This window comes from Robinsoniella peoriensis (genome assembly GCF_000797495.1).
Classification (GTDB): Bacteria; Bacillota; Clostridia; order Lachnospirales; family Lachnospiraceae; genus Robinsoniella; species Robinsoniella peoriensis.
This window is the reverse complement of record NZ_JTGN01000006.1, coordinates 230,686-288,356: the sequence shown is the minus strand read 5'-3', so window position 1 is coordinate 288,356 and position 57,671 is coordinate 230,686. Positions and strand designations below refer to the sequence as shown.

Annotated in this window: 47 protein-coding genes, 1 pseudogene and 1 riboswitch (2 of these 49 only partly in view); of the genes and pseudogenes, 40 read left to right on the top strand and 8 right to left on the bottom strand. The window is 41.3% G+C overall.

Annotated features, from left to right (window positions below; all coding sequences use genetic code 11):
• The 14 genes from QR40_RS29880 to QR40_RS14135 form a co-directional block, all read left to right on the top strand.
• Positions 1 to 433: the 3' portion of a hypothetical protein gene (locus QR40_RS29880; protein WP_052377646.1), read on the top strand. 92 nt of this gene lie to the left of the window's left edge; only the last 433 of its 525 coding nucleotides appear in the window; its start codon lies beyond the left edge, outside the window; the stop codon is at positions 431 to 433.
• An 81-nt stretch (positions 434 to 514) separates the two neighbouring features.
• On the top strand, positions 515 to 1,351 hold the full coding sequence (locus QR40_RS14195) for a hypothetical protein (RefSeq protein ID WP_027292484.1): 837 nt from the start codon (positions 515 to 517) through the stop codon (positions 1,349 to 1,351).
• A gap of 252 nt (positions 1,352 to 1,603) precedes the next feature.
• Positions 1,604 to 2,401 carry a hypothetical protein gene (locus QR40_RS14190; RefSeq protein ID WP_044295623.1) on the top strand — a complete coding sequence of 266 codons (798 nt, stop codon included), beginning with the start codon at positions 1,604 to 1,606 and terminating at the stop codon, positions 2,399 to 2,401.
• Between the two features lie 52 nt (positions 2,402 to 2,453).
• A complete protein-coding gene (locus QR40_RS14185) occupies positions 2,454 to 2,990 on the top strand; it encodes a hypothetical protein (RefSeq protein ID WP_027292486.1) in 537 nt (178 codons plus the stop codon).
• Complete coding sequence (locus QR40_RS14180; RefSeq protein WP_044295621.1) at positions 2,987 to 3,496, top strand: hypothetical protein; 510 nt, start codon at positions 2,987 to 2,989, stop codon at positions 3,494 to 3,496. The genes QR40_RS14185 and QR40_RS14180 overlap by 4 nt, the downstream gene beginning before the upstream one ends.
• Positions 3,497 to 3,511: 15 nt before the next feature.
• Positions 3,512 to 4,333 (top strand): LPXTG cell wall anchor domain-containing protein, encoded by an 822-nt coding sequence (locus QR40_RS14175; RefSeq protein ID WP_044295619.1) that lies wholly within the window; start codon positions 3,512 to 3,514, stop codon positions 4,331 to 4,333.
• A complete protein-coding gene (gene srtB, locus QR40_RS14170; protein ID WP_052430857.1) occupies positions 4,320 to 5,048 on the top strand; it encodes a class B sortase in 729 nt (242 codons plus the stop codon). Before QR40_RS14175 ends, srtB begins: the two co-directional genes overlap by 14 nt.
• Positions 5,049 to 5,087: 39 nt before the next feature.
• Positions 5,088 to 6,047 (top strand): peptidylprolyl isomerase, encoded by a 960-nt coding sequence (locus QR40_RS14165; protein ID WP_044295617.1) that lies wholly within the window; start codon positions 5,088 to 5,090, stop codon positions 6,045 to 6,047.
• A gap of 18 nt (positions 6,048 to 6,065) precedes the next feature.
• Positions 6,066 to 6,557, top strand: a complete 492-nt coding sequence (locus tag QR40_RS29875) for a hypothetical protein (RefSeq protein WP_052430856.1) — start codon at positions 6,066 to 6,068, stop codon at positions 6,555 to 6,557.
• 35 nt (positions 6,558 to 6,592) lie between these two features.
• A complete protein-coding gene (locus QR40_RS14155) occupies positions 6,593 to 7,126 on the top strand; it encodes a V4R domain-containing protein (RefSeq protein WP_044295615.1) in 534 nt (177 codons plus the stop codon).
• Positions 7,127 to 7,149: 23 nt separating this feature from the next.
• Positions 7,150 to 8,223 (top strand): ATP-binding protein, encoded by a 1,074-nt coding sequence (locus tag QR40_RS14150; RefSeq protein ID WP_027292491.1) that lies wholly within the window; start codon positions 7,150 to 7,152, stop codon positions 8,221 to 8,223.
• 28 nt (positions 8,224 to 8,251) lie between these two features.
• Positions 8,252 to 8,977, top strand: a complete 726-nt coding sequence (locus QR40_RS14145; RefSeq protein WP_027292492.1) for a LytR/AlgR family response regulator transcription factor — start codon at positions 8,252 to 8,254, stop codon at positions 8,975 to 8,977.
• 4 nt (positions 8,978 to 8,981) lie between these two features.
• Positions 8,982 to 9,785 carry a LytR/AlgR family response regulator transcription factor gene (locus QR40_RS14140; protein ID WP_081998912.1) on the top strand — a complete coding sequence of 268 codons (804 nt, stop codon included), beginning with the start codon at positions 8,982 to 8,984 and terminating at the stop codon, positions 9,783 to 9,785.
• 67 nt (positions 9,786 to 9,852) lie between these two features.
• Positions 9,853 to 10,479, top strand: a complete 627-nt coding sequence (locus tag QR40_RS14135) for an HD-GYP domain-containing protein (protein WP_052377649.1) — start codon at positions 9,853 to 9,855, stop codon at positions 10,477 to 10,479.
• Here QR40_RS14135 and QR40_RS14130 read toward each other — a convergent pair.
• Positions 10,468 to 11,445, bottom strand: a complete 978-nt coding sequence (locus QR40_RS14130; RefSeq protein WP_063837580.1) for a LysR family transcriptional regulator — start codon at positions 11,443 to 11,445, stop codon at positions 10,468 to 10,470. The two genes, QR40_RS14135 and QR40_RS14130, sit on opposite strands and share 12 nt — an antisense overlap.
• Before the next feature lie 79 nt (positions 11,446 to 11,524).
• A riboswitch (cobalamin riboswitch) is annotated at positions 11,525 to 11,713 on the top strand.
• Positions 11,714 to 11,830: 117 nt separating this feature from the next.
• On the opposite strand from QR40_RS14130, the gene QR40_RS14125 reads away from it, so the two are divergent.
• The 7 genes from QR40_RS14125 (at position 11,831) to QR40_RS14095 (ending at position 21,055) form a co-directional block, all read left to right on the top strand.
• Complete coding sequence (locus tag QR40_RS14125) at positions 11,831 to 12,982, top strand: ABC transporter substrate-binding protein (protein ID WP_242858532.1); 1,152 nt, start codon at positions 11,831 to 11,833, stop codon at positions 12,980 to 12,982.
• A gap of 18 nt (positions 12,983 to 13,000) precedes the next feature.
• A complete protein-coding gene (locus QR40_RS14120; protein WP_044295610.1) occupies positions 13,001 to 14,029 on the top strand; it encodes a FecCD family ABC transporter permease in 1,029 nt (342 codons plus the stop codon).
• A complete protein-coding gene (locus QR40_RS14115) occupies positions 14,026 to 14,883 on the top strand; it encodes an ABC transporter ATP-binding protein (RefSeq protein WP_063837579.1) in 858 nt (285 codons plus the stop codon). Before QR40_RS14120 ends, QR40_RS14115 begins: the two co-directional genes overlap by 4 nt.
• Positions 14,870 to 15,730, top strand: coding sequence for a nitrogenase iron protein NifH (locus QR40_RS14110; RefSeq protein ID WP_044295608.1), 861 nt, complete (start codon positions 14,870 to 14,872; stop codon positions 15,728 to 15,730). The genes QR40_RS14115 and QR40_RS14110 overlap by 14 nt, the downstream gene beginning before the upstream one ends.
• 19 nt (positions 15,731 to 15,749) lie before the next feature.
• Positions 15,750 to 17,390: a nitrogenase component 1 gene (locus tag QR40_RS14105; protein WP_081998910.1), complete on the top strand. Its 1,641-nt coding sequence runs from the start codon at positions 15,750 to 15,752 to the stop codon at positions 17,388 to 17,390.
• Between the two features lie 264 nt (positions 17,391 to 17,654).
• Positions 17,655 to 19,460: a cache domain-containing sensor histidine kinase gene (locus tag QR40_RS14100; protein ID WP_044295823.1), complete on the top strand. Its 1,806-nt coding sequence runs from the start codon at positions 17,655 to 17,657 to the stop codon at positions 19,458 to 19,460.
• A complete protein-coding gene (locus tag QR40_RS14095; protein ID WP_044295604.1) occupies positions 19,433 to 21,055 on the top strand; it encodes a response regulator transcription factor in 1,623 nt (540 codons plus the stop codon). Before QR40_RS14100 ends, QR40_RS14095 begins: the two co-directional genes overlap by 28 nt.
• Here QR40_RS14095 and QR40_RS33975 read toward each other — a convergent pair.
• Positions 21,019 to 21,165: a DUF6783 domain-containing protein gene (locus QR40_RS33975; RefSeq protein WP_465231367.1), complete on the bottom strand. Its 147-nt coding sequence runs from the start codon at positions 21,163 to 21,165 to the stop codon at positions 21,019 to 21,021. The genes QR40_RS14095 and QR40_RS33975 overlap by 37 nt on opposite strands.
• Between QR40_RS33975 and QR40_RS14090 the strand changes: the two genes are divergently transcribed.
• The 4 genes and pseudogenes from QR40_RS14090 (at position 21,100) to QR40_RS14080 (ending at position 26,194) form a co-directional block, all read left to right on the top strand.
• Entirely contained in the window at positions 21,100 to 22,416 is a 1,317-nt protein-coding gene (locus tag QR40_RS14090) for an ABC transporter substrate-binding protein (protein WP_160295816.1), read from the top strand. The genes QR40_RS33975 and QR40_RS14090 overlap by 66 nt on opposite strands.
• A gap of 250 nt (positions 22,417 to 22,666) precedes the next feature.
• Positions 22,667 to 24,340, top strand: a complete 1,674-nt coding sequence (locus QR40_RS14085; protein ID WP_044295600.1) for an AAA family ATPase — start codon at positions 22,667 to 22,669, stop codon at positions 24,338 to 24,340.
• A 14-nt stretch (positions 24,341 to 24,354) separates the two neighbouring features.
• A pseudogene (locus QR40_RS33735) lies at positions 24,355 to 24,519 on the top strand (glycosyltransferase); the annotation flags it as partial.
• Between the two features lie 97 nt (positions 24,520 to 24,616).
• The gene (locus QR40_RS14080; RefSeq protein WP_044295598.1) at positions 24,617 to 26,194 is read left to right on the top strand and encodes a glycosyltransferase family 39 protein; all 1,578 of its coding nucleotides are present in this window, start codon (positions 24,617 to 24,619) and stop codon (positions 26,192 to 26,194) included.
• A 199-nt stretch (positions 26,195 to 26,393) separates the two neighbouring features.
• Here QR40_RS14080 and QR40_RS14075 read toward each other — a convergent pair whose 3' ends face one another.
• The 3 genes from QR40_RS14075 to QR40_RS14065 all read right to left on the bottom strand — a co-directional run bounded on the left by QR40_RS14075 (position 26,394) and on the right by QR40_RS14065 (position 30,017).
• Positions 26,394 to 28,460 carry a HelD family protein gene (locus tag QR40_RS14075; protein WP_044295596.1) on the bottom strand — a complete coding sequence of 689 codons (2,067 nt, stop codon included), beginning with the start codon at positions 28,458 to 28,460 and terminating at the stop codon, positions 26,394 to 26,396.
• Entirely contained in the window at positions 28,453 to 29,304 is an 852-nt protein-coding gene (locus QR40_RS14070; RefSeq protein ID WP_044295594.1) for a helix-turn-helix domain-containing protein, read from the bottom strand. The genes QR40_RS14075 and QR40_RS14070 overlap by 8 nt, the downstream gene beginning before the upstream one ends.
• Positions 29,305 to 29,825: 521 nt before the next feature.
• Positions 29,826 to 30,017 (bottom strand): hypothetical protein, encoded by a 192-nt coding sequence (locus QR40_RS14065; protein WP_044295593.1) that lies wholly within the window; start codon positions 30,015 to 30,017, stop codon positions 29,826 to 29,828.
• A 176-nt stretch (positions 30,018 to 30,193) separates the two neighbouring features.
• Between QR40_RS14065 and QR40_RS14060 the strand changes: the two genes are divergently transcribed.
• From QR40_RS14060 to QR40_RS14040, 5 genes are all read left to right on the top strand, one after another.
• Positions 30,194 to 35,413, top strand: a complete 5,220-nt coding sequence (locus QR40_RS14060; protein ID WP_044295591.1) for a bacterial Ig-like domain-containing protein — start codon at positions 30,194 to 30,196, stop codon at positions 35,411 to 35,413.
• 192 nt (positions 35,414 to 35,605) lie between these two features.
• Entirely contained in the window at positions 35,606 to 37,030 is a 1,425-nt protein-coding gene (locus QR40_RS14055) for an ABC transporter substrate-binding protein (RefSeq protein WP_044295589.1), read from the top strand.
• A gap of 151 nt (positions 37,031 to 37,181) precedes the next feature.
• Positions 37,182 to 38,048 (top strand): carbohydrate ABC transporter permease, encoded by an 867-nt coding sequence (locus tag QR40_RS14050; RefSeq protein WP_160295815.1) that lies wholly within the window; start codon positions 37,182 to 37,184, stop codon positions 38,046 to 38,048.
• On the top strand, positions 38,048 to 38,914 hold the full coding sequence (locus tag QR40_RS14045) for a carbohydrate ABC transporter permease (protein ID WP_052430854.1): 867 nt from the start codon (positions 38,048 to 38,050) through the stop codon (positions 38,912 to 38,914). The genes QR40_RS14050 and QR40_RS14045 overlap by 1 nt, the downstream gene beginning before the upstream one ends.
• A gap of 231 nt (positions 38,915 to 39,145) precedes the next feature.
• Positions 39,146 to 41,251 (top strand): glycoside hydrolase family 36 protein, encoded by a 2,106-nt coding sequence (locus tag QR40_RS14040; RefSeq protein ID WP_044295588.1) that lies wholly within the window; start codon positions 39,146 to 39,148, stop codon positions 41,249 to 41,251.
• A gap of 115 nt (positions 41,252 to 41,366) precedes the next feature.
• On the opposite strand, the gene QR40_RS14035 is transcribed toward QR40_RS14040, so the two are convergent.
• A complete protein-coding gene (locus tag QR40_RS14035) occupies positions 41,367 to 42,422 on the bottom strand; it encodes an AraC family transcriptional regulator (protein WP_160295814.1) in 1,056 nt (351 codons plus the stop codon).
• 251 nt (positions 42,423 to 42,673) lie between these two features.
• On the opposite strand from QR40_RS14035, the gene QR40_RS14030 reads away from it, so the two are divergent.
• From QR40_RS14030 to QR40_RS33730, 5 genes are all read left to right on the top strand, one after another.
• On the top strand, positions 42,674 to 46,750 hold the full coding sequence (locus QR40_RS14030) for a glycosyl hydrolase (protein ID WP_044295585.1): 4,077 nt from the start codon (positions 42,674 to 42,676) through the stop codon (positions 46,748 to 46,750).
• Between the two features lie 221 nt (positions 46,751 to 46,971).
• On the top strand, positions 46,972 to 47,457 hold the full coding sequence (locus QR40_RS14025) for an amidase domain-containing protein (RefSeq protein ID WP_081998908.1): 486 nt from the start codon (positions 46,972 to 46,974) through the stop codon (positions 47,455 to 47,457).
• Positions 47,458 to 47,770: 313 nt separating this feature from the next.
• Positions 47,771 to 48,142, top strand: a complete 372-nt coding sequence (locus QR40_RS14020; protein ID WP_044295582.1) for a VOC family protein — start codon at positions 47,771 to 47,773, stop codon at positions 48,140 to 48,142.
• 57 nt (positions 48,143 to 48,199) lie between these two features.
• Entirely contained in the window at positions 48,200 to 49,183 is a 984-nt protein-coding gene (locus QR40_RS14015) for a M15 family metallopeptidase (RefSeq protein ID WP_052430853.1), read from the top strand.
• Complete coding sequence (locus tag QR40_RS33730; RefSeq protein ID WP_465231366.1) at positions 49,143 to 49,283, top strand: DUF6783 domain-containing protein; 141 nt, start codon at positions 49,143 to 49,145, stop codon at positions 49,281 to 49,283. Before QR40_RS14015 ends, QR40_RS33730 begins: the two co-directional genes overlap by 41 nt.
• A 122-nt stretch (positions 49,284 to 49,405) precedes the next feature.
• On the opposite strand, the gene QR40_RS14010 is transcribed toward QR40_RS33730, so the two are convergent.
• Positions 49,406 to 51,856: an ATP-binding cassette domain-containing protein gene (locus tag QR40_RS14010; protein WP_044295581.1), complete on the bottom strand. Its 2,451-nt coding sequence runs from the start codon at positions 51,854 to 51,856 to the stop codon at positions 49,406 to 49,408.
• A gap of 482 nt (positions 51,857 to 52,338) precedes the next feature.
• Between QR40_RS14010 and QR40_RS33720 the strand changes: the two genes are divergently transcribed.
• Positions 52,339 to 52,458 carry a MerR family transcriptional regulator gene (locus tag QR40_RS33720; RefSeq protein WP_141728711.1) on the top strand — a complete coding sequence of 40 codons (120 nt, stop codon included), beginning with the start codon at positions 52,339 to 52,341 and terminating at the stop codon, positions 52,456 to 52,458.
• Positions 52,459 to 52,534: 76 nt separating this feature from the next.
• Here the strand turns inward: QR40_RS33720 and QR40_RS14005 are convergent, their stop codons facing one another.
• Positions 52,535 to 52,822, bottom strand: a complete 288-nt coding sequence (locus QR40_RS14005) for a CD3324 family protein (RefSeq protein WP_027292514.1) — start codon at positions 52,820 to 52,822, stop codon at positions 52,535 to 52,537.
• A gap of 311 nt (positions 52,823 to 53,133) precedes the next feature.
• Between QR40_RS14005 and QR40_RS14000 the strand changes: the two genes are divergently transcribed.
• From QR40_RS14000 to QR40_RS13985, 4 genes are all read left to right on the top strand, one after another.
• Positions 53,134 to 54,582, top strand: coding sequence for a DEAD/DEAH box helicase (locus QR40_RS14000; protein WP_044295579.1), 1,449 nt, complete (start codon positions 53,134 to 53,136; stop codon positions 54,580 to 54,582).
• 397 nt (positions 54,583 to 54,979) lie between these two features.
• The gene (locus tag QR40_RS29870; protein WP_052377652.1) at positions 54,980 to 56,017 is read left to right on the top strand and encodes a LacI family DNA-binding transcriptional regulator; all 1,038 of its coding nucleotides are present in this window, start codon (positions 54,980 to 54,982) and stop codon (positions 56,015 to 56,017) included.
• Between the two features lie 47 nt (positions 56,018 to 56,064).
• Positions 56,065 to 57,303: an anhydro-N-acetylmuramic acid kinase gene (locus tag QR40_RS13990; protein WP_044295577.1), complete on the top strand. Its 1,239-nt coding sequence runs from the start codon at positions 56,065 to 56,067 to the stop codon at positions 57,301 to 57,303.
• A 233-nt stretch (positions 57,304 to 57,536) separates the two neighbouring features.
• On the top strand, positions 57,537 to 57,671 hold the 5' portion of the coding sequence (locus QR40_RS13985; protein ID WP_052377653.1) for a sugar ABC transporter substrate-binding protein. It continues 867 nt past the right edge of the window; the window shows 135 of its 1,002 coding nt (coding positions 1-135); it begins with the start codon at positions 57,537 to 57,539; its stop codon lies off the right edge, out of view.

The window sequence follows — 57,671 nt, the reverse complement described above, 5'->3', positions numbered from 1 at the left end:
AAATAGAAATAACATGGATGATACCAGTAAATATTGGTTTGACAAGATGGCAAAGGACGGCACACTGGAGGGGAAAACCCCTACAGAGCTGCAGGGTATGCTGGACGGCATTGTACAAGAAGGGATGTTCAATGTTTCTATGAATGTAGAACCGGTGTTTGAAGATGGTAAAAGTGAAGGTAATCTGGGGATTGAAAATATAAAAGAGAATAGATATTACTGCCGTGTAACGCTTACTCTGGATAAAGACCATACAGTTCTTTATCAAAGTGACGGCTTAAAACCGGGTCAATACATAGACAAGGTAAAACTGGATCATAACCTGGAAGCAGGGGAGTATGACTGCACAGCAGTTGTAACTGCAACCGACCCGGAAAGCCTGGAGGATATCGGCCAGGTGAATGTCAAAGTCAGGGTTAAGATCCTGAACTGACGATCATTTGATTTAAATGGGTTTGCCATTTACCCTTTTAAAATATAAAAAAAATAAAAAATACTATTGGAGGAAATTATAATGAGAAGAAAAAACACAGCAAAGAAAGTATTAGGAACCTTAACAGCAGCAGCACTCTGCATGTCAATGACAATCCCGGCGATGGCAGCCACAACAAATTCAGGCGGTGATGTCGTTACTGTACCAGGCGGCACAGATGTGTATGCCGGTGTTGTAGTAGATGATGAGACAAATGCAGATGCACGTATTCGTGTTACTGTACCTACTGTTTTTGCATTTGTAGTAAACGGAACTTTGGATGCTGCAAAACAGAATAATCCGCTGTCATCCACAGACGGTACCATACTGCTTCCAAATGTGAAAGTAAACGTGTTAGATCCTACTTCAAATACCAGTGATTATGAGATTGCTGTTGAACAGGACAGCACCATGACCTTTACGAATTATTCTACAAAGGCAAATACAGGCGGCGGTCGTGATGGTATTCCGGTGAATCTGACAGGAGCTATTGAAAATAAAGGATCTGATAAAGACCGCAACTACTGGAAGCACAGTGCAAACGCACAGGGATTCAAAGAATTTACCCTCAGCCTGGAAAGCCAGAAATTCAGTAAGGCAGCAGGAGCGAATACTTTCGAAATGGCAAATGCGGTAGTACTGGATGCACCGGATGTATCTGATGCAGCTAATGTAGATGCTACTACGAAACTGGCTAAAACCGGCGCAGCTAAAGACCTGGCATTTGATGTACAGGTTGGCGGAAAACGCGGGGATTACAAACAGATTGAACAGTCTGCAAAAGTAGGAACTATCGTTTGGACGGTAGGATATGAGGTTGACAATACAACAAATAATATTCCTACAGCACCGGGTAATGATTTTTCTGAAACTAACTAATAAATAACAAGAATATGATTGAAATAAAAAACTGAAATAAAAAACTGAAATAAAAATACTCAAATATTAAAATGGCATCATACCGGGGGATACCAATAAGCAGGTTGGGGCATATCCCAACACGGAATTATCCGTATATGCTTTGGCATCCCCGGGAATGGAAAAAGTTTGTTGCAGGCAAATCTGAATGGATAGGTTTTTCTGCAAAAGGTTTTTTCCATAAAATTCTGTTGGAAAGAAGGGATAAACAAAATGAAGATAAAAAGGAAAATAACATTTGCCATGGGAATTTGTATGGCAGCCGGTTTTATGGCGGGAGATGTGTTGTGTATACAGGCAGCCGACCCTGGTCCCAGCCAGAATATATGGCTGGATGTAGCAAAAAAAGATTACAGCCCCCGGATCTCCGTTACCGTTCCCACTACGTTTGCCTTCGTGGTAAACGGGACGTTAGATGCGGGCAGCAGAGTGAAGATATCTGTCGATAACGGGACGCTGCTTTTGCCAAATATCGTTGTAAACGTACTGGACCATGACAATCCGGCAAGCGATTATGAGATTGGTGTGGTGGGAGATTCCAGACTTTGGGTGAAAAATTATTCCACCCAGACTGCGGATCAGGATGCAGATGGAAATGAAAACTACAATCCTGCAGTAAGGCAGGGAAAGGCAGTCCGTTTAAATGCCTGTGTGGAAGGTATCGAAAATCCCGGTGAGGAGCAGGGATACTGGAAAGCAGCGGCAGAAGACAGTAAACTAACCACGGACCAGGGGAATTATAAAAACTTTCGTGTAAGTCTTACAGATGAAAACAGTTCATACATTTTTAACAGACCGGATACCGCAGATAAAAGCATCTGGCTGGATCAGGAGATATCTTTGCAGGCACCCTTGAATAAAGAGGGCTTCACCCCTTCGGGGACGGCAAATAAACCGTATGAAAAAGAATTGAAACTGGGAGTGGAGGTAGGCGGATACCGGGGACAGTATTCGCAGATTGAGGAATCCGTCAAAGCCGGCAAGATTATATGGCAGGTAAATACTGATTAATTCTGTAGTTACAGCAGCAGAGGACAGAATCAGAAAGGAGCAGACATAAGGTATGGAGCAGAAGAAAAAGGGCAAAAAGTGGCTCATTGTCCTTGCCCTGATCTTAATTCTGGGAGGAATCGCAGGAGGTTTCTATTATCAATCCCAGAAGTCTCAGGGAAAGGACAGGCTTACAAGAGATGAAGACGCCCTGGGCGGGCTTCTTCCGGGAAAAAGCCCTTCGGAGATGGCAGAGCTTCTCAGCCAAAAGGTAGAAGAAGGAATGGTAGATATCGGTATCGCAGCAGAACCGGTATTTGAAGAAGGAGGTAAAAAAGGAAAACTGGGCATAGAAAATGTTCCGGGAAACCGTTACTCTCTTCAGATCGATCTGGTATTAGATGAAACCGGGGAGATAATTTATCAATCGGGTCTGATTGATCCCGGTTATTACATTGAATATGTAGAGCTTAATAAACAGTTAAAGAGCGGAAATTATCATGCAACAGCGGTATTCACCACATACGCCCTGGATGAAACAGAAGATGAAATAGCAAAAACAAAAGTAAATATTTTACTGCAGATTAAAGATGGAAAAGTTTATTCATGATAAGGATCAGACAGGCATGGAAAAACAAGCTATTATTAGCGGCTTCTGCCATGTGTATGCTGGCAGGAGGATTCTATACCGGACTTGGCATCTACACTGTCTGGAATCCCTCAGAATTTCCTCTGGTCAGGGACAACACAGCCAGAGAAAGAGAGAATGACAGAAAAGAAGAACAGAACAGTCTTCTGGCGGATGCCATGCAATATATAAATATAGAATCCGTTATCTATTTTCAGAACCCGGATGATAAAGGAACGATCCGTTTAGCCAATGGCAGCCGGAACAGGTTCTGCATCAAAGGAAGCATTCTTTCAGACCGGGATGGAAGTGTACTATATGAATCAGATGGGATAGATCCCGGATTTTACATAGATTCCGTATATTTGAATACAAAACTGGAACCGGGTGTTTATCCCTGTACAGTGCTGATACAGTTCTATCAGACGGAAGATGACAGATATATCGGAGAAACAGCCAGAAAAGCAGTTGTGATAATAGAGAGATGAGGTGGTTATGAGGTGATGGTATTATTGAAAAAAACACGTGGTTTTGCAGTTTTGCTGTTAACGGCGCTTTTGGCATGGTGCTGCTGCAGTAACGGTGTATCAGCAAAATCAGGAACATCAGGAGAAGTAAGGCCAACTGAGTCCTACACACCGGGCAAAAGCAGCACGGATATAACAGCGGGAGTAGTCGTTGATTATATGGGAAAGCTTAAATTCATTGTCAGGGATGAGGAAACAGCAAAGCCTGTTGAAGGAGCTTCTGTGGAATTGTATGTTCCGGAACTTGGCAGATACGTATTATTTGGACAAAGCGGTACAGACGGTATTTACCAATTGGATGTGGCTTATGGGACAGGAACAGATGCACAAAAGCAATATTTACAGGGGGAAAGCAAGTCCGGGGAAAAAGGGACACTGGCAGAGTTTGAAAATAACCAGATCCGATGGAAAGTCTATAAGAAGGATTATCTTCCATACCCGGCAGAAGGAGAAGTTCTCCTGGATGCCATTACCCTGCCATACGAAATAGAGGTCAGCCTTTACAAGGAGCCCAGGGAAACGGATGAAACAAAGGCAACAGAGGAACCCGGTGATACGGATGATACAGATGATACAGAAGGAACCGAACCGGCAGAATCAAATAAAACCACGGAGACCACAAAGACACCTGTTACATATCCCCCCGGTAATAACAATCCTCCACACAGCGGACAGATACCCAAGACGGGAGTAGAACAGGCAATTGGTTATGGGGTCATAGGACTTGGATTTTGTGTGGCGGCCATATTATTAATCATACTTTACCTATATAGAAAGAAGGAAAATGAAAAGAAATAAAATTCCAAAGATTCTTCTGGCAGCCTGCCTTGTGATTCTTTTGGCGGGCGCTGTATATTTTGGAAAAAGTATCTGGGAGGATGCCGCACCGCTCCTCGCGTCGGAGGGTTATTACAAAAGTCTTCGAAAAGAGATATATATTCAGAGGGAAAACGGTCAGACACCGGATATGGAAAAGTTAATCGGTCTGAATCAGGACGGGGTTGCCTGGCTTACAAGCCCGGGTACTACCATAGATTATCCGGTGGTACAGGGGAAGGACAATGAATATTACCTTCACCACCTGTCGGATGGAACTCCTAATGAAATAGGGGCTGTTTTTTTAGATTACCGGAACAAACCGGATTTCACCGGTGAAATATCTATGATATACGGACACCATATCACTTTGGGGAGAATGTTTTCCCCACTGTCTTCGTATAAAGAGCAGCGCTATTATGAGGAACATCCCCGGGTGATACTCTACACGAAGGAGAAAACCTATCATATAGAATTATTTGCAGGAAATATCCTGAGTGGAAGCGAGGGATTCCCTTTGAGCTTCCAATCCGGTAAAGATAAAAAAGAATGGATTCAGGAGATCATCCGTAAATCCACTTTTTCCAGCAACATTACACCGGCAAAGAATGACAGAATTCTGATTCTGTGTACCTGTTCTTATGAATTTTTAAATGCCCGGTATGCGGTGTTTGGAAAACTGACGGAAGTGAAGTAAGTTCTGGACAAACAGGGTCGTATACTTAGGAGATGAAGCATGAAGAAACAAATATTATTTACAATATGCGCCGTTATGGCAATGGCAGTACTGGAAGGCTGCAGCACCAATCAAAACTATGTAACGAAAAGTGCGGACATATCAGAAACGTTTCCGATTGAAGCCACAGATGCAGGAGAGAATCCCCAAACGGCGAAGAGTGATGGACCTTATGCCATTTTCCATACTACAGCCGGAGATATAACCGTGATCCTCTATCCTGATCAGGCACCGGAAACGGTTGCGTATTTTATAAGCCTGGCAGAACAGGGATATTACAATGGCAGCCCGTTTGACTACATTGATAAAGATAATACCATACAGGCGGGATCAAAAGGAACCGATGAAGAAAAAACCGATGAAGAAAAAACTGATGGAGAAATGACTGATGGAGAAAAAACTGCTGTAGAAAAAACTAATGGAGAAATGACTGCCGGAGAAATGACCGGTGCGGAAAAGTCTCCGGCAAAAGAATATGATGACGGCCTTCACCATTTTCCAGGTGCGCTGGCTATGGCGGGAGGCAAAACGGATGCGGAAAAAAGCCAGTTTTATTTCATAGTAAACCAGGAGATACCGGAAGACCAAAAGTTAGTTTCTGCAAATTTGTACATGAATGAACTGGTTCGGGATGGTACGTTGGAATTAAATGAAAAAAACAAAGAAAGCAAAATGAGTGAAGAAGAAATTAAAGAATACGAAGACCAGTTAAATCAGAAGATACAATCAATTGGTACAGAAGGCGTACCGGAAAACGTTTTGCAGAGATACCAGACAGCATTAGATACTTATATGAAGATTGGCGGAGCTTACTATCTGGATTATAAGAGTACCGTATTCGGTCAGGTGATCAAAGGCCTGAATGTAGCCGAAGATCTTTCTAAGGTTCATGTAGACGCAGTAAAAAAACCAAAGCAAGAGCTGGTGGTTAACAGCATTGAGATAAAAGATAATCTGTAGTAAAGGAGGTACCGGTACATGCAGAGAAAACATGAGCAGATGGGTGTGCGCAGATGGAAAAAGGGGGTATTGTGGGGCGGAGTGTGTATAATCGTGTGTCTGGCAGGTGGATTTCACATATATGAAGGTTACAAACTGGATCAGAATGCAAAAACAGGGGTACCTGTAATAGAAGACCTGCAAAAGAAGGCGGATACGGAAAATTTCCGGTTTCAGATATTGGCGCATCCTCAGTTTGAAAGTGCAGATGAAAAGGGAGAGGTTATGATTACAAATCCGGCAGAGAATCCCTACAAGATGTCTGTGAAAATAACACTGGATGAGTCTGATAAAGAAATATATGCATCCAAGATATTAAGTCCGGGTGAGCGGATCCGCTTTGCCAGATTATCAGGCCATCTGGACAAAGGAGAATACCCGGCAACAGCTGTCTTTTCCGTTCTGGATCAGGAGACGGAAGAGGTGGTAGGGGCAGTGGAAGCAGGAATGATAATCACTGTGAAAAGCTGAAGAAAAGTTAAATATAATGAAAAGAGATGACAGATATGCAAAAATATGAAAGCAAAAAACAAAATATATATTCTCTCGATGTTCTGGGAGATGTGGAGACAGGAAGAAAAAACCTGGGGCCGGAGATGCCCGTAATTGTCTATCGTTTATTTATGTACAGTATGAGGGATACATTGGAGCAGCAGTATGGGATAGAAAAAACAGTTCAGATCCTAAGGATCTGCGGTAAAAAAGCCGGTATGGAATTTGCAGAAAAAGTGCTGGATCTATCGCTGGATATGGATACATTTCTGATCCACCTGCAAAAAACTCTTTCCGATTTTAAAATAGGGATTCTGAGAATGGAATCCTTTGATGACAAAAAACGCAAGGCGGTATTTACTATCAGTGAAGATGTAGACTGTTCCGGACTTCCGATACTGGGGATGGCAGTTTGTAACTATGATGAGGGATTTCTGGATGGCATTTTGGAAAAATATACGGGGAATTCCTACACGGTTACAGAAATAGACTGCTGGGCAAAGGGGGATCGTGTCTGCAGGTTTGAGGCTGTGGAAGGCAGCAATTAAGATCATGAAAACAGGTGACGTTTATGGATAAAAATATAGAACGGATGCAGAATTATGTAAATCATGTTCTCTATGACCATCCCTCGGCTTATCTGGATCCGGAGCAGTTCGACCCGCCGTACAGGGAATTTTCCCAATCATTACTGTTTTTGGGGAAATCTATATTGGACATGTATGAATATATCTGTGAAATGTCAGATGGGGTGCTGGACCGGCAGATGGAAAGACAAAATCCGCTCCTTGGGCCATTAAAAGATTTACAATCGAAGCTTAGCCATATTACATGGCAGACCAAGCAGGTGGCAAAAGGAAATTTTGATATCCAGATCCAGTATCTGGGAGAGTTTTCGGAAGCATTTAAAATGATGGTGGATCAGCTGAGAAAACGTGCTGAGATAGCAAGACGAAATGCGGAGATGGAGAAGCAGATTCTGGAAACAGAAAAACAGCTTCTGGAACATGAGATGGAAAACCAGGTAAGGCATTATAAGTCAATCGTGAACATGAATCAGGAAATAAGGGCATACCAGCACGATATAAAAAATCATTTATTATGCCTGGGGAGCCTGTTAGAAGACGGCAATACAGAAAAGGCAAAAGAGTATCTGAAAGGGATCTCAAAACAGGTATATCACAATGAAAAGATTGTACATACGGATAATTACATATTAGATGCCCTTATATCAGAAAAAGCCCAGATAGCAAAAGAAAAAAATATCCGGTTGACAATGGACCTGAAATTGAAGAAAGAACTGAACATACAGCCGGCAGATTGGTGTGCAATTTTTGGAAATGCTTTGGATAATGCCATTGAAGCATGTGAAAAGGTAGAAGAAAGTAAAAGATATATCCATGTAGTTGCGTACTGTGTGGGGAGCCTGCTGAAAATTAAAATAGAAAACGCAATGCAGGGAACCATCGAAGTCAATGGCAGCGGGTTTGAAACTACCAAAAAAAGAAAAGAGTATCATGGATTTGGATTAAAGAATATAGAAAAAACAGTACAGCGTTATGACGGCATCATGGAACTGACTACCGAAAAAGGAATATTTATTATGCAGATACTGCTTTGCGATATTATGAGCCAGGCTGTTTAAATATTTAAAAGAGACAGGGAGTGATATTATGGTAAATATTTGTTTATGCGATGATAATACCGTAATCTTGGAAAAATATGAAGCATGTTTGAAGAAAATTGCTGAAAAATACAATCTTGATGTTTACATTAAGTTATTTACCAGTGGTGAGGAAGTCATTGATTATTTTGAAATATTTTCAGAAAGCCATATAGATATTATTTTTATGGATATAATTATGGACAGGATGAATGGTGTGGAGACTTCAAGGATGCTGAGAGAAAAAGGATATAAAGGAGAAATTATTTACCTAACCTCCAGCAAAGAATTTGCGGTAGATGCGTATGATACTTTTCCCTTCTACTATTTAATGAAAAGTGAATACTCAAAAAAACTGGAAGATGTGTTCCTTCAGGTAATGGGACGTAAGAAGGAAAAAATTAAAGACGGGATATTATGTAAAAAAGGCAGTGTGATGAAGAGAATCCAGCTGGATGATATTCAGTTTATGGAAGTTTACGGGAGAAATATCATCATACATATGCAAAAAGATGTGTTTGAATTTATAGCGAATATGGAAATAATTGAAGATAAGATTAGAAACAAGGGATTTTTAAGAACCAGCAGGTCTTATATTGTAAACTTAAAATATGTGAAAAATATCATGAAAAATAAACTGGAAATGTATTCCGGGGACATGGTTCCGCTGAGTACAAAGAATAGTCTTGCAGTAAAAAAAGAAATTTTACAGATAAATCCGGATAGCTGGAATTAATATTATGATTAACGAAACAGAAAGCAGGATGGTGACCATGAAAGATATGTCAGATTCCGGTATATCTGCGGATGAGAAGACACTATATATTTTATTATGCAATGCATCCTTTTACCTGCTGCAGGTTTATGAGAGCCTGATCCGGTATGTAGCACACAAGTATGGATATCAGACAAATTTTCTTGTATATGAAAATGGAAAAGAAGCAGTTTTCTGTAAAGATGACTGGATGCAGGAAGTAGATATTTTAGTGATTGGATGGGAGCCAGGAAGGATGAAAGGAATAGAAATCGCAAGGGCTTTTCGTGAAGATCAATGCCAGGCCCAGATTCTTTTTCTGGGCAATCAGAAACAAGATATTATAGAATCTTATGAAGTGAATCCATTCTACTATTTTATCGAAAATGAGGTTACTCATAAGAAATTTGAATTGGTTATGAAAAAATGTTTTTGGGAGATTGTGAGAAGCAAGAAGAACTCCCTGCAATTTATCAGCAATGGGAAAATACAGCGTGTTCACTTAGAACTTATCGTATATCTGAAAGTGGACCACCGTATGATTAGCATAACATGCAGGGATAAGAGAGAGATTCTTTTTTATGACAGTTTAAAAAATATTGAAGAGAAAATAAAAGATGACACATTTATGAGGACTCACAGAGGATATATTGTGAATCTGAAATATGTAGATTATTTAGATAAAAATGAATTGTTTTTAAACACCGGAGAATCAATTCCTATTGCCCGAAAATATAAACAGGAACTTGTAGAACGGATGATGGATCAGGAAAAGAATATACTGATCTGATCATAACAATAGAAAGCCGGTAAAGCAGGCTTTCTGTTTTGAAATGAGCGGTAAAGGAGGGAAACGCATGCAAACACTAACAACAAATACAATGCAGAAAATTATATTAAGATTGTATCAAAATCTGCCAAGAGAGGTCTATATTCATCAGAGTTTTACAGCAAAGAATGCCTGCCAGCTATTTAAGAAATCCTGTGAAGAACAGATCTATCCGGATGAAATCGCACAGATTTGTCTGGAAGGCATAAGACTGGGTGCACTTTATCATGATGCCGGTAAGATATTGGTACCGAAAGAAGTATTGTGCAAAAAAGATCTGCTTACGGAAAAAGAACGCTCTATGATTTACTGGCACGCGCTGTATGGCGGAGATATTGCGATCAGCTTGTTAAAGGAATCACATCATAAATATCGGCAGACAGTATGGGCAATGGCGGAGTACCATCATGAGCGCTGGGACGGTCAGGGCTATCCCAAAGGCCTGAAAGGAAAGAAAATCCCTGTAGCGGCAAGAATCTGTGCAATAGCAGACAGTTATGATGCCATGGTGAGCTGCCGTCCCTATAACAAAGACATTTCCAAGGAATATGCCTGCAATGAAATAGAGCGTAATGCAGGGAGCCAGTTCGATCCCCTGCTGGCAAAATTGTTTTTATCCTATCAGAAACAAGAAGATGCGGTTTTATGTATCTGAGGATTTAACCGGGGAAATTTGGTCTGTCAGTTTCACAGACGCATTCTGAATCAGTGCTACATCTTCTAGCAGAAAATCCAGATATTTTTCTCCCAGAGTGGTTTTGTTATGACCTTTTTTCTTGATGTAGCCAAGATGCAGCCTGCTAATTTCCTCCTGGAGCGGTTTGGCAAGGATTTCGCCCATGCCTTTGTGGAAAGTATCGGCATTGCTGTTGGTTAAATCGGGTCCGATGCTGAAACAATCCGTTTTTCGCACCAAGGCAATCTTAGTACAGCGGTCACAGACATGGACATTTTTATTCAAAATGTTAAAAAATAAAGGCTCTTCTGTGAAGTGTGAGGTTTTTGTCTCCTGATCATAGGTGACAAAAGGGAAATCCTCCAGGTCTTTTAATGTGATCCGGGATTTTCCGGAAAGGGGATGGCCGTTACGGAAGAATACGTAATTCTGCATCAGGGCAATTTCATGGAACTCAATATCATAGGAAGTTAATAATGTCTGAAGTGTACGAAGGTTGGATTCCTGTATTGCCAAAATGCCCAGTTCGCTTTTGCTGCTGGAAACATCATGGATCACGGAATTTGTATCACATTCCCGTATAGCCATATCATAGGTACTAAAATCCAGTTCTGATAAAAACCGGGTAAATGCCCGAATAGCGAAAGGAAGATGCTGGGAGGATACAGAAAAGCGCATTGGGATAGAATTTCTGGCTCGATAGCGCTGTTCCAGATACTGTGTCTGTCCAACGATTTCCTTTGCATACCGGATAAAATCTTCTCCGTCATAAGTCAGGGTTATGCCGCGGTTGGTGCGGTGAAACAGTGTAATCCCCAGATCCTGTTCTATTTCTTTTACGGCTGTAGAAAGTGTGGATTGGGAGACAAACAATACCTGAGCGGCTTTTGAAAATGACTGGTAATTAGATATTTCAATAATATATTTTAAGTTCTGTAAGGTCATGACCGTATCCTCCTTTGGTTTATACTATCAAAAAAATTGATAGCAGGCAATAGAAAAATACTTTTAGATAAGCGGTTGTATTAATAAAGTTGATATGTTATATTAAAAATAGTTTAAGCAGAATATTTTATGGAAGCCGGTCTGAAGCCGGCGCGGTGCCGCCACTGTAGGACGGAGCTGTAACAAAAATGACACTGGAGGAAACTCCGGGAAGTCTGTTGCAGCAGTGAAGTCGAGCCAGGATACTTGAATATTTTGCCGGAACCCTTTATTTAACGAAACATTGAATGAGGGTATAGCAAAGGGGAGTACCTCTCTTTTTTGCATATCCTTTTCTGATGTTCGGAAAAGGATTTTTTTAATTTAGAAAAGTGAGGATAAGAACATGAAGAAGGAAATGCAAAAGAACAGCACAAGCAAACTGACAGGCAAAATCAGTAAAAAGGCAGCGGCTGTGATCCTGACAGCGGCTATGTGTATGTCACTGTTTGCCGGATGCGGGCAGGGAACAAAAACAGGTGAAACGAATGGGGCGCAGGAAACCGCTGCAGAGGAAGCTGTCCGGGAAGTAACGGATGCGGCAGGAAATGTAGTAAAGGTGCCGGCAGATATTTCAAAAATTGCAGTAACGCCGCTGCCCTGGTCGTCCGTTATCTATGCGATAGACGGAAGTTCTGACCGAATGGTTTCCATTAATCCAGGAGCTATGAAGGCATATACCGGTAATTTCTTTGAAAAGCTGGACAGCCATTACGGCACACTGGATACTTCCAGTATCGGGAAAGATTTTTCAATCAATATGGAAGAAATGGTAAAGGCAGGCGTACAGGCTGTAGTCATCTGGGATTATCAGACAGATGAAGCGAAGCAGCTGAAGGATTTGGGAATAGTTCCGGTCATGGTGAAAAACGAAACCGTTGAGGAGCTACAGAATAGTTTTAAGGCAATCGGACAGCTGCTTGGCAAGGAAGACAGGGCACAGGAATTTATTGATCTCTATGGGAACACCTATGACCGTATCAAATCTTATCAGGACAAGACAGCCGGAGCTGAAAAGCCAAAGGTTTTGTATTTAAGGAATACCGAATTAAAGCTGCAGGGAAATGATAATTTTATCAAAGAAGCGCTGGAATTGGCAGGAGCAGATAATGTGGCAGCCGATATCTCTGATATTACCATGGAAGAAATAATAAAAATCAACCCGGATATTATTTTATTGAGCTGGTTTGATGATTTTGTCCCTGAGGATTTATATGAGAATAAGATTGACGGTCAGGACTGGAGTAATGTAAATGCCGTAATCAATAAAAAAGTGTATAAGACGCCCCTGGGAATTTACCGCTGGGATGCTCCCGGTGTGGAAACCCCTCTGATGATGATGTGGCTGGCAACGTTAATACAGCCGGATATTTTCTCGGATATCAATATAGAACAAGAAGTGAAAGATTATTTCACTAATTATTTCCAATATACATTAACGGATGAGGACTTGGCACAGATCATGAGTGACGCGGCTAATGCAGACAGTGTAAAATAGAAACGGGAGAGGCACCTTATGGAATCAAAAATAAAAAAGAAGAAAACCTATGGGGTGATTTTAACTTTCATGATATTGCTGCTGCTGGCACTGACAATAATGGCGATTGGATTGGGGAGATACTTTATCTCTCCAATTGATGTTATAAAAATAATTTTTTCAAAGATTCTGGACATTCCCCAAACATGGGAGAAGCAGGCGGAAGGAGTTGTTTTTACGCTGCGGCTACCTCGTATCCTGGCGGCGCTTCTTGTAGGAGCAGCGTTATCCTTATCGGGTGCATCTTATCAGGGAGTTTTTAAAAATCCATTAGTGGCACCGGATATGCTGGGCGTATCCGCAGGAGCCTGTGTCGGGGCATCTTTGGCAATTTTGTTTCAGTCAAATCAACTGGTAATCCAGATAGCTGCTTTTGGAGGTGGAATAATAGCCGTAATGGCGGCCACTGCAATTCCCAGATTTATCCGGAATAACTCCATGATGACTTTGGTGCTGGCAGGGGTAATTGTGGGAGGACTGATGAACTCTGTATTAGGGCTGCTAAAATACCTGGCAGACCCGGATACACAGCTTGCATCCATAACCCACTGGCAGTTAGGAAGTCTTTCCAGCATAGTGTGGCGGGATATTATTTATGCAGGACCCGCGATTATTGTGTCTATGCTGGTATTATTGCTGATCCGCTGGAGGATCAATATTCTTTCCCTGGGAGAAGATGAGGCAAAAACTCTGGGGACAAATATTAAAAAATCCAGAGGGCTGGTTATATTTTGTGCTACGGTTCTTACAGCCAGTGCGGTATGTATCAGCGGAACAATCGGATGGATAGGTCTGGTCATTCCACATTTTGGAAGAATGCTGGTGGGGCCTGATAACAGAAAACTGCTTCCCGTTTCTGCAGTACTGGGTGCCATATTTTTGCTGTTGATTGATACGCTGGCAAGAAATTTAACCAGTGCAGAGCTGCCGCTTTCTATCTTGACAGGATTAATTGGAGCGCCGTTTTATTTTTACTTATTATTAAAGCAAAGGATGAAGCTGTCATGATTTTAGAAGTAAAAGACCTTGCATTTTCTTATCATAGTGATCATAGCCGGATGCTGTTTCAGGATGTTAATTTCACTCTGCAAAAAGGAGAAATCTTCTCCATTTTGGGAGCGAATGGTGCAGGAAAATCCACTCTTCTGAATTGCCTGGCTAACTTATTGCGTCCGGCAAAAGGACAAATATTATTAAACGGACATAATCTCACTGATTCTTCTCTGAAAAAAATAGCCCAGACAATCGGCTACGTTCCCCAATCCCATACCCCGGCATATGCTTACTCCACCGAAGAATTTATCGTCATGGGTAGGGCACCCTACCTTGGATTATGTGCACAGCCAGGGGAACAGGATTATGAACTGGTCAGGGAAGCGATGGGGGAATTGGGGATTACTCATCTGTCAGAACGTCCTTATACGGAATTAAGCGGAGGGGAACGGCAGCAGGTAATCATTGCCAGGGCAATCGTACAGCAGCCCGATATAATCATGCTGGACGAGCCAACCAACCACTTGGACTACGGCAATCAACTGCGCATGATCCAGCTCATTCAAAGATTAGCACAGAAAGGTTATAGTGTCATTATTACAAGCCATATGCCCGATCACGTTCTGCTATTAGGAGGTGCGGTGGGTATGCTTGGAACGGATGGCAGACTGCAGGTGGGAAGTACGGAAGAAATCATGACGGAAGAGAATCTGAAACGTCTGTATGATATTGATGTCCATATGGTTTATATAAAAGAAGTTGGAAGGAAAGCCTGTGTAGCAGGGAAAAAGAAAGGCAGTGAAATGGAAAGCAGTAAAATTGCAGGGGAATCTGCAGTAAGATATGGGGACAAAGATGAAAACTATTAGAATTGCATTTTATGGAAAAGGAGGTATCGGGAAATCAACGATTGCCTCTAATGTATCGGCAGTACTGGCCTTGGAAGGGAAAAAAGTATTACATATAGGCTGTGATCCCAAAGCGGATTCCACAAGAGGTCTGACAGGGAAGAGGATACCCACTCTTTTGGATCAGCTGAATCAGAAAGATGAGTTATTAGTCCGGGAGGATGTGCTGTTTGCAGGAGTAAACGGTGTGCATTGTCTGGAGGCAGGTGGTCCTCAGGCAGGCTGCGGCTGTGCAGGACTTGGAATAACGGCAGCTATGGATGAACTGGAACGTATGGGAATCCTGGATGAATCATGGGATGTCATTGTGTACGATGTTCTGGGAGATGTGGTATGCGGCGGCTTCTCAGTACCGATGAGACAGCACTATGCGGATCAGGTATATATTGTTACTTCACCGGATTATATGTCCATTTATGCCGCAAATAATATTTTAAAAGGCATCAGGCGCTATTCAGCAGAGGATAACAGTTTATTGGGCGGCCTGGTTTTGAATCATGTGAAAGATGAACGGGATATACGGATCGGTGAGAGGTTTTCAGTAAAAACCGGAGCACCGATCACCGTAACAATCCGGGAGAGCAGCGAAATGAGGATGGCTGAATTTCAAAGAATGCTCTTTACGCAGGAATTTCCGTACGGCATGAATACGGCTGCATTAAAAAAATTTGCAAATGCTCTGTCGGGACACAAGGCAGTAAGGTGTTTCCAAGGATTGGATGCAGAGGAAATGGAGCAGTTTGGAATGGAGATATTTAGAGAGGAAATATCGGAATGGGATGAGGCTGGGGAAGGAACATCCTATTAAACACCGGTAAGGAAAATGGATGATGAATAAATGTGAAATTGAAATTGTTCTGACAGACGAATCACCTGATATGCAGAAAATTCCGGATCAGATTTTAAAGGAGAAAGGGCTGGCATTGGTAGCAGCAGGCTCTTTAGCCTGTGTACGGATACTATATTTTCGGGCCTGCAAGCTGGGAAAGCTGCAGCAATTTTTTGGCTGTCCGGTGACTGCCCGGGAATATGGAATGGGAATGCAGGGTAGAAAACTGAGAAATTGCATCGGGAAGGCGCTGAAAATGGAAGGCATACGGGGTGTTATTGTCTATGCATCCTGTATGGAAGTTCTGACTCTATGGGATTTTCAAAAAGAGTTGGAACAAGTATCCAATCCACATAACATTCCGGTCAAAATACTGTACCGGGGCCCGCTGGTGAAAAGAAGAAAACCTCCGGCGGAATCCTTACGACGGATCCTGGCGGAGATAGAGAAGAATCAGGAGGCAGTCCATACAGAGCAGCAGCCAGATATCCCGCTGCCTCCGCCTGCGCCGGATTTTTCCGGCATTGCGTCACTGCTTCAGGAATGGAACTGTGAGACTTTACTGCTTACACCCGGAGGATGTAAAAGCTGTATTGAAAGTGCTGATGGAACAGACGGTATGCATGACCTGAAAAGCACCAGATTTCATGATGCCAACGTCTGTCTGGGATGTGAAAAACAGCTTATAGATGCAGCTGTCCATCAACTTACCGGTAAGGGACTTTTATGCCTGTTGGGAAGTGCGGTCATTAAAACGGTTGGAATGGATGTAAGAGGCATAACCGGAGAACTTGAAAAATCTGGCAGACCCTGTGTATATCTGCCAAGCGACGGATTTGAGGGAGCGCCCCCGGCAATGGCTCAGGCATGGCTTATGCTGGGACAGAAACTGCTCTTAAAGCATTCGCCTGATGAAAGGAACAGCTGCCACATCTGGATTTTGGGATATTCAAGATTAGGAACAGGTAAAATAGAACATCTGAATCCTGTAATAGAGAGTTTAAACAACATTGGATGCAGTATTACGATCTGGAGTAACAAGGAAACAGAAAGTAATGCCGCACTCCCTTTTCTGACTTGGGTTGTGAGTACGGAAGGATTGAAACTGGCACAGTGGATGAAAGATAAATACAACATACCATATGTGGATGCAATGCCAGTGGGTGAAAGGATGCTGGAAAGTTTTATAAATAAAATCCGGGCCATCAAAAATAAAACACAGTATTCGGAACAGGTAATGAAGCAGGCTGAGAGTCCAGTCAGTAGGGACAGCAGAAATGTTGTGATCATTGGTGAACCTGTGCTGTCTTATGGAATTAAATATTATCTTCAAAAGGAAAGAGGATTTACAAATGTGCAAATATCAGCATATGCCCCAACCCAGGGGATGCAGTTCTTTTACCGCCAATATGCAAAAGAGGTGTTACAATTCACCTCTCCTGAAGAATTGTGTGGGCAATTGTGTGGACAAAAGGCAGACATTGTAATTGCAGATCCTTTGTTACTGCAGGTATTTCAAGGAGATATTGTGCGCATACCATTACCCTATCCGATATTCAGCGGACGCATTTTTGCAGAAGATTTCTATGAATATGCGGGTGGGCCTGGAGCAGAGTATTTGAATCATTATTTAGATTAATAGAATAGATATGTCCCTTCGTCTGTTGTGAAATATGACACAGATTGAAGGGATATTTTTTATCAAAAAGTATTTTTACACAAAAACAAGGTGTTTGACATTTGCAAATTTATAAATATATGATAATATGGTAACAGTTGACAGGACAGTTTATTAAATGATAATTCATCGGTATAAAATAACAGTGCAAAGGACAGGTACCATTTAAATATGAAAGACCATGACAAAGAAAAAAGGAAAAAAAGATTGGAGTTAAATCTTAAGATGAGGGTAAAAATATTAATCCTGTGCCTGGGATTGACTTTGTTTGCACTTATTTTACAGACCATCCTGTTTGAAAATTCTTCATCAGGTCTGATCTATAATCAGGCTAAAGAGGAAAGTTTTGCTTCGCTGCAGAACATGCAGAACGAAATATATGGATTTGTAAAAAATATGGAAAGCAATATGATCGAAATTTACAGTGAAAAAGACTTGATTCAAGGACTGAAAAATAAAGAGAAAATAGAAAATCTGAGAACTGATTATTATCGTTTGGCTTATAATTTTGGCACCAGCCATTTTGCCACTACAGATGGAGTGGTGGCAATGTATCTATACAATCCGCAGCACGAGATTATCAGCACTTATCGAAGGGCAGTTACGCCCAAGCATAATTATCAGACGGATATTTATGAGGATGCGGAGAACCAAAACGCAGGGGTTGTGAAAGAGTATGTGGAGTCGGACGACACGACGATGCTGATATCCAGTTATTATAACCAATACCGGGAAACGGATATTATTCGGTTGGTTTTGAAGATTTATAATAACAGCAATTTAAATGATGTAATCGGATATGCGGTCTGCGATATTGACAGCAAAGTTATCCGTTCCATCATGGAAAAGTACAGTACGGATAAAACCATGTTTATGTGGATTCAGCCATCCGGAGACAGGCCGGCGGTAAGTATCGGCAGCCTGGAAGGCAAGGATGTGGAATACTACAATGAAATCAGCGCCAAGATACAGACTACATCATCCAGTGATGTAGCAAAATTATTAACAACATCGAAACGGGTGTTTTTCCAGGTTCCTCAGAAGAAGTATAACATGGATGCCTATTCTCTCATGCCCAGGTCACTGCTGGTGCAGAATCAGAAGGCGCTTACAAAGAATCTGATTTTCATTGCATTGATTATGATTATAGCCGCGGCCATATTGACGATTCTGGTATCCCGGGGACTGACAAAGCCTCTGGATAAGCTGATGCAGACCATAGAGCGGATCAAAGGCGGAGAAACCCATTTGCGGGTAGATGTACATAACAAAGATGAGGTAGGGATTCTGGGACAGAGTTTCAACGAGATGCTGGATCAGATGGAGGTACTGATCAGCCAGGAGTATGAGACGAAGCTGCTGCTAAACAGGGCAGAATACAAGGCGCTTCAGGCGCAGATCAATCCACATTTCCTGTACAATACGCTGGACACCATGAGCAGTATCGCACAGATTCAGAATTGTCCCGAAGTCAGTGGACTCAGCCAGTCCCTTTCTAATATTTTCCGGTACAGCCTGGATATGAAAAATCCCTTTTCTACGGTAGCAAAAGAAATTGTGCATCTGAAAAATTATGTTTATGTTATGAATGTAAGGATGCGGGATAATGTAAAATATAGCTTTGATATAGATGAAACAGTGCTTCAGGATACAGTTCCCAGAATTTCCATACAGCCATTAGTAGAGAATGCTTTAAACCATGGACTGCGCAACACCAGGGGAGACAAGGAGATTATAGTCTGCGCCCAGGTGCGGGAGGGCAATTTATGGATCAGTGTGCAGGACAACGGAGTTGGAATGGATGCCGCAAAAGTGAATGAGATTCTGGAGAAAAACGATATTAACCTGGTGGAAAAAGGAAGCTCCATCGGATTAAATAATATTAATGCCCGTATGAAAATGCTGTATGGCAGAGAGTATGGAATCCATGTGGAAAGTGAGGTGGGAAAAGGAACCAGAATATATCTGAAAATACCAAGAGTAAAAATGGAGGAGGTCAGTTCATGGATGCAGCAGCCTATAAAGTCCTGATTGCAGATGATGAGTATTGGACAAGGGAGAAAATAAGGAATATGATATGTTGGGAGAAATATTCCTTAGAGTTTATGGAACCGGCAGTAGACGGGGAAGATGTGTTAAATAAAATCCAACTGGAAGAGCCGGATATACTGATAACCGATATAAACATGCCTTTTATAAATGGAGTAGAACTTCTGTCCATTATAAAAGACAAATACCCTGATATAATTACCTTCGTCATAAGTGGGTATGATGATTTTCAATATGTAAAGGATACATTTATGTCAGGGGCAATAAACTATCTGGTAAAGCCTGTGACCAAAATCGATCTGGTAAATGCGCTGTCGAAGGCGCTTGAAATTATCAGCACCCGCAGGTGTGCAAAACAGGAGGAAGAAGAACGGCAAATGAAGCTGCTAAAAGCAGCATCGCTGATACAGGACCGTGAATTCAGCCTTTTGGTGGAACGGGAAGATACGCCGTTTACACCAACCATTACTATGAACAGTGAAATTAATTTTGCAGGCGCAAGCCTGATGCTGATTAAAATACATAACTTGAATGAGCTTATGAAGAAGCATCAATATGATATGAATAAGCTTTCTTATCATGTGAAAAAGGAAATCAAAAATATTGTTTCAAAAGAGAGCTCTATGGTATTTAATCATATTTTCCGATCCAACGAGTTTATTGTAGTTTCTGAAATCGAAAATGAAGAATTGAAGAAGGCGGCTGAAAAACTTATCATATATCTTGCACCGGCAGCGAATTCTCCGGTAACAGCCTGTATCAGTGAGCACAGCTATACCATGGACAGCATACATATGGCATATATTCAGACCGTGGCGCTGTTTATGACCAGAATTTACGAAAATCGAAATGAGATTCTCATTGCCGGCAGGGGCACGGAAAACCAGAAAAAGGTTCATAACCAGTTGAGCAGTGAGTATGAAAAACAGATTAAGAGCCTCTTGCAAAGGGGAAATAAATCAGCGTTAAAACAATTGATCTTTGATACTATTGGACTGCGAAGATGTCAGGAAGAAAAGTGGGAGTATCTGGAGGTAAAGCAGACAGTCAAGAAAATCCTTAATATTTTTACCGATTATACCGCAGAGCAGGGGAATCCGAAAAAATTAATGGATATGGAAAATATGGCAGATGTGGCAGATAAGATCATCGAACTTCTGGATGCGGATGTGCTGTGTGAAGTGCTTTGCGACATTATAGAGTTTGCCGTCACCAATCAGGGAGAAGCTGCAACAGACTCTATACGAAGTGTAGTAAAACAGGCAGTACAGTTTATAGACAGCAACTACTTTGAAGAACTGAGCCTGTCCTCTCTTGCTCAGCAGTTCAATGTGGAAAGTTCCTATTTTTCCAAGATGTTCCGGCAGGAAACAGGGGAAAATTTAATGGTCTATATCACTCGTTTAAGAGTTGAAAAGGCAAAAGAATTTATGGCTAATAAAGAGGTAAGCCTTACCGAAATCGCCTTTATGGTTGGGTACGATGATTACACTTATTTTAGCCGTGTATTCCGGAAAGTGGAGGGGAAAAGTCCGAGAGACTACAGAACGGGTATTACCGGACAGAGGGAAGTATGAGAGAATATCACGTTTACAAAAAACCAGCCCGCAGCGCCCCCTTCATGCGGGCAAAATCTCCCGCAAACTGTGATGTACAGCCAACGGAAAGCAATTTTAAAACATGCCAAAAAATAATCCTGATGTGCATAGCTGTCCTTTTGTTTCTTACAGGATGCGGGCAGAAGGAAGTGCCGGTGTACCATCAGGACGAAGACGGGATTTTGCTGACGGTTCTGGCGGGACAATCGACTTCCGATGCAGGTATAGAAGATATGATTGATGAAGTTATCGCTGAGGAATATCCAAATGTAAAACTCCAGTGGGAGTGCGTGGATTGGGGAGAAAAATTCAATTCCCAAATGCAGGGCAGGTTTGCGGCAGGAGACATTCCCGATATTATGATTGGAAAAGCGCAGGATGTTCAGGCATATGCCCACACCGGGAATCTGTCTGTTCTGCCGGAAGATTATACAGACAGAATCAGAGCAGAAGCGTTAAAAGCAGTGACGGTAGACGGTGCCGTGTATGGAATGCCATATAATGCCTGGTATCAGGGAGTCATTTATAACAAAGAGATATTCAGAAAATATAATCTGAAAGTGCCGGAAACACAGAAAGAGCTGAATGATATTATAAAAGTTCTAAAAGAAAATGGTGTAACACCCTTTGCCAGCCATTTCAGGGAGAGCTGGAAAGTGGGAAATATGACCATGCAGTTCTTTATGAATGAAATATTCAGCAGCACACCTGAATGGGGAGACCGATTCAGGCAGGGTGGGGTTAACTTTGCAGACAGCCCGGTAATAAGACGCTGTCTGTCTTATAACAAAATGATACTGGATGCCAGCTGGCAGGACGCACTATTGATTGATCAGTTTGAAAGTGACAGCCGATTTACGGAAGGACAGGCTGCAATGTATCTGACCGGATCCTGGTCCATGCAGTTTACGAGCCAGTATAACGAGAATATGGAGCTGGGAATCTTTCCATTTCCCAATGAAAATGGTGATGCCCGGCTCATCAGGGAGACAAACATGACCTTTATGAAAAGTTCCAAAACAAAGCACAGTGAATTGATTAACGATATCTTCAGCACCCTGCTGACAAGCGAAAAACTGGAACGTGAAATTCTGGACTTTACCCAGACGGCTTCAGTCGTAAAAGGAGTAGAACCGGCCAGCCGCAGCAGGATTCAGGATGACATAGACAGATATGAGAAAGATGGCCAGGTCGTAGAAGTGAGCCTGGGCAACTCTCAGTTTGTCTGGTCCTTTCAGAATGATCTGGCGGCTCAGCAGCTTTTATGGCTTCAGGGGGAGAAAACCCTGGATGAAATATTGGCATATGCGGATCGGGAGCGGGAGGAGAGTGCGTATTGAATTAGTAGCTGAAAATATTGATTATATTTTATCACATAATAGGTTAGATTATAGGTTAAATGATAGCTAAATTAGAAGATAAATTAGAAGCTAAATTAGAATCAGATGTCTCCCTTTTCAGATTGATTAGAGAATGGTATAATGTTTATAATTAATAATATAGTGCAGCATATGTTAAGAAGAATATGACACTTATAGAAAAGTCATAATGATTGCAAATAAATATGTTGGATAGAGATGAGGTGGGTATTTGGAACTTAAAAAATTACCGGTTGGTGTAGAGGATTTTTGTGAGATGATAACAAAAAAATTCTATTATGTAGATAAAAGTATAATGATTAAAGAACTCCTGGATCTAAAAGGAAAGGTAAACTTATTCACAAGGCCAAGAAGATTCGGTAAAACCCTGAATATGAGCATGTTACAATATTTCTTCGAAATTTCGGAAGAAAATAATAAAGAAATCTTTTTAGATTTAAAGATTGCCCGGACCGGGGAACAATACATGAAATATCAAGGAAAGTATCCCGTCATTAATCTTACACTAAAGGGTGCAAAACAAGCAAACTTTGAGTATGCTATTTTGAGCATTAAGAGAGCAATTTCAAGTGAATTTCAGAGGCACAGGAAAGAAGTACTAAAATATGAAGCAGAAAAAGACCGTGTTCTAAAGATTTTAGACGCAGAAGGTGATACAGGTGTTTATCTGGATTCTATACAGCTTTTATCCAAGTGTCTGTATGAGTATTACCAGACGCCGGTAATCATACTGATCGATGAATATGATGTTCCTTTGGAAAATGCATATTTCAGAGGATTTTACGATGAAATGGTTTCTTTTGTTCGATCCTTATTTGAATCGGCGTTAAAAACTAATAAATATCTGGAATTTGCCGTAATGACAGGCTGTCTGCGCATCTCAAAAGAAAGCATTTTTACAGGCTTAAATAATCTGGAAATTATTTCAATCCTAAGTGTGCACTACTCAGAGCATTTTGGCTTTACAGAAAATGAAATAGATGATATGTTAAAGTATTATGGTTTGGAAGAAAAGAAGGAAACTATCAAAGACTGGTATGACGGTTACCTGTTTGGAAACACAGAAGTCTATAATCCCTGGAGTATCGTGCGTTATGTAAAGGACAGTTACTATGGGTCACACGGTTTTCCCATATCCTACTGGGGAACAACCAGTTCCAATTCAATAGTCCGTACAATGGTAGAAAAGGCAAATGATCTCCAGACAAAGAGCGATCTGGAAATGTTAATGCAGGGAGATGAAATAGAGAAGCCCGTACATGAAGATGTCACTTATGATGAGATATACAACAGTACCAATAACCTGTGGAATTTTATGTTTTTTACAGGTTATCTGAAAAAGGTAAGTGAAAGATTTGATGATAACGGAGATCATTTCATAACATTGAAAATACCAAATAAAGAAGTAGCTTACATTTTCCGGCACAAGATAATGGGATGGTTTCAGGAAATGATTCAATCCAGAAATTTACAGAAATTGTATTTAGCAATTCTCAGATCAGATGAGGCAGAGGTAGAGCAGGAATTAAAACAGTTGTTAAGAGATACCATCAGCTACGAAGATTATAATGAAAACTTTTATCATGGATTTCTGTTGGGATGCCTTTCCGGAATGAGTGATTATTATGTGAAATCAAACAGGGAAAGTGGAGATGGACGCAGTGATATTATCATTCGTCATCCGGATTTTAACGAAAAGGCTGTCATCATAGAATTAAAGTGCACTGCCAGTCCCCGGAAAATGGAAGATAAGTGCCAGGAAGCCTTGAATCAGATTGAAGTAAAACACTATGACGATGAACTGATAGAAGAAGGGTATGAAGACATTATTAAATACGGTATAGCATTCTGTAAGAAAAATTGTTTGGTGAGAGTTAAAAAATAGTGTTGAAATTATAAGGCGATCCGGTTGCTGGCTGGCCATCTTTGGCCTGTATTATATTATTTATTGGTGGTAATCCATTATTTTGTATAGGGATACTGGGACAATATATGGCCAAAGCCTATCTGGAAGTGAAGGAACGTCCAATTTTGTTTGTAAAGAAAAATGCTGTTCCTGGCTGATCCCATCAGGTGGGAAGGTCAGACTGGTGCAATGATTTCTAAAACACGCTCCAGGAAAACTGATATATAGAAAAAATAATAACGGAGTAAATATCTGATGGAAAAGAAAAAACATGGTAAAATAATTGTAGGCATATTAGTGGTTCTTATTTTGCAAAGCCTAATTTATATTTATTTTGGGAATCAAAAAGTAGGGTTTCACATAGATGAATTTTATACATATGCATTATCTAACGGTCAGGAACGCGCCAATGACTTCATAGAAGATGGTAGAATCTATGCTGGCGGCAGTCCATTTACAGAACATTATACAACTAATAAGGATAACAGATTTGATTATGAGATGGTTTGGAGGAACCAGGCCGAAGATGTCCATCCACCATTGTACTATTTTTTTATACACACAATTTCTTCTTTTCTTCCTGGGGTATTTACAAAATGGATTGGATTAGGAGTTAATATATTTTTTTCTCTAGTTGTGACAATATTGGTTTATTTAGTGTCAAAAGAATTTTTAAAAGATAAAAAAGCAGTTTTTTTGTCTACAGTTCTTTTTTCAGTATGTCCGGCCGTCATTAACAGTATCATGTTTTTACGAATGTATATCCTTTTAAATATTTGGATATTAGCGGTGGTGTGGCTATTCTTATTATACTATGACAAGAAGAAGCTGGATAAACTTTTTTATGTGGCTTTATTGTGTATTACAGTTCTGGGGACATTGACACAATACTATTTTCTTATATTTTTGTTTTTTCTTTGTCTTTATTTTGGAATAAATCTATTGATAAAAAAAAGATGGAAGGATGTGGTTGGGTATATTTTTACCCTTGCTGCGGCAGGGATAATATCCATAGCAGTATTTCCAGCAATGCTTAATCAAATCTTTGGTGATGGTTACAGGGGAGAGCAGTCATTTGAAAACCTGGCTAAAGGAGGAGATTTTTTTGAGCGCGTTGATAAATATTTGGAGATATTCAAAAATAGTTTCTTTGGGAATAAGTTTGGAATTTTTGCATTTATTATAATAATATTAGCGGTAATAGCAATTTTAATGAATATAAAAGACTTGAAAAAGAAGACTGTAGTTTGTTTTTTTAAAGGCAAAGTGATGATGGTTATTTTCACTGTTTTGGCATATACAATATTGGTTATTAAAATATCTCCATTCCAGACACCTCGTTATATATTCTGTATTTATCCATTTATTATAATCGGACTTACAGGCATTTTATTTCGTAGTATGATAACCATATTCAGAGGCAGGGCAAACACTATAGTATTGACCATAGTCAGCCTTATATGTTTATTATCTTTTTATTCCAGTTATAAACAAGGGATGTCCTATTTATTTCTGGAGGAAGAGAATATAATTGATATCGCAAAACAACACAAAGATGAACCAATGATTTGCATCTATGATGGTAAGCAGTGGAAGCTAATGGGAAGTTATTTTGAATTATCTTATAATGAATCAATAATTTATATATCAAAAAAGAATCTTAAGAAACTAGAGAATATAGATATTACAGGTTTTGATAAGATGCAGGTTTATGTAAGTGACTCATTAAATCAGGATAAGATGGTCAATAAAATTTTATCTAAAAATAAAAATTTTAAAACCAGTACACTATTATATAAAGTATCTTATGGGAGTGTTTATGAGTTAGAGTAAGACGTGAAAAATAGATTAATTTCATTTTAGGTTTTTCCAATTTTATAAATTTATGGATGCATTTTTCTTCAAAATATATTATACTGTTAATCATAGAGAACACTTCTTTTGTATGTATTTGGTTTGGTCGCCTAATACAGTTTAACACAAAGTAGTGTTCTCTTTTTATATTTTTCATCAAGGCGAATAAAATTTTACGTTAGTCATCCCTTTTTCCAATCAATTCAGTCATCTCCCCCACAAACATCAGCGTCAAACGGTGCATCGCCCGCGTGCAGGCAATATAAAGCAGGTTTCTGTCATATGCAGTAGTATAGGTTTTCCTGTCTGCCTCAGGAATGATGACTTCATCAAATTCCAGACCTTTTGACATCTGGATAGAGGTGATGGATACCCCGTTAATAAAATTAGTACTTTCCGGTTTAATCAGATGTATAGGGCAAGGGCAAGTTGCTGCAAGCTGGTCATAGAGAACTTTTGCTGCCTGATTTGTCTTGGTTATGATTCCAAGAGAAGCATTTTCCTGTTTCAGAAACTGTTCAATTTCCATTTGGATTCGTTTGATTTCGTTTGAGCTGCTGCTGCATTGTATCAGCCCAGGGGCATCACCGTGGCGTTCCATAGGTTCCAGGGATGTCACATGCTGTATGCGTTTGGCAAAGGTTATAATTTCATATGTAGACCGGTAACTTTTATTTAGTTCGATTAGTTCGGCATCCTCATATAATGCCTTTAAATCCTCCAATGTATGCACATGGTTTGGATTGATAAACTGGCCAAAGTCCCCCAGTATTGTTTTCTGGCATTTAAACAAAATATTGATGACCGCATATTGGATGGGCGTGTAATCCTGCATTTCATCAATAACCAGATGTTTGATCCTTTTACTTTCCTGCAACCCGGCAAATGCCCCGTGAAGGTATAGAAATGGATATACATCTGCCCATTCCAGAGTCTTGCCGGACGCCATTACAAGCATGTCCGAAGCTTCTAGCTGTCTGTAGAATTCCCGGTATAGTGAAAGTGTATTTTTAATTTTAAGCATAGTATTTAGACTTTTCAGTATGGAGTTGATCCTGGGTAAATCATGTTCCATGATATTATCGGTCTCAAAGCGGTCACGGATATCTTCTGCGATCATTCTCAGACGCTTCTTTACAGGGTAGCTGCCGTAGGCATGGTAGCGTGCATGTATCCAATTAGATTTAGCGGTAAATGGTCCAAAAGTATAATCTGTGGGTTGGAATATCTGGTCATGCATCTGTCCGATATACTTGTCCATAAGCCGTACAAATTCAAGTGTTGATTTAAAACGGACTCTTTTGTTCCAGGATTCATCCTTTGACTCCAGCGGATCCTGGTCAGGTTCAAATCCAATCACTCCTTCTAACTGAATTTCAGCGATATCAGCAAATCCGGATTCATAAATAGGTTCCTCTCCAAGCTCGGGCAGGACGCTGGAAATATAATCGCCAAAAACTTTATTAGGGGATAGTATCGTGATATTTTTGGCGGACAGCCGGTCTTTAAATCGATAGAGTAGAAAAGCAATCCGGTGCAGTGCGATAGAGGTTTTTCCTGACCCGGCAACACCCTGGATGATCAATGTTCCGGATTTCTCATTTCGGATAATGCGGTTTTGATCTTTTTGAATAGTGGAAATAATAGATTTCATTTTTTCATCTGAGGTGTGGCTAAGTTCCCGTTGTAAGACATCATCCTGAATATTAACGGAGCTTTCAAGGGCATACTCCAGCTTCCCATTTTTGATTTTAAACTGGCGTTTGCGGGTTAAATTGCCGTTTACCCTTCCGGAGGGGGCATCAAATCCTGCAGGACCTGTCTCATAGTCATAAAACATGCCGGCTATGGGCGCACGCCAGTCGAAAACAAGGAGTTTATTCTCATGGCTGAATGTGAAGCGGCCAATATAATGCTTCATTGCATGATCTTCATCTTCCGGGCAAAAATCAATGCGGGCAAAATATGGGGAATCTTTCAGTTTGTATATTTTATCCCGTACTCCTACTGCAAATGCTCCAATGTGGTCTATTTGCTTTAAAGCAAGTTCATTCTGAAACATTTCGTGGGGGTCAATTTCACCACGGTAATCTGCCATGTAGCGTTTGGTTTCCATATAGTCTTTATCCAGCCGGTCTACTTTCGATTCCGCTTCCTGCAGAGCGTCTTTTAGTTTTTCGTTCATTTCAGCGAGATGGGTGATTTCATCCGGAAAAGGAATTTCATTATTCAGATCGTTAGACATTTTTCCCCTCCCCCGGCAATACAAATCGTTGAGTGGGATAGCCGTATTCTACCAACAGCTCCGCCTCTGCAAAACCCAGCTCCAGAATTTCTCTGCGATGTCCGGTGTCCGCCCTGTCACCTTCTCTGTAGGTGGTAATGCTGATGTCTTTCCCTTTTAGCAGTTCACTCATTACTTTATCCAGAAAAGCCTTGGGAACACCCTTATTACGATAGAGCGGGTGGGTCCCCATGAAATCAATGCTTCCGTTCTGATAAGAAAAAAGCATAATTCCCGTTGCAATTCCGCCATCTTTTAAGATCAATGCCTGCTTTGTGTCTATTCGCTGTTTAAGTACCTGAATATATTCTTCTTCATACAAATGAGGAAAACCATCAATAACAAGCCGTACTAAATCCATCCAGCATGGAATATCTTCTTTTGATGCAAAAGTAACTTCCCATGCAGGTTTTTTATCACTGTGAAGCATATGATACCTCCCTTTAAACTCAAATTTTAATTGCAGCGGGTAAAATTTTTCATTTTCCCTGTATTTATTAGGAGGCTGCTTGTACATCGCAGTGAAAATATTCGTAAATGCCTGCTGGCTCTCATATCCGGCAATCAGGGCAATTTCCAATATTGATTTATCAGAAAATACCAATAATTTGGCTGCTTCTGTTAATTTTCTCCGCTGGATGTAATCATGAATAGTAAGACCGACACTGGTAGTGAATGTGCGGTGTAAATAGTACTTAGAATAGTGGACCGCGCTAGCAACCACATCCAGATCGGTTTTTTCTGACAAGTGTGATTCGATATAATCAATAGCGGATATAATTTTTTCAATGCTCTTATTCTGCATTCTTTTTCCTCCTTTCAACTGCAATAATTTAAGATTATAACAAAAATGTACGGCTTATTTTTAATCATTCTTGCTGTTTTTCCGGGTGGGTTAAAATGAGTTGTTTACACAAGTTCTTGCTTAAAAATAAAAACGGCGGCTTTGATCGTTTCAAAACCGTCGTTAAGCTATTTATTTTTTTCTGGCAATGTAATTCTGCTTCCCCAAAAATGTTTTTGTGTTACCGCTGGACAGCAGTGGCATGATAATTATTTTGATTTCAAGGCTGAAATTATCCGGTTAAATCCATATTTATTTTTAACGCTGCCGCTAACCCCGCGCAAACCGTTCATAATGCTATTGTTACCAATAGAGTAAACCAATGTGGAGCTAACAGAAGGTAATACCACCGGATTTTAAGCATCAGCGGGTTAAGCTGCAAATGCGTAAACCGCCTTCTTATTCTCATCATCTCTAATTATATACATACATACAAACAATATCAATAAATAAACTTCAAACCGCGGAAATCCAAACAGATTCTAATTCTGCCGGGCAAATTCATTTATTTTTTGCTGCGATTCTAAGATATTTTTCTCCACCCTGCTCAGATTCTCCTGTAATTCATCATCGGTTTTTTCCATTGATGCCAGCTGTTCCTTTATATTTTCAATATTATCTTTCATTGGCTGTATGATGCTTGTGATTGCCTGCAGTAATTCATTATCTGTCATGGGATCACCTCCTGTTTTATATAAGACTGTTCTTTAAGTGAGTCAATACACCTTAGTGTTCCACCGAATTTTCCAAATATTCACAAGAAAGTACAAGTCCGTTTTTCAATTTTGTCCTACAAGAACATTTTGCAATGCTGTTAAAATAAAGCTATCAAATTGCAAGGAGGAAGAAAATGAAGAAGAAAGCAGTTAAGAAACTATTGTCGGCAGTTTTGGCAGCAGCTATGGTTGTGACATCAGGAGTTCCGGCGGCGTCTTTGACGGCGCAGGCTGCAGGTAATGAAAACAGTCCTGTTTTAACGGTGGATATGTCCTCGCAAGGACGGGCACTGAAGCATGGGGCTACCGGATGGCTTTACGGACAGGGAGATGACCAGGTTCCAACATCCAATATGATTACACCGTTAAAACCGAACACGGCTGTGCAGAAAGCGCCCAATGGCATGCAGCATCCCAACGGTGATGTTCTGGATACGGCGAAGACATTTCTGGATTCAGGCGGCAAGCATATTCAGATCTATGTACCGGATTATTATGCCCTTTGGTTCTATGAGTTTACCGGTACAGAGTACTATCTGGAGATTCTGAAAATGCAGGCTCAGGCTTGTATCGATCAGGGTATCCAGGATGAAGCAGTCTATGTATTATATAATGAACCCAGTGAAAACTGGGTAGGCGAATATCATGATGACAAAGGAAATAAGGTAACAGGCTGGAATAGTATGTTCTGGTTCTGGAATGACATGGTTAACGCCCTCAGAGAAGTATACCGGGAAAACGGCATAGAGACAGAACCAAAGACAGCAGGGCTTAACCTGGCTGGCTACAATAATTCAGTTATGGAGCAATACATTAAGTTTTGCGTAGAACATAGCTGTATGCCGCAGATTATCTCCTGGCACGACTTATCCACCTGGCAGTTTAACAACTTTGGCAATGAGTACAATCATTACCGCAGTCTTGAGGCGAAGTACCTTACAGAAGAAAACCAGGAGAAATACGGGGTGGATATTACCCCGAGGGAAATTGTAATTAATGAGTATGCAGACCGTTATGAATGCGCCTCACCCGGCAATCTGGTTCGCTGGATAGGCTTGTTCGAGGATTATGATGTTGCCGGATGCCTTCCGTTCTGGCACTTTTCCAATAACTTAAATGGCCTTGCCGCAGATAACAACGAGGGCAGCGGCGCATGGTGGCTGTTCAAATGGTATGGGGATATGTCCGGCAGTTATTTGAATGTCCAGACATCCAACGCAGAAAAATCTGATTTTTATGGTGCGGCATCCATTGATGAGAACAAAAAAAGCGCAAATGTTATTTTTGGCGGAAAAAGCGGAAATGCAAATATTGTGCTGGACAACTTAGACAGTACACAGACTTTTGGTGAGGCGTCAAAAGTCCATGTAAAGGTAGAAGCTACGGATTACACCGGTTTTCATGGTGTTGCAGATGAGCCGCGTACGGTAAAAGAAGGCGCTGCGACGGTAGAGAACGGAACCGTAACAATTCCCATGAGCGACATGAATTCTATGAGCGGATACCGTGTAACGGTGACTCAGGCAAGTGATGATGAGGCAGCCGGGCTACTTAGCAGCACCTGGAAAGCACTGTATGAGGCAGAAGATGGTATTCTGGGCGGAAATGCCAAAATTGGAAGTGCGGATCAGTTCTATGCGTGCTCCAACAGAAAAAAAGTGGATTACGTAGACACCGCAAATGACAGTGTAACTTTAAATGTATCTGTTCCAAAAGACGGTTACTATAAATACGATATGGTTTATTCTGCGGCAACCGGTGTGAATACCGGAGATCCGGACAAGAACACGCCATATACGGCGATTCAGACTCTGACCGTTGATGGTAATGAGACGATACAAATGGAGCTTCCCAATACCCTGCATTGGTCAATGGGAGGTATGTACAGCACTTATCTGAAACTGACAGCCGGGAACCATACACTGAAAATTGCAGGTTCCGACAGCCAGGGTAAGGCGACTCCGGACTGTGTTTACCTGACTTACAAGGGAACAGAGGAAGAAGATACCCAGTATAATACAACATATGAAGCGGAACTGGGAGAATTTAATGAGCTGAAGGGTGAGCAGACAACCCTTACAACCGTAAAGGAAGGTGCAAGAGGCTATATAACCGGACTTGGAGACCGCAAAGTTACAGAGGGCGGTGGTGTCCGCTTTAACGTAGTCGTACCGGAAAACGGAATGTATACAATTGCCCTGAACTATTCGGCAGAACAGGATGGGACAGCCAATATTTATATTGATAATGATGCAGTGAACCTGGACAATCTCCGTGCATCCATTGCACTTGTGGCAACCGGTGATAACTGGATGAAAGCATATCAGACCGTATTCCTGCAAAAAGGAATTAACATCCTGGATATTGATGCTGACGGCAGCGTAAATCTGGATTATGTAAATGTAAGACTTGCCGGAGACAGCCAGCCAGTATCCGTGGTAGAGGCAGAATCTGGAGAACTGACAGGAGCGGCAGCAGTAGGAAACAGCCGGAATGTACAGGCATTTGCATCAGAAGGCGGTTATGTAAGCGGTATAAAGGCTGCAAACAGCGTAGAATTAATTCCGGAAGATGATCCCGACTTTACCATCCTTGGTTTGGGAAGTGTGAAAGACCTGGGAGAAGCTGCAGATCAGAACAGTCTGGTACTTCACGTAAATGTGCCCGAAGACGGCGCTTATAAAATGGCGGTTTATCAATCCAGCGGTGAGCTGTTTGGAAAGCATGACTATAATGCACAGATGACGGAACGCTATGCATCCTTCTCTGTAAACGGCGGTGAAGCAGTAAAATATGTATTCAGAAATACTTACAGCGATGAAACATTCCGTGCACAGGTAGTAGATGTAAACCTGAAAGCCGGAGATAATACAATTCGTATTTTCAATGACAATTCCAAGGTCGTTACAAATGGAGTACTGAAAGAAGGAAAATGGGAACACCGTCCGGAGAACATTGATTATGGCGTATTGACAAATTACACCCCCAATTTTGATAAGTTTGAAATTTATAAAACCACAGGTGAAACTGCAGTGGAAGAAAATACTACCTGTAAAGTCACCACAAAGTCTACAGACGGAGGCCAGGTAAACGCAGACAGAACCAATGTACAAAAAGGAGAAGACGTAATACTGACCTTTACAGCTAATCAGGGCTGTACTCTAACGGAGGCTTTTGCCGGTGGAAAAAGTATCATGGATCAGCTGACGGCAGACGGAGGAATTGTCCGCATCACCGATGTGCAAAAAGATATGGACGTAGAAGCATATTATGAAGTTAAAGAATATAAAACCCAGAAGAAACAGCTGGAATATGTATATGCAGTAAACGCAGGAGATGTTGACCCATCTACGGTAAGTTCGGGAGACAGCTTTGGTTCCAGAAATACGGTAACAGACCAGTTCTATGGGGAAGATCCCGCAACCGGATACAAATGGGGCGTGGTAGATAATTATGTGTATAATGACCGGTATCCGAATCTCTTAACCGGTGAGAAGACATGGCCATGTGAAAATGATGGTGCTACCGATGCATCACCCAAATCCAAATCATTCCGCTATGCGAAGGATCAGAGTGTGGACGATATAGGAGTTGAATATCAGTTTGACCTGGATGCAGGAACCACTTATGATGTGGAAGTGGGATATTATGTGCCGGCTAACTGGACAAATGCAGGGAACCCCAGAACAATGAAGCTAACATTTAATAACGAAGTAATTGAAGACGGTTTTAAGGCTTCTAATGATTCCAACAATCCATATATCATTAAAGCAAAGGCCACACCAGATGAGTACGGTCAGCTGGTAATACAGACTTCCTGTGCAGCGAATGCCGTTTGGGGACCTGTGATCAGCTACATCAATATCATGAACCAGGCGGATACCAACGAATTACAGGCAGCAGTTGACAAATATTATGATCTGAAGGAAGAAGACTATGATCAGGATACCTGGACAGCGTTTGCCAGTGCCTATGAATATGCCGAAGGGATCATTGGTTCCGATAGCATTACCATGGCTGATGTGAATAATGCACTCTACGATCTGGAATTAGCAGTAGAAAAACTGGAAAAAGCAGTCCATAAAGATGAATTGGATAGTTTATTTAAGAAATATGAGCATTATGAAGAGAAGACCGGACAGGGAATTACATCTGATGAGGACTGGAACGAGTTCCTGATCTCTATGGAAAATGCAGCCTTTATTCTGAATAAAGACCAGGTACGCCAGGAGAGTGTGGAAGCAGTTCAAAGCCGCCTGGAAAATGCAGCAGATAAGCTGAACGCAATCGCCCGTATTGAAATTACGAAGACGCCGGACCGGATGTCTTATTATGTAGGAGACGGTTTTGATCCGTTCGGACTTGTTGTTACAGTTGAGGATACAAAAGGAAATAAAAAAGTGCTGGCAGATGATGCGTATACCTTAAGCGGGTATGATTTTGATACCGCGGGAACAAAAGAAATCACGGTTTCTTATATGGGTAAATCCGCAGTCTTTACGGTAGAAGTATCGGTAGCACCGGTACCGGATCCTGTATTAAGGAATATTACTGCATGGGTAAATAAGGCAGTCTATATGACCGGGGAAGCATTTGATAAATCCTCTCTGTGGGTGACTGCGCTTTACAGTGACGGAACCACCAAAACGGTATCCGATTATACGATAGCGGGATTTGATTCAGGTAAAGGCGGTAAAATAACCCTTACCATAGGCTATCAGGGATATACTGCAAATGTAGATCTGTATATTCAGGAGAAAACTACGCAACCGGAACCTTCACCGGATAAAGCAGTTCAGGCACCAAAGGTAAAAGCGTCATCGGCTGGTTATAATAGTATTCAGGTAAAATGGAATAAAGTCAGTGATGCGGATGGCTATGTCATTTACCGCTCCACAACGAAAAAAGGAAAATACAACAAGGTAAAAACCATCACGAAAGGCTCTGTCATAACATATAAAGACACCAGGCGTGTGTTTAACCGCACCTATTACTATAAAGTTAAAGCATACAAAAAGGCGGAGGGTCAGACAAAGTACTCCGATTATTCCAACATAGTAAGTGTGAAGACAAAAGTAGCGGCACCTGTTGTAACTCTGAAAAAATCATCATCCACCAGACTGCGCTTGTCCTGGAAAAAGGTGAGTGGTGCCTCCGGATACCAGATCGCTTATTCCACCAAAAAAAGCTCCGGATATCAAACGGTTAAGGTGAAAAAGAGCAGTACCGGATATACCATAAAGAATCTTAAAAAAGGAAAAACCTATTACGTAAAAGTGCGGGGATACCGTACCGTAAAAGGGAAAAAAGTCAATGGCAGCTGGTCGGCTGTTAAAAGTATCAAATTGAAATAAGATGTGCATAACCGGGAGCCGGTTCATGGTGATACATGAACTGGCTCCCGGTTTTTTGTAACACATAAAACAAAAAGATTTTTAATTTTCAAAATTGTACAACTTATTTTTTCCGTTTTGTCCTACCTCCCACCTAATTGAAAAAGATATAATTTAGACATAACAAAGACAAGTCCTAAGGAGGAATAAAAAATGAAGAAGAAAACAGTGATCAGTTTTATGTTAATTACATCTATGACAGCTTCCATGCTGGCAGGCTGCGGTGGAGGAGCAAAGGAAACAGAAGCTAAAAGCGAGGCGAAAACAGAGGGGCAGACAGAAGCAAAAACAGAAGCGAAAACAGAAGCAAAGACAGATGCCGTGACGGAAGCGAAGACAGAAGCACAGACAGATGCGGCAGAAACCCAGGCAAAAGCAGAGGGCAGTGCAGCAGCTGTTAATCCGGAGGAAGAAGTAACCCTTTCCGTATTGGCAGGACAGTCAACCACGGATGCAGGTATTGAAGATATGATTGATGCAGCATTAGCTGAGAAATACCCAAATGTTAAACTGGAATGGGAATGTGTAGACTGGGGAAATGATTTTCAGCCTAAAATGCAGCAGTACATGCAGTCAGGGCTGCCGGATATCATGATCGGAAAGGCTCAGGATGTAGCCACTTATGCACCCCAGGGCGTGTTGGGAGAAATCGACAGTACATACCTGGACAGAGGGCTGGATGCAGCCAGAGAAAATGTAACGATTGATGGCAAGACTTATGGTATGGTTTACAATGCTCTTTACCAGGGCGTTTATTATAACAAGACTATGTTCAAAGACAACGGATGGGAAGTTCCTAAGACAATGGACGACCTGCAGAAAATAATTGATGACTGTAAAGCGAAAAACATTACCCCATTTGCAAGCCATATGGTGGATACCTGGTCTATCGGAAATGTAACCATGCAGTTTGCCATGAATGATGTATTTAACAAAGATCCTGAATGGGGAAATAAATTCAGGGCAGGAGAAGTATCCTTCAGCGACAGCACAGAAATGCAGGCGGCTTATCAGAATAACAAATTAATCTTTGACAATACATTTGAAAATACATTCTCCATGGAACAGACAGATTGTGACGCAAAAATGGTATTAGGCGAAGCGGCAATGAAAGTTTCCGGATCCTGGTCCATTCAGAATTTCCTGGACATTGATGAGAACTTTGACTTTGGCATTTTCCCGTTCCCCAATCAGACCGGAGATTCCAAATTAATATTCGAACCAAATATCACAGTTATGACAAGTGCAAAGAGCGAAAATCAAAATGCGATCAACTGTGTACTGGATGTACTTACATCTGACCAGGATCTCGCAGTAGAAATCTATGACTATACCAAGACAGCATCCATGTTAAAAGATGTATCACCAACCTTTACAAATCCCAGCCAGGAAGATATTGATCAATATGCAGCTGATGGTATGATCGTAGACGTAACTCTTGGAAATAACCAGCTGGTATGGGGCGGATTCCAGGAAGAGAATGCAAAAGATATCGCAGCATGGCTTCAGGGAGATGAGACTTTTGAAGAATGCCTGAAAGCGTCTGATGCAAGGGTAGATGCCAGCTCAGCAAACTAATTCCTTCCGGACATTAACAATAGTGACAGCACTGTCCGGATGGAGCACACTTTATAGCAGGCTTCGGGGGGAAAAGGAATTTTCCCCCGCTGTCTTATACACTTTTCAATGAAAGGAAGCGGAAATAATGACTAAATATAAGAAAAAAAGCATGGATAAAAAACTGTTCCGCCAATACCTGATACTGGTTCTGCCAGGTTTTATTATTTTTACGATCGGATTAATTATACCAATGTTAATGGCATTTCGGTATTCTCTCACCAGCTGGGACGGTATGTCTGCGGTGAAGCCATTTGTAGGATTAAAAAATTATATTGACCTGTTTCAGGATTCCGATTTCAGGTCGGCATGGTGGTTCACAATATTATTTACAATTGGCAATACCGTTATCCAGAATATTGTAGCACTTTTATTTGCAGTAGCTCTGGACAGTGGAATTAAAGGTCAGAAAATTTACCGTACCGCATTTTTTGTGCCTTGCCTGATCAGTGCGGTCATCGTAGGTTTTGTATGGCTGAAAATGTATTCCAATGTACTGCCGGCAATCAATGATGCACTTGGAACCAATATCAACTTTATGTTGTTTGGAGACGGGAAAACAGTATTGTCAGGATTATTGATAGCGAATAACTGGCAGTGGATCGGTTACTGGATGCTGATTTATCTGGCTGGACTGCAGTCAATTCCGTCAGAACTTTATGAAGCAGCCAAAGTGGATGGAGCCGGAGCGGTGAAAAGATTTTTTAATGTTACGATTCCGATGCTTGCACCTGCAATCACAATCTGCGTGGTAGGTATCACAACAGGTTCCTTAAAAGTGTATGATTTGTTGGTTTCATCTACAAAGGGTGGTCCGGGAAGGGCATCCACATCCATTATTTATCAGACTTATACTACGGCAATTAACGGGCGGCAGTATGGTTATGGTTCGGCAATGTCAGTAACGCTTGTCCTGGTATTATTTCTGGTAGCGCTGATACAGGTTAAAGGATTAAAGAAAAAGGAGGTGCAGGCATAATGTTAGGAAGAAAAAAAGAAAAAGATGATACACCTTCCCAGCCATATACAAAAAGCACCTTCATCATTCAAATCGTAATGAGTCTGTGTGCAATTGTCTTTATGGCACCGATATTCATGATTTTGAATTATTCCTTTAAAACAAAAAAAGAGCTCTATCTGAGCAGCCCCATTGCACTGCCCGAAAATTTCAGCCTGGATAACTATGTACAGGCGTTTAAAAAGCTGAATCTGGTAACAACTTTTGGCAATACGTTTCTATATACAGCAATCAGCGTATTAATACTGGCACTGCTTTGCGGAACAACTGCCTGGGCAATTGCCAGATGCAATCACAAATTTTTCAAATTCTGCTATATCTATTTTATAATAGGAATTTTGATTCCTTACCAGGCATTATTTTTACCAATCTACATTATAGGTTTCAATATGCATTTGACAAATACCAGAATCGGAATTATCTTTATGTATATAGCCACAGGAGTATCGTTTGGTGTCTTCCTGATGAACAGTTTCATGTCAACTGTGCCGGTTGAGCTGGAAGAATCCGCTCGTATTGACGGCTGCTCCGTATTTAAAACTTATTATAAAATCGTTCTGCCGCTGTTGAAACCTGCTATGGCTACACTGGTAATCATGCAGTCATTCCAGATCTGGAATGATTATCTGCTGGCAAGCCTCTATGTGAGCAAGAAACAGTTAAAAACGCTGACAGTTGCAATCCAGTCCCTGTTTTCTGCACAGTCCAGTGATTATACCACGGCTATGGCGGCGATTGTCATATCGGTTCTGCCCATAGCGATATTGTTTATCTGCCTGCAGAAGTATTTTATTAAAGGAATGACAGTAGGAGCTGTAAAGGGCTGAATTTTTGCAGTATAGCAGAGGAGCACAACCCAGACTGTGCTAGTCATTGGGTTAAGTGTGAAAGAAAATCGCTTTCACACTGCTGATTTTGGAATAGAACAAGCCATCTTGCGCTATTCATTGGGTAAAGTGTGAAAGAAAATAAAGAGGAAGGATGCCACTGGATAAATCTTTCAAATCATTTATTGTGGCAGCATAGCCGGACTACCAGCTATATAAAGAGGTGAAAACATGATTCAGATTTTAGAAGAATATTTATTTGGCGATATGACGGCCAGATATGTAACAGACCAGAAAAAAGAAAAGGTCGGACTCATACTGCTTCCAGCATCAGAACCTGTACCTGCCGATATTGAAAAAAAACAGGAACCGGATTCCCTGGTTCAGATAAAGGTTGCCGGAGATACCTATGGAGGCGCATATTCACAGGGCAGTACCCTGCGTAATTCCCAGACGGTGCAGCAGTTGAAATTTTGGAAACAGGAATATTTGCAGGAGGAAAAAAAGCAAACAGTCGTTACCAGTTTAAAGGATGAGCGGGGGTATGTTGTCCGCCATTTTCTCACATGGACAAAAGGCGACCTCTTCTGCCGAAGCTTTTGTGAATTTGAAAATAACAGCGGTGAACCTGCAGAGCTTGAGATGTTCGAAAGTTTTTCTCTGGGAGGAATTTCTCCATATATAGAAGGTGACTGCCACGATCAGATTGTAGTCCACAGACTGCGCAGCCGATGGAGTCAGGAAGGCCGCCTGGAATCCCTGCCCATTGAACACCTGGAGTTAGAACCGGCATGGGCAGATCATGCGGTACGATGCGAACGGTTTGGGCAGGCAGGATCCATGCCGGTGAATAAGTTTTTCCCTTACCTGGTTCTGGAAGACAGGAAAAACCATATTTTTTGGGGAGCACAGATTGCACATGGGGCGTCCTGGCAGATGGAAATTTACAGAAAAGATGAAGGAATTGCAATGAGCGGCGGTCTGGCTGACCGGGAGTTTGGGCATTGGATGAAAATTGTAGAAGCAGGTGCCTGCTTTCAAACGCCTCAGGCAATTTTAAGTGTTGGGAAATGCAGGGATATTGATGACATCTCTTACCGGCTTACAAAGTCAGGAGAGGAAGGCGCAAATCAGGCACCTGAGGCAGAACAGGATCTGCCCATTGTATTTAATGAATATTGTACCACCTGGGGATGTCCGTCCCATAAGAATATCAGCAGCATATTGGAGGCAGTGAAGGGAAAAGGATTCACCTATTTCGTAATTGACTGTGGCTGGTATAAAGAAGAAGGAGTGCCCTGGGATATCAGTATGGGAGACTATGAGGTATCGGCAGACCTGTTCCCGGAGGGGCTGGCTAAGACTGTAAATGCAATTAAAGAAGCAGGTTTACAGCCTGGAATCTGGTTTGAAATTGAAAATACGGGCCGTGCATCCAAGGCATACCAAATGACGGAACATTTGCTGAAACGGGATGGAAAAGTACTGACCACAGATATGAGAAGGTTTTGGGATATGCAGGACCCCTGGGTAGAGGCTTATCTCACTGAACGGGTAATCGGCACTTTAAAAAAATACGGATTTACCTACATGAAAATTGATTATAATGATACCATTGGAATTGGCTGTGACGGTGCGGAATCCCAGGGTGAGGCACTGCGTCAGAAAATCGAAGCAACCATGAAGTTTCTGGAGAAAATAAAAGCAGAGGTTCCAGGTATCGTCCTGGAAAATTGTGCTTCCGGAGGACACCGTCTGGAACCCGGCTTCATGCAGGCAACCAGCATGGCATCGTTTTCTGATGCACACGAATGTGTGGAGATCCCGATTATAGCAGCCAATCTGCACCGGTGCATTCTTCCAAGACAGAGCCAGATCTGGGCGGTGATACGCAAAGAAGATTCATTGAAAAGAATTGCCTATTCAGTTGCCAATACATTTCTGGGCAGGATGTGTATTTCCGGTGATGTTACGAATTTAAATGAAGGCCAGTGGGAAGTAATCGATTCCGGGATCACTTTCTACAAAAAGATTGCAAAAATTATTAAGAACGGTAAATCCTTCCGTTTTGGTCCGGATATCAACAGTTTACGAAATCCGGAAGGATGGCAGGGACTGCTTCGAACCGGAGAAGAGGAGAATGCCTATATAGTACTGCATACCTTTGGAGGTGTATTGCCGGAAACGATCCAAATTCCACTTCCCGATGACAGATCCTGGGAACTGGCTGATATTTATTCCGATACATCGGAGGTTGTCAGTTTGAAAGAGCGGACATTATCTTACCAGCCGGCAGAAAACTTTAAAGCAGTGGCAATACTGCTAAAATGCATATAGACCAGATCGTTAGATAATAAAGGGAAAATGAAACCCTGACAGTCACAGTATAAAATCTGTGTAACTGTCAGGGTTTTGTTTTCCCCATATTATATTTTCAGAGCAAGAACCTTTCTTATATCCCGCGTTTGGATTGTGGAAGCGGTTCAGACTGCATTTCCCTGAATTTCACAGGCGGCATATGATATTCTCTTGCGAAGATGCGGCAAAAATGGCTGGCATCAGAGCAGTTAATTTCCGCAGCTATTTCAGAGACTGTCATATCCGTTTCTTTTAAGAGCCAGCGCGCTTTCTCCATACGCTTATGCTGAATGATCTGAGAGAATGACAGCCCAAATGATTTTTTGATTAAACGGCTCAGATAAGAAGAAGAATAATTAAAATGCCGGCATACATCAGAAAAAGTAACCGTATTATAATTCTTCTGTATGTATTCCAGAATGCCCAGCAGCCGCTGGTCACAGGATGGTTTCTGTGAAGTAATAACATCAGAGATATGATGCCGGAGAAGATTAATTAAAACGGTATTCAGATAATTGCTGATCATATTCTGATGGTACTGTTTCTTCTCAAGGAACTCATCGTAGATCAGATACATATAATACCGGATCATAATATTCTCACCGGTTCTGAAAATAATCATCGGATGATCGGTATTTCCATACAGAATACTCTTAAAATAATTAGATAAAATACTCTGTTCCGATAACAGTTCAAAAAAAATAGAGTCAAATGAATTCTGTCGGATCAAAATATTGATTCCGATAAAATCATCAGAGTAGGAACGTATCTCGTGAGGTGAATTAAATTCCCAAAAACAAAAATCTCCTTTCTTTAAATGGTAATCATGTGAGCGGCAGGTGTGGATACATTCTCCCCTGGCAATATAAAATAATTCAAAGAAGGAATGGGTGTGAGGACGGGGGGGAAGGAACCGGCAGTGCTTTATTACCACAATATTGGATTCCATATGAAACATCTCCTCCGTTAGTACATGGGATATTTCATCAGCCGGTCTGGAAGCAGCAGAGAAAAACTCACGATATTTTTCCGCGCGGCGTCTTTGCTCCGATGGAGAGCAATGATCTAACCCGTGTTCCATCCGGTACATATCCCGGCACACAATTTCCAATGGGTTAAATTCCATTAATTTCACTTCAATAGCTTGCATGATGTCTAAAACAGGATTTTCCATAATATTTACGACGAAACCTTTCTTTTTGGTTGAAATGACGATTCATCATAAACTTTTAAAATCATATTTTCCTTATATGAGTATTATTGTACAACAAATTTATGGAATATGGAAGAGTAAAGAGCAAAAAGTCATAAAAATACAACGATAAAGAGAGATATATACAATAAAAGAAAAATGGAAAGTGTTAAAATGGGGAAACAAAAGAAGAATCAGGAGGGCCTAAGATGAGAAAAAGAAAAAAAGTAATAGCCGCTTTACTGGCGGTATCCATGACCGCAGGATTGTGGTCGGTACCGGGAGTAGAAGTACTAAATGTTCAGGCTGCTGCTGCAAGTGCAATCAGCAGTGAGGAATTTATGCAGCCGGGAATGGATTACAGACCGGGAGTCCGCTGGTGGTGGCCGGGAGGTGCCGTGGATGAAACGGAGCTCCAGACAGAGATAGACTATCTGGCTGCAAATGGATTCGGTTATGTTGAAATCAATCCCTTTGGCAAAATCGAAGCAGTAAACGGTGATGAGGACCGGATAAAGTCCATCTATACACCTGAGTTTTACGAATTGCTTGACAAGGCAATAACAATGGCAGAAGAAAAAGGTATAGTGGTTGATCTTAATATGGGTTCCGGATGGAATGCCAATAGCCAGAATGTAACACTTGCAGATTCTATGGGGAACATGGCGCTTGGAAGGGTTACAATCAGCGGAAATAGTCTTGCGGGAGAAGAAACACTATCGGAAAATAAAGCCGCAGAAGCAATTACCCTGCCGGAGTTGGAACAAAGTCTGTTCTATACTGAGAATAATCCAAAGGGAACTTTGGATGAAAGTATGGTAGAACTTCAGGGTGTGCTGATTGGTGAACTGACCGGAAATCAGGGTATGGAGTTTGTTCCCGGATCTTCCTTTATGGGTCCCACACCTGCCTATAATGAATTCCAAACCAAAGATGCGAATGGTGATATTATTACCAAAACCTATAGTAATCAGCTGGAACTGAATATGGACAACAGCTACTTTATAGACGCCCGGGATGAAATGATTCAGGACGGACAAGTGGTACTCAGCCAGGATATTCTGGACAAAATAGATAAGGAAAAAGATTATGAAGTGATTGCGCTGTATTACCTTCCGTCCGGCGGAAAGGCCATCGACTGTGCTAATGACTGGTTTGTGGTTGACCATATGGACAGCGCTAAAGTTACGGACTATATCAATGATTGGCTGGGGGAAGCAAATTTAAATCAGATCCTTCAGGGCCATCAGAATATCAGAGCCGTATTCAATGACAGCTACGAATTTTATTCTGATATGTATTATACGAAAGATCTGTATGCGCTTGCAAAAGACAGCATAGCAAATGGTCTGGGTTACGATTTTACAAAGTATCTGCCAACGGTGTATAAACAGTACAGTGCGGCTCCATTTTATATGGGTCTTGGGACAAAAGACAGCTTTTTAACGTATTCCCTGGATGCTAATGTAAAAAGCAGGATTACATATGACTATAATACACTGGTAAATCAAAAATTCCAGGAAGGCCTTGCCGCTTTTGAATCTTCCGCAAACAGCTATGGGCTATTATACCGTCAGGAAGCATACAATCCGCCAATTGACACCATTGGTGCTGCTAAATATGTGGATATACCGGAAGCAGAGCAGGCAAATGAATTCTCTCTGATCAGAGTAGCCTCCGGTGCACATCTGTATGGCAGAAATCTGGTTACCTGTGAGCAGTATACACTTGGATGCACACCATTTAAGAATACCCTGGAACAGGTAAAAGCAGGATACGACATCATGGCAACCAGCGGCGTGAATAACTTTTTCTATCATGGTTTTAATTACCGCTATGGTGCCGGCTCTGAACAGTACGGAGAAGAGGGGTGGTCACCAATGCCGACTACCGGAATCAACGTTACCCAGAGTAATACTCTGTCACCTTATTTTACCGAGATGAATGCTTATGCATCCCGTGCCAATTATCTGATGCAGCAGGGAAAAGCCAGCAAAGACGTCGCGCTGTATATGCCATTTAACGGCAGTTTATCAGAGACGGATGCGGTAAAGGCAATGAACTACAACGGATATACCTGGGATGCCATTAATGATGACAGCATCGTTACAGCAGATACACAGTATTCAGATGGAAAGATTCAGGTAAATGGCGGCAACATGACTTACGATGCAATCATAGTGGAGACATCGAAACTGCCTGTTGATACCATGATGAAACTGGCACAGATGGCAGAAGCGGGAGCAAATATTATTTTCTATGGAACTCTTCCTAATGCGCAGCCGGGATATGCTGATGGCAATTATGAGACAGAGGACCAGAAGGTAGCGGATGCCGCGGCAGCCTTGCTGGAGAACCAGACGGGTGTTCTGGCAAATTCTGTGGAGGAACTGGCATCTGTTCTTGCAAATGTATCCGCTCCTAAGGTATCCTATGCTGAGAATACCAGCCTCAGATTCAACAGACGTACCTTAGAAGATGGCGGAGAACTGGTATATATCAGAAATATTGCTGAAAGCCAGAATGAAGTTACTCTTCAGATCAATGGCGATTATCAGAATTATTACTGGATGGATCTGAATAATGGAAAAATATATGAAGCCCGGGCTAATGGGGATCACACCATAACAATGACGATGAAAGCAGGCACCGATACGCTGTCATCTACAAGAAGTATGGCAATTGCACTGCTGTGTGAACCGGCAGGCGCAGGATTTGAAGAAACTGTTATCAGCAAAGGAGCTCCGGACACCTTAGATGTTGCCCCAGCGGATAAAACAGAGGAAGTTTCCGTAGAAAAACTTACGGTAACAGCTGATAATATTGGTGGGGATAGTGGAAATACCAGAACGGTGACTTATACCGGAGAGGTTCTTGGAAAATGGAACGACCAGGAATTTCAGGGCGGTGAACTGCAGAAAGTTTCCGCTGACGGTGTATATCAGGCAACTTATACATTAAATGGTGATCTAAATGGACAGAAAGCAGTACTGGATCTTGGAAATGTATATACTGCGGCAAAAGTAACAGTCAATGGCAAAGAAGCCGGAAATGTGCTTTATACTCCATATACGCTGGATATCTCTAATTTATTAAAGACAGGTAAAAATGATATTCAGATTACTGTGACACCAAGGAAATATAACCGGCATTACGACACGCTGGTAGACACCGGATTGGAAGGTCCCGTTACCATTGGATTTACCCAGAAAGAAATAAAGGCGCTTACCATTACTAAAAATCCGGTAAAAACCACTTATACAGCAGGAGATGATCTGGATTTAACCGGGCTTGAGGTAAGTGCTTCCTATGCAGATGGCACAACCAGTAAGATTACGGGTTATACCGTAAGCGGATACGATAAAACGAAGGCAGGAACACAGGCAGTCACCGTGTCTTTCCAGGGGATGACAGCATCTTTTTCCGTAAACGTAAATGAAAAAGCAGTTGCAGTAAGTAAAGTCACCTTAAATTTCAGTGCGAAAACGCTGGATATCGGGAAAACAATTCAGCTGTCCACAGCTATCTATCCGGATAATGCGTCAAACAAAAAGGTTGCTTATACTTCCAGTGATTCCGCCATTGCAGCAGTAGATGGAAACACAGGAAAAGTAACTGCGAAATCAGCAGGAAAAGCTGTGATAAAAGTAACGGCACAGGACGGAAGCAGTCAATCGGCACAGTGTACCGTTACTGTGAAACCTGCAAAGGTAACGTCTCTGAAAGTAAAGAGCCGCACGACAAACAGTATCGAATTGAAGTGGAACAAATCAGCGAAAGCAGACGGTTATGCTATCCTGCGCTATGACAGCAGCAAGAAAAAATATGTATCAATAGCTGACGTAAAAGGAACCAAAAACACTTATAAAGTAAGCCGCCTGAAAGGTAAAACCGGTTCAAAATTATCTCCGGGATACATTTATAAATTCAAAGTACAGGCATATAAAATGATAGCCGGTAAAAAAGTATATGCGAACGGAGCAGTTCTGAAGACAGCAACTAAGCCAAATACAGCTGTAATTACAAAATTGACAGGTAAATCATCAAAAGTAACCATTACATGGAAAAAACAGAGCAAGGTAAGCGGCTATGAAGTATGGATGTCCAATAAAAAAGGAAGTGGATATAAGAAAATTAAAACCATTTCAAAAGGAAAGACTGTTTCTTATACGAAGAAAGGGCTGAAAAAGAATAAAAAATATTATTTCAAAGTAAGAAGCTACCGATTAGTTAATAATCAGAAAGTTTATGGAAAACTATCTGGTGCTAAGGGTTATCAAATCTAAATTCCAGTGTAAATAGTAAAGTCCGTATCAGAAAGCATGTGCTTTTTGATACGGACTTTACGGCCTGCCAAACCAAGGACCGTTCAACATGAAAAAAGCCCGCCGCCAAGTCAAATAAATGGTCATATATAAATCGAAGTCACCATTTAAAGCAGCGGGCATAAAATATAAAAAAGCCGGCCGATATGGCAAGTCTGCTTGCGATATAAATGGAGTCAAAGATGAGACAGTTGGAATATCAAAGAAATAAAGTATTAGATTATGCAAAAAAATGGGCATTTGGGCGAAACCCGGCATACCTTGATTTCGAGAATCTGGGTGGTGATTGTACAAACTTTGCGTCCCAATGTATCTATGCAGGAAGCCAGGTTATGAATCCTACAAAAGTTTATGGATGGTATTATTACAGCAGCACTAACCGTACTGCTTCCTGGACAGGAGTGCAATACCTGTATAATTTCCTTACCAAGAATAAAGGGGTGGGACCGTATGCAGCGGAGGTTAAGGCAGAGAATGCAGTACCCGGAGATATCTTGCAGCTGGGAACTTCCGGCGGGTTCTTTTACCACAGCCCTGTAATTGTAAAAGTAACAGATCAGAATATTTATGTGGCTGCACACACATTTGATGCATACTTAAGACCCTTGGATAGTTATATCTACGAAGAGATAAGATTTTTGCATATATTGGGAGTACGGGGGTACTGATTTTATTTTCTTGTTGTTTGATAAAAATAAATGCGGTATACTATTAATAAGAAAAAATGTAATCCGTAAAACCTGGAGCTATCTATCTGTATTATATAGAAATAGAAGTATTAATAATATTGGAAGCAAAATCATGAAATCACTTGTAGTATTGGTACAATGAATTTGGATGTGATAATTTTTATATTCAGAACAACAGGAGATAAAGGTTGAAAGAAAAATATGATATAGAAAGGATGCCACGGTGTATGCTTTCAACTTGTTTTATTGTGGCAGTATTGCAGGCAGGCCTGCAATATGCAATGGTATAAATATGATTAAAAAAATTGACCATATCGTTATTACTACCGCAGATATAAATGCCTGTACTGCATTTTACAGGGCACTTGGATTTGACTGCCGGGAAGCAAATGGACGCTGGGAACTATTTTCCGGCGATTTTAAGATCAATGTACATAGGAAAGGGTTTGAATTGGAACCCAAGGCGCAGAATGTGGCAACCGGAAGTGCGGATTTATGTTTTGAACTGTGTGATCCAATTGAGGTGTGCAAGGATAGGCTGCTGGAGCAGGGGCTGGATATTGAGTTAGGAATAGTGTTGCGCCATGGTGTTTTAGGAGAAATGAAATCACTTTATCTCAGAGATCCCGATGGTAACCTGATTGAATTGTGCAGCTACGAATAGAGGTATCTTCTAAGAGGCATAAAAGCCTGTTAGAACTGACAGGAGATAAGATTTATTATGAGAGAACAAAAGAACAAGCCGTTCAACCATTTACCGGGAAAACGGAAGATTAAAAAAATATTAGGGGTATCTGTCCTGTCCCTGGCTGTTATGACCGGAGTTGGCGGCTGTAAAAAAATCGACCGCATTCCGGAAAAAGATACGGCTCAGATTCTGACATCTGTAAGTGTAAAGAAGTCAGGGGTGAGTACGTCTGGCTCAAGAATGACAGATCAGCTGAAGGAGAGTCAGCTGCAATTGAGTCAGTTACAGTTGAGTCAGTTACAGGAGACTCAGTTGCAGGAGAGTCAGGAACAGACAGCAGATAAACAAGAAAAACAGATTGTCACAAAGCAAAATAAGAAGCAGGACAATTTGTCAGCTGAAAGCCAGAAACAGGAAGGTAAAAAGAAAGCAGATCAGATAAACCGTGAACAGTCAGATCTCCTCGTTCTGGTAAACAAAGAACATCCTTTGAGCGAGGACTACAATGTCAAGATGAAGACATTGGAAAACAGTGATAAAGTTGTAGCGGAAATGATAATTCAGGATCTGCAGGACATGCTGGCTGATGGTACGAAAGAAGGGCTCAGGTTCTGCATTGCTTCTGCCTACCGCAGTTCTGAGCGCCAACAGGAAATCCTGGATGCAGATATAAGAAAGCTGACGGATAAAGGTATGACTGATGAGGAAGCCTATGAGCAGGCTACCAGAACCGTAATGCCGGCAGGTTACAGCGAGCATGAAACAGGTTTGGCGGTGGATATCGTGGCACTTAGCAACCAGCTGTTGGACGACAGCCAGGAGAATACGCCTGAAACACAATGGCTTCAGGAGAATTGTGATCAATACGGCTTTATTCTTCGATACCCGAAAGGAAAAACAGATATTACCGGGATCGATTATGAATCCTGGCATTATCGTTATGTAGGAAAAGAAGCAGCGGCTTATATCAAAAAGCATGATCTCACATTTGAGGAATATCTTGAGGAAAAAATATAACCCTAGAGCGTGTTTTGAAATTGCTTTCTGGCAGCTGTGCGTCACAGTTTGTGGGAGATTTGTCCCGGATGAAGGGCGCGTAGCGGGCTACGTAACCTGAATTCGGGGGAAATATGCCGCAAAGCGTCCCTTAATCAGCAAAACCCAAATTCAAGAAATTGTTCGCTCTAAAGCTCTGCACAGATCCCGTAAATGCACTCCGGAGATCTATGCAGGGCTATATTACAAATATTTTGCCGTTACACTATTGCTTGTCTCCTTCATTTCTATTGGTGTTCCCGCAAAGATAATCTGGCCGCCCTTTATACCGCCCTCCGGTCCTAGGTCTATGACCCAATCGCTGTTTCTGATAATCTGAGTATTATGTTCAACGACTACCACAGTATTCCCGGCATCCACCATACGATTCAGAAGAACAAGAAAATGTTCCACATCTTTAGGATGCAAACCGGTTGTAGGTTCATCCAGCAAATAAAGATTCCGCTTTCCAGAGCTGCTTCCGATCAGTTCTTTCGCAAGCTTAAGACGTTGTCCTTCCCCGCCGGATAAGGTGGTCAGAGTTTGTCCAAGTTCCAGATATCCAAGTCCCACATCCATAAGAAGACTCAGGATCTTTCTGATTTTGGGATGCCCTGCAAAGAAATGGGAGGCTTCTTCCACAGAGAGATTCAGTACATCTTTAATGGAAAGTCCTTCATACTTTACTTGCAGCACATCATAATGGAACTGATTTCCATTGCAGACAGGGCAGACAACTTCAACATTGGAAAAAAACAGCATGTTGCTGTCTACATATCCCAGTCCCTGGCAATTCTCACATCTGCCGCCAGGTGTGTTGAAAGAGAAATGCTTTGCGGTAAATCCTGCTTTTTTTGCTGTATCAGTCTTGGAAAATACAGTTCTGATTTCGGAATAAACCTCGGAATATGTTGCAACGTTGGAACGCTTCATCTTTGTGACTGCCGTCTGGTCAATTTCAACCAGTTTATCAAATTGTTCAAGTCCAGAAACATAATTGTTCTGTCCATGATGATTCCCTTTGGCAAGCACTTCAAATATTAAAGTTGATTTTCCGGAACCGGAAGGACCTGTTATAGCAGTCAGGCATCCCGCTGGAATATCTACATTGATATTTTTTAAATTAAATTTATCCGCATTTCCGATATGGACGATATCTCTGTCAGCTTTTCTAAAAGTTGTTTTTCCAGGAGGTGGATTTTGCAGATAACTGCCGGTTAGTGAAGTTTCCCGGCTTTTTATTTCGTCAAATGATCCGGCGGCTATAACCTTACCGCCATATTTTCCGGAGCCGGGACCAATATCTACGATATAATCTGCACTTGCCATGGTATCCACATCATGCTCAATTACAAGTACAGTATTGTCCAGATCACGTAATTTTTTAAGTATTTTTATCAGTCCTGCGGTATCTTTTGGGTGCAGACCTACCGTTGGCTCATCTAAAATATAGATCACACCTGACAAATCCGAATCCAGAATTGCCGCTAGCCTTAACCTCTGTAATTCGCCTCCTGACAGAGTCACGGTCTGGCGGTCAAGAGAGAGATAGCCAAGTCCAACGTTGATAAAGCGGTTAAGCTTAGTCCGGATATCCAGAAGATACGCTTTAACGTAATTTTCATGCTGTTTTGTAAGTGAGGCACTAAGTTCCAGAATCCATTGATTCAGTTCCTCTAAAGAAAAGTTTGAAAGCTGTGGCAGGCGTGTACCGTTTACGGTAACGGTTCTGCCTGATTCAGCGAGCCGCTCGCCTTTGCAGTCGGGGCATTCTATGGTCTCAAAATATGGAGTAAACTGTTTCATATCTCCGTTTTTTTCGGTAAACCTGCGCCATAATATAGGCAAGACACCTTCAAATTTACCCAGTGCCACAGTTTTAGGAGGAGCCAGATTAGGAAAAGTACTTTTCATTCTTTCGCTTTCAATGCCATCATACAAAATAGATTTTTGCAGCTCACTAAAATGCTGTACAGGGGTGTTTACAGGAACTGGGATGCCGTAATGTTTAAATGCAGCGTATAATACAGCGGTCTGATATTCCCCGTATTTTTTCTCCCAGTAATTTACCGCGCCTTCTTCCAGGGACAGTTCTTCATTCACTGCCTGTTCTTTTAGTATCGTATGGATTTTTCCCAGACCTTCACAAGTGGGACAGGCTCCCTCTTTGGTATTGAAAGAAAAATTCGTGCGGGTAATCTTATCCATGCGTTTGCCGCATTCGCAGCAATACATATAAACAAAAAAATCATTCCCTGCTTTTCCGGTTTCTTCTTTGCAGTCGGATGCCTTAATTATTTTCCCGCAATAGGGACAGGCCCTGACCCCAAGTTTTTCATATACCATTCGCAGGTCGGTGTAAATATCGGAAATGGTTCCTACTGTTGAACGGGGATTTTTGTTAGCGTCTGTCTGGGAAATTACAATGGCGGGAGAAACTCCCCGTATGCGGTCCACCTTAGGTTTATGAATACCTTGAAGAGACATAGCCTCCAGGTATTGCCTCTGACATTCATTAAAAAGAACATCAATGAGTAATGTCGATTTCCCGGAACCGGAAACTCCTGTAAATACCACAAGCTGGTTCTTGGGTATTTCTAAGGAAACATTTTTTAAATTACCTTCATTCGCGTTTTCTATTTTAATACTTTGCATAAATTCCTCCTGTCAGTTCAATCTTCATACCTATATTATACAACATGAAAGCAATAAAGGAAGATTTATGGAGGTAAGTACTTGATTTAAGGAGCAAACCTTATATTTGTGTTAGAACCTGGTACTACAGCTAACAATTTCATCTTGTATTTGGGTTTAGCTGAGGAAGGGGACGCTTTGTAGATTGAAGTAGTGCGCGGAAAGAGAAGGGGGCGGACCATGGCAGGCGTTTGGAAGGCTTACCGCAGAACTGGCATTTTCTAACCTTCCCAGAGCGCTTTTTGGCGGCACGCGGGCATTCGCTCCGAAATCCTGATGCATTTCGCAGCTCACTGCCCGCTTAGTATTCGACTGGCTCCCATCGGATACTAAGTGGGCAGTGACTCATAAATAAGGCATTGACAGTGCTTCAAAAGGATAATGTCATCTGTACCCAGATTAAACAGAGATTTTTACAGAAAAAGAATGATGATGCATCACGGATGTTTTCCATTGATGATGTAAGTAAGGCTACGGGGATAACCCCGACTACAATAAGATATTGGGACAAGATAGGGCTTATATCGGCTAATCGGTGTGCGGAGTATATCTGCATTATATAATCTGTGCAGACAGGTTGAGCTAAACAAATATGATGGCGATGGGTAAGATATCCCATCGCCATGTTACGAACTGCTATCAGTTATTTTGTGAATCATTTTTCAGGCACTGCCGGATGATTCTCTGGATACTTTTCAATGAAAGAAAATATTTCTTCGCCAGATCATCTTTATTAATTCCGGATAGAAAATCCTGATAAATTTGCCGGTTTCTTGATTCCAATTCTTCCCGGATATATGTTCTTTCACCCCAGGCTTTTTTATTGCCTGACATTCTTGGAATATAAATATATTCACCGTCTATATATTCCTGGATTTGTTCCACTAATTCCGGTGGTAAAATATGTGTAGCTTTTATATAGCTCATTATGCACTCCTAATTTATTTAATAATGAAATAGGAATAGCAAAGGCTATTAAATAATACTTTATGTAATTTTCTACACTGCATCAGCCTTTGCTATGCAGTAATAACGATAGGATTAAGCATAAGTCATCCGCCCCCCTGAGTCTTTTTAGGGCAAGTATATCATTGGTATATGGGGGTGTCAAGAATAACGTGGAGGGATTGCTGATCTGGCAGTGACAAATTAAACGTTTTGCATATATTTTTCATGTAAAAGATGTTACAATAAAAACAGAAAACAGATAACAGAAAGAATAGGAATAAATCCAAACTATGAAAACAGAAAACAATCTATTTAAAGAATATAATTTATCCGGAGAAATCCTGGAGGCTTTGACAGGACTAGGCTACCTGAAACCAACGGAAATACAAAAAGAAGTCATTCCTACAGCTTTGAGGGGAAGAGATATTGTAGCGAAATCACAGACAGGAACCGGGAAAACGGCAGCATTTGCAATACCCTTATGTGAGAAAGTAATCTGGGAGGAAAATTCACCCCAGGCTTTAGTCTTGGAACCAACCAGGGAACTGGCGGTGCAGGTGGGGATGGAGATCTTTCATATCGGCAGGAAAAAACGTCTGAAGGTTCCGGCAGTCTTTGGAGGATTTCCCATTGACAAACAGATACAGACTTTAAAACAGAAATCTCACATTGTAGCGGGAACACCCGGGCGCGTTATGGATCACGTCCGCAGAGAAACATTAAAGCTGAATCAGATTAAATATCTGGTTATTGATGAGGCGGATCTCATGTTGGATATGGGATTTTTGGAGGAGGTAAAGGAAATTATCTCACTGCTTCCGGGAGACAGACAGATTCTTCTGTTTTCAGCAACTTTAGATGAAGGTGTAAAGCAGCTAATTGATGGATATATGAATGAAGCGGTATCCATAATACTGGAATCAGAAACGGAAACCGTTGCAGGCATCCGGCAGACCGTATATGAAGTGGATCAGGAAGAAAAATACCAGGCACTGCTTCGGATACTGATTAAGGAAAACCCCGTGGACTGCATGATTTTCTGTGGAACCCGGGAGATGGTAAATGTACTCTGCCATAAGCTTGGAAGGGATAGGATACCATGTGGTATGATTCATGGGGAACTGGAACAGAGAGAAAGGCTCAGGATGATCGATGGATTTCGGGAAGGGCGTTTTCATTATCTGATCGCTACTGATGTAGCGGCAAGAGGAGTTGATTTTGAGAACATTACCCATGTGATCAACTATGATTTTCCAACGGGAAGGGAGACTTACGTACATCGGGTGGGAAGAACCGGAAGAAACGGAAAAGAAGGAACTGCTATTAGTCTGGTCAGTGAATCTGATCAGAAAATGAAACAAATGGTGGAGGCATATACCGGTGACAGATTGCCTATAGAAGAGCTGCCTGAAATCAATTCAGAGGATGAAAAAAGATTCTGGGCATATCTAAAGAAAAAGGCGGTACTGAAACCAAAAAAAGGTGCAGCTTTAAATAAATCAATAACGAGATTATCGGTAGGCGGCGGGAAGAAGTCTAAAATGCGTGCAGTGGATGTCGTGGGAGCAGTCTGCAATATTCAGGGAATGACGGCAGAGGATATAGGAATTATTGATGTAAGGGACAGCTTAACATATGTAGAAATCTTAAATGGAAAAGGTAAAGCCGTTCTGGAAGCATTACAGGAAAAACCAATTAAAGGAAAAATACGTAAAGTGCGGATAACCAGAAATGTATGAGTGAAATACAGTTACGGAATGTAGTAATGAAATGATGTGACGAAATCAGATAATAGTATACCCTCAAGAAATCAGGTAACGGTATGCTGCAAAGAAATAAAGTGTGTATTGAATAGCAGTAACAAAAAGCGATGCAGTTTCGAGAAATCGGAATTGTGACCGCTTTTTTATTGTCATAAAAGATGATACTGATGGTGTATAAAAAGGAGAACGTTAACATTTTATAACATAAATAGTTAAATATGAAAAATACCTATTATACATTATGCATAAAATATAAAGCATAAATCTGTTATAATTGGTGAAAATAATTTATATAATTGACATATTAGAAAATAGATGTATAATGTAATTAAAGAGAACGTTCTCAAAAAAATTCATTAGTGAGGTTGGACATATGGGGGATAATGGAGAAAATAAGGAAAAGACAATCAAAGATGTGGCGATATTAGCCGGTGTATCGGTTGCAACTGTGGGCAGAGTAATCGGCAATTATGGATCTGTTTCAGAGAAGACCAGAGATAAAGTAATGAATGCAGTCAGGGAATTAAATTATTCGCCTAATGCCATTGCGCAGGGTATGAGAGGCCGGAGTATGAAGACTATCGGCATTGTAATCGGAAGTATTAAAAATAGTTTTTTTGGAGAAATGGTATATTCCATAGAACGGGTAGCAAGAAAAAATGGTTACAATACATTGATCTGCAATACCCATGAGAAACCGGAATTAGAATTACAGCACATGGAAATGCTTCGTACAAAGCAGGTAGACGGCATTATTCTGGCATCCATATTTGACAATATTAAGGCAATTCCCAAAGACAAGCGGGTTTTGTATAATGGTCCGATTCCGGTTGTTTGTGTTGACCGGAAAATCGAAGGCTTAAACCGTGATTTGATTGAAACTGCAAACAAAGATGTGGCTTGTGAGGCTACATCCTACTTATTGGATTTGGGTCATCGTAAGATTGGTGTCTTTGGGGCAGGGCGTCCCATGATCACTACTGTCAGGGATCGTGTGGAAGGCTACCGCAAAGCCTTTCGGGATAAAGGAATTGATTTAGATGAAAGGTACATAGAAACCTTCGACTGGGAGGAAGAAGCGGTAGAGAAAGAAATTGATGAGTATCTGAATAAAAACGAAGATATTACAGCCATTCTTATTTTAAACGGATCACTTACAACTGCTATATTCAGGGAACTGAAACTTCGTTCTGAAAACTGGCTGAGTGAAAGGTCCATTATTACATGGGATGAAGAAGATATGATACAGCTGATGGATATTACTACAGTTGAACAGCAGGTTGAGAAGATGGGAAGAATTGCGGCTGAGAGAGTATTTACTCAGGTGGAACATCCCGAAAGAGAAGAAGATGGAATGAAGATTGTATTAAAAGGTCATTTGAATATCCGAAAGTCCTGTAAAAAACGATAGCAAACCGGTAAGGTTACTATAAATAAAACAAAAATGGAGGTAAACAAATGGATTTAATTATGGGAATGAACAGTGGTTCATCATTTGATGGTATTGACGTTGTTCTGGCTGAAACTGAAATGGATGCAGATGGGTTTCCAAAGGCACCGAGATTTATTGCGGGAGGCTCATACGACTGGCCCGAAGAGGTTAAGGAAATCGTTACAGCTTCCTTTGAAAACAAAGTGGATATGGTGGGACTGAACCGATTAAATTATATCTGCGGCGCAGTCTTTGCAGAAAAAGCGGTTCAATTTATGAAAGAAAATAATATTAACTCCAGAGATATCAAGGTTCTTGGACTGGATACCCAGACTATTTACCAGGAACAGCCGGATCACAAAGCAATCTCTGAGATGACGGTAGAACAGAAAGCGGACTGGCCGGGCAGGTGGCTGTCGAAAGCATATCCTGCAGGCTTCCAGATGGGTGAAAGTTCCGTGATTGCAAATCTTACAGATATTGATACCGTTACGCATTTTCGTCCGGCAGATCATACCTGGGGCGGCAGTGCAGCACCTCTTATGCCGTATCTGGATTTTATTATGTTTAGAAAAAAAGAAAATCCATCCATGACATTAAATATCGGAGGTATTGCAAATCTTCATCTGGCAAGTAAGGACAGACGCCAAATGTTTGGATTTGATACAGGTCCGGGGAATGTAATTTCTAATTATATGTGCAAAAAGCTTTTTGGCCTGGAATATGATAAAGATGGTATGATTGCGGAGCGTGGGAATGTCAATGCAGATTTACTGGATCATTTTATGAAGCATCCGTTTTTTGACAGGCCGGTACCAAGATCCGGATGGATTGCGGACTATAGTGCTGAGTACATAGATAGTGTTATAGAAAAGTTCAAATATCTGCCCAAAGAAGATATTATTGCAACTGCATGTGCCTTTACCGGTGCGGCGGTAGCAAAATCAATGACGGATAACATTCCGGCTGATATTGTTGCAAAGACAAATACTCTTTATGCAAGCGGCGGAGGTGTGAGGAATCCGGCGATTATGAAAGAAATTCAGGCAAGAATTCCTCAAAATATCAGATTGACTACTTCTGCAGAGATTGGAATTCCTCCGGAATACAAAGAAGCAGTAAAATTTGCAACAATCGCATATTCCACGATTCATTGTGTACCTGGAAATATTCCGGCAGCAGGACACGCATCACAATATGCAATTCTTGGTAAGATCGCTTTGGCTCCAAGAAATATTAAAGGCGGAGCAGAGTTTGTGAGATAAATCTATAATAAAGTGATAGTAAAACGATAGATAATACCATGAATAAAAGATTGCTGGGCTTAGCTCTTCCCGGGATTTCATTTGGGATCAATCCCAGGAAGGGCTTCACATAAACATAAAACATCTTCATTATAATATAGGTATAGTATTAATTCAAGCATCATTATACGGCAAAATATAAAATAAGGTAAAAAATCGGGCAGGCAGCCTGATTATATATAAGGAGGATTCATATGAAGAAGAAAATATTATCAGTTTTATGCTGTGCTGCATTGGCAGTTAGTTTCGCAGGCTGTGGATCAAATGATGCGGGTACCGCTTCTTCCTCTGCCGCAGGAGTCACGGAAGTGAAAGAATCTGATTCCAAG

What these genes read in the sequence shown, in the direction of transcription:
- QR40_RS14110 (WP_044295608.1), top strand. Translation starts at nt 14,870, where the DNA reads ATGAAAACTATTAGAATTGCATTTTATGGAAAAGGAGGTATCGGGAAA.
- QR40_RS14180 (WP_044295621.1), top strand. Translation starts at nt 2,987, where the DNA reads ATGATAAGGATCAGACAGGCATGGAAAAACAAGCTATTATTAGCGGCT.
- QR40_RS14185 (WP_027292486.1), top strand. Translation starts at nt 2,454, where the DNA reads ATGGAGCAGAAGAAAAAGGGCAAAAAGTGGCTCATTGTCCTTGCCCTG.
- QR40_RS14040 (WP_044295588.1), top strand. Translation starts at nt 39,146, where the DNA reads ATGATTCAGATTTTAGAAGAATATTTATTTGGCGATATGACGGCCAGA.
- QR40_RS14105 (WP_081998910.1), top strand. Translation starts at nt 15,750, where the DNA reads ATGATGAATAAATGTGAAATTGAAATTGTTCTGACAGACGAATCACCT.
- QR40_RS14125 (WP_242858532.1), top strand. Translation starts at nt 11,831, where the DNA reads ATGAAGAAGGAAATGCAAAAGAACAGCACAAGCAAACTGACAGGCAAA.
- QR40_RS14050 (WP_160295815.1), top strand. Translation starts at nt 37,182, where the DNA reads ATGGATAAAAAACTGTTCCGCCAATACCTGATACTGGTTCTGCCAGGT.
- QR40_RS14025 (WP_081998908.1), top strand. Translation starts at nt 46,972, where the DNA reads ATGAGACAGTTGGAATATCAAAGAAATAAAGTATTAGATTATGCAAAA.
- QR40_RS14090 (WP_160295816.1), top strand. Translation starts at nt 21,100, where the DNA reads ATGCGGGCAAAATCTCCCGCAAACTGTGATGTACAGCCAACGGAAAGC.
- QR40_RS14000 (WP_044295579.1), top strand. Translation starts at nt 53,134, where the DNA reads ATGAAAACAGAAAACAATCTATTTAAAGAATATAATTTATCCGGAGAA.
- QR40_RS14120 (WP_044295610.1), top strand. Translation starts at nt 13,001, where the DNA reads ATGGAATCAAAAATAAAAAAGAAGAAAACCTATGGGGTGATTTTAACT.
- QR40_RS14020 (WP_044295582.1), top strand. Translation starts at nt 47,771, where the DNA reads ATGATTAAAAAAATTGACCATATCGTTATTACTACCGCAGATATAAAT.
- QR40_RS14135 (WP_052377649.1), top strand. Translation starts at nt 9,853, where the DNA reads ATGCAAACACTAACAACAAATACAATGCAGAAAATTATATTAAGATTG.
- QR40_RS14100 (WP_044295823.1), top strand. Translation starts at nt 17,655, where the DNA reads ATGAGGGTAAAAATATTAATCCTGTGCCTGGGATTGACTTTGTTTGCA.
- QR40_RS14140 (WP_081998912.1), top strand. Translation starts at nt 8,982, where the DNA reads ATGATTAACGAAACAGAAAGCAGGATGGTGACCATGAAAGATATGTCA.
- srtB (WP_052430857.1), top strand. Translation starts at nt 4,320, where the DNA reads ATGAAAAGAAATAAAATTCCAAAGATTCTTCTGGCAGCCTGCCTTGTG.
- QR40_RS14150 (WP_027292491.1), top strand. Translation starts at nt 7,150, where the DNA reads ATGGATAAAAATATAGAACGGATGCAGAATTATGTAAATCATGTTCTC.
- QR40_RS29870 (WP_052377652.1), top strand. Translation starts at nt 54,980, where the DNA reads ATGGGGGATAATGGAGAAAATAAGGAAAAGACAATCAAAGATGTGGCG.
- QR40_RS14060 (WP_044295591.1), top strand. Translation starts at nt 30,194, where the DNA reads ATGAAGAAGAAAGCAGTTAAGAAACTATTGTCGGCAGTTTTGGCAGCA.
- QR40_RS14015 (WP_052430853.1), top strand. Translation starts at nt 48,200, where the DNA reads ATGAGAGAACAAAAGAACAAGCCGTTCAACCATTTACCGGGAAAACGG.
- QR40_RS14130 (WP_063837580.1), bottom strand. Translation starts at nt 11,445, where the DNA reads ATGACCTTACAGAACTTAAAATATATTATTGAAATATCTAATTACCAG.
- QR40_RS14070 (WP_044295594.1), bottom strand. Translation starts at nt 29,304, where the DNA reads ATGCAGAATAAGAGCATTGAAAAAATTATATCCGCTATTGATTATATC.
- QR40_RS14145 (WP_027292492.1), top strand. Translation starts at nt 8,252, where the DNA reads ATGGTAAATATTTGTTTATGCGATGATAATACCGTAATCTTGGAAAAA.
- QR40_RS14155 (WP_044295615.1), top strand. Translation starts at nt 6,593, where the DNA reads ATGCAAAAATATGAAAGCAAAAAACAAAATATATATTCTCTCGATGTT.
- QR40_RS13990 (WP_044295577.1), top strand. Translation starts at nt 56,065, where the DNA reads ATGGATTTAATTATGGGAATGAACAGTGGTTCATCATTTGATGGTATT.
- QR40_RS14005 (WP_027292514.1), bottom strand. Translation starts at nt 52,822, where the DNA reads ATGAGCTATATAAAAGCTACACATATTTTACCACCGGAATTAGTGGAA.
- QR40_RS14195 (WP_027292484.1), top strand. Translation starts at nt 515, where the DNA reads ATGAGAAGAAAAAACACAGCAAAGAAAGTATTAGGAACCTTAACAGCA.
- QR40_RS14035 (WP_160295814.1), bottom strand. Translation starts at nt 42,422, where the DNA reads ATGCAAGCTATTGAAGTGAAATTAATGGAATTTAACCCATTGGAAATT.
- QR40_RS14030 (WP_044295585.1), top strand. Translation starts at nt 42,674, where the DNA reads ATGAGAAAAAGAAAAAAAGTAATAGCCGCTTTACTGGCGGTATCCATG.
- QR40_RS14175 (WP_044295619.1), top strand. Translation starts at nt 3,512, where the DNA reads ATGGTATTATTGAAAAAAACACGTGGTTTTGCAGTTTTGCTGTTAACG.
- QR40_RS14115 (WP_063837579.1), top strand. Translation starts at nt 14,026, where the DNA reads ATGATTTTAGAAGTAAAAGACCTTGCATTTTCTTATCATAGTGATCAT.
- QR40_RS14055 (WP_044295589.1), top strand. Translation starts at nt 35,606, where the DNA reads ATGAAGAAGAAAACAGTGATCAGTTTTATGTTAATTACATCTATGACA.
- QR40_RS14045 (WP_052430854.1), top strand. Translation starts at nt 38,048, where the DNA reads ATGTTAGGAAGAAAAAAAGAAAAAGATGATACACCTTCCCAGCCATAT.
- QR40_RS14065 (WP_044295593.1), bottom strand. Translation starts at nt 30,017, where the DNA reads ATGACAGATAATGAATTACTGCAGGCAATCACAAGCATCATACAGCCA.
- QR40_RS33730 (WP_465231366.1), top strand. Translation starts at nt 49,143, where the DNA reads ATGATCTCACATTTGAGGAATATCTTGAGGAAAAAATATAACCCTAGA.
- QR40_RS14080 (WP_044295598.1), top strand. Translation starts at nt 24,617, where the DNA reads ATGGAAAAGAAAAAACATGGTAAAATAATTGTAGGCATATTAGTGGTT.
- QR40_RS14095 (WP_044295604.1), top strand. Translation starts at nt 19,433, where the DNA reads ATGGATGCAGCAGCCTATAAAGTCCTGATTGCAGATGATGAGTATTGG.
- QR40_RS33720 (WP_141728711.1), top strand. Translation starts at nt 52,339, where the DNA reads ATGTTTTCCATTGATGATGTAAGTAAGGCTACGGGGATAACCCCGACT.
- QR40_RS14010 (WP_044295581.1), bottom strand. Translation starts at nt 51,856, where the DNA reads ATGCAAAGTATTAAAATAGAAAACGCGAATGAAGGTAATTTAAAAAAT.
- QR40_RS14190 (WP_044295623.1), top strand. Translation starts at nt 1,604, where the DNA reads ATGAAGATAAAAAGGAAAATAACATTTGCCATGGGAATTTGTATGGCA.
- QR40_RS14165 (WP_044295617.1), top strand. Translation starts at nt 5,088, where the DNA reads ATGAAGAAACAAATATTATTTACAATATGCGCCGTTATGGCAATGGCA.
- QR40_RS14075 (WP_044295596.1), bottom strand. Translation starts at nt 28,460, where the DNA reads ATGTCTAACGATCTGAATAATGAAATTCCTTTTCCGGATGAAATCACC.
- QR40_RS29875 (WP_052430856.1), top strand. Translation starts at nt 6,066, where the DNA reads ATGCAGAGAAAACATGAGCAGATGGGTGTGCGCAGATGGAAAAAGGGG.